At 41.2% G+C, this 49,483-nt stretch carries 44 protein-coding genes and 1 tRNA gene; 32 read left to right on the forward strand and 13 right to left on the reverse strand.

The annotated features are described in order from the left end of the window. The 3 genes from VMW81_02900 to VMW81_02910 form a co-directional block, all read left to right on the forward strand. Positions 1-920 (forward strand): MlaD family protein (locus VMW81_02900; GenBank protein ID HUU49892.1); only part of this gene is annotated, 920 nt, incomplete at its 5' end. After that, complete coding sequence (locus tag VMW81_02905; protein HUU49893.1) at positions 917-1,561, forward strand: hypothetical protein; 645 nt, start codon at positions 917-919, stop codon at positions 1,559-1,561. The genes VMW81_02900 and VMW81_02905, both read left to right, overlap by 4 nt. Before the next feature lie 52 nt (positions 1,562-1,613). Next, complete coding sequence (locus VMW81_02910) at positions 1,614-2,153, forward strand: hypothetical protein (GenBank protein HUU49894.1); 540 nt, start codon at positions 1,614-1,616, stop codon at positions 2,151-2,153. A 14-nt stretch (positions 2,154-2,167) separates the two neighbouring features. Here VMW81_02910 and VMW81_02915 read toward each other — a convergent pair whose 3' ends face one another. After that, the gene (locus tag VMW81_02915; GenBank protein ID HUU49895.1) at positions 2,168-3,262 is read right to left on the reverse strand and encodes a hypothetical protein; all 1,095 of its coding nucleotides are present in this window, start codon (positions 3,260-3,262) and stop codon (positions 2,168-2,170) included. A gap of 346 nt (positions 3,263-3,608) precedes the next feature. On the opposite strand from VMW81_02915, the gene VMW81_02920 reads away from it, so the two are divergent. From VMW81_02920 to manA, 9 genes are all read left to right on the forward strand, one after another. Beyond that, positions 3,609-5,141, forward strand: a complete 1,533-nt coding sequence (locus tag VMW81_02920) for an MASE3 domain-containing protein (GenBank protein HUU49896.1) — start codon at positions 3,609-3,611, stop codon at positions 5,139-5,141. 11 nt (positions 5,142-5,152) lie between these two features. Next, positions 5,153-5,779, forward strand: a complete 627-nt coding sequence (locus VMW81_02925) for a response regulator transcription factor (protein HUU49897.1) — start codon at positions 5,153-5,155, stop codon at positions 5,777-5,779. Between the two features lie 116 nt (positions 5,780-5,895). Then, entirely contained in the window at positions 5,896-6,297 is a 402-nt protein-coding gene (locus VMW81_02930) for a response regulator transcription factor (GenBank protein ID HUU49898.1), read from the forward strand. Between the two features lie 98 nt (positions 6,298-6,395). Beyond that, complete coding sequence (locus VMW81_02935; protein HUU49899.1) at positions 6,396-8,303, forward strand: alpha-amylase family glycosyl hydrolase; 1,908 nt, start codon at positions 6,396-6,398, stop codon at positions 8,301-8,303. Positions 8,304-8,348: 45 nt separating this feature from the next. Next, positions 8,349-10,466, forward strand: coding sequence for a phosphate acetyltransferase (gene pta, locus VMW81_02940; protein ID HUU49900.1), 2,118 nt, complete (start codon positions 8,349-8,351; stop codon positions 10,464-10,466). Continuing rightward, positions 10,463-11,677 (forward strand): acetate kinase, encoded by a 1,215-nt coding sequence (locus VMW81_02945; GenBank protein HUU49901.1) that lies wholly within the window; start codon positions 10,463-10,465, stop codon positions 11,675-11,677. Before pta ends, VMW81_02945 begins: the two co-directional genes overlap by 4 nt. Before the next feature lie 79 nt (positions 11,678-11,756). Beyond that, positions 11,757-12,542, forward strand: a complete 786-nt coding sequence (locus VMW81_02950) for a GTP cyclohydrolase, FolE2/MptA family (protein HUU49902.1) — start codon at positions 11,757-11,759, stop codon at positions 12,540-12,542. 54 nt (positions 12,543-12,596) lie between these two features. Next, entirely contained in the window at positions 12,597-14,249 is a 1,653-nt protein-coding gene (pgi, locus tag VMW81_02955; protein HUU49903.1) for a glucose-6-phosphate isomerase, read from the forward strand. 73 nt (positions 14,250-14,322) lie between these two features. Next, complete coding sequence (manA, locus tag VMW81_02960; protein ID HUU49904.1) at positions 14,323-15,525, forward strand: mannose-6-phosphate isomerase, class I; 1,203 nt, start codon at positions 14,323-14,325, stop codon at positions 15,523-15,525. A gap of 46 nt (positions 15,526-15,571) precedes the next feature. Here the strand turns inward: manA and pgm are convergent, their stop codons facing one another. The 3 genes from pgm to VMW81_02975 all read right to left on the reverse strand — a co-directional run bounded on the left by pgm (position 15,572) and on the right by VMW81_02975 (position 19,594). After that, positions 15,572-17,221: a phosphoglucomutase (alpha-D-glucose-1,6-bisphosphate-dependent) gene (gene pgm / locus VMW81_02965; protein HUU49905.1), complete on the reverse strand. Its 1,650-nt coding sequence runs from the start codon at positions 17,219-17,221 to the stop codon at positions 15,572-15,574. 20 nt (positions 17,222-17,241) lie between these two features. Then, positions 17,242-18,531 (reverse strand): ATP-dependent 6-phosphofructokinase, encoded by a 1,290-nt coding sequence (locus tag VMW81_02970; GenBank protein HUU49906.1) that lies wholly within the window; start codon positions 18,529-18,531, stop codon positions 17,242-17,244. Between the two features lie 133 nt (positions 18,532-18,664). Continuing rightward, the gene (locus tag VMW81_02975; protein ID HUU49907.1) at positions 18,665-19,594 is read right to left on the reverse strand and encodes an L-lactate dehydrogenase; all 930 of its coding nucleotides are present in this window, start codon (positions 19,592-19,594) and stop codon (positions 18,665-18,667) included. Positions 19,595-19,832: 238 nt separating this feature from the next. Here VMW81_02975 and VMW81_02980 point away from each other — a divergent pair, with 238 nt between their 5' ends. Next, positions 19,833-20,828: a class II fructose-bisphosphate aldolase gene (locus VMW81_02980; GenBank protein HUU49908.1), complete on the forward strand. Its 996-nt coding sequence runs from the start codon at positions 19,833-19,835 to the stop codon at positions 20,826-20,828. Between the two features lie 83 nt (positions 20,829-20,911). Here the strand turns inward: VMW81_02980 and VMW81_02985 are convergent, their stop codons facing one another. From VMW81_02985 to VMW81_02995, 3 genes are all read right to left on the reverse strand, one after another. Continuing rightward, positions 20,912-21,271, reverse strand: coding sequence for a DUF3313 domain-containing protein (locus VMW81_02985; GenBank protein ID HUU49909.1), 360 nt, complete (start codon positions 21,269-21,271; stop codon positions 20,912-20,914). Next, positions 21,247-21,633: a DUF3313 family protein gene (locus VMW81_02990; GenBank protein ID HUU49910.1), complete on the reverse strand. Its 387-nt coding sequence runs from the start codon at positions 21,631-21,633 to the stop codon at positions 21,247-21,249. Before VMW81_02990 ends, VMW81_02985 begins: the two co-directional genes overlap by 25 nt. A gap of 229 nt (positions 21,634-21,862) precedes the next feature. Continuing rightward, positions 21,863-22,579: a transporter substrate-binding domain-containing protein gene (locus VMW81_02995; GenBank protein HUU49911.1), complete on the reverse strand. Its 717-nt coding sequence runs from the start codon at positions 22,577-22,579 to the stop codon at positions 21,863-21,865. A gap of 549 nt (positions 22,580-23,128) precedes the next feature. Here VMW81_02995 and VMW81_03000 point away from each other — a divergent pair. From VMW81_03000 to VMW81_03015, 4 genes are all read left to right on the forward strand, one after another. Beyond that, positions 23,129-23,563, forward strand: coding sequence for a DUF1134 domain-containing protein (locus tag VMW81_03000; GenBank protein HUU49912.1), 435 nt, complete (start codon positions 23,129-23,131; stop codon positions 23,561-23,563). A 220-nt stretch (positions 23,564-23,783) separates the two neighbouring features. Next, a complete protein-coding gene (locus VMW81_03005; protein HUU49913.1) occupies positions 23,784-24,209 on the forward strand; it encodes a GIY-YIG nuclease family protein in 426 nt (141 codons plus the stop codon). A 54-nt stretch (positions 24,210-24,263) separates the two neighbouring features. Next, complete coding sequence (gene greA / locus VMW81_03010; protein ID HUU49914.1) at positions 24,264-24,743, forward strand: transcription elongation factor GreA; 480 nt, start codon at positions 24,264-24,266, stop codon at positions 24,741-24,743. Further along, the gene (locus tag VMW81_03015) at positions 24,733-25,788 is read left to right on the forward strand and encodes a zinc-dependent alcohol dehydrogenase family protein (GenBank protein ID HUU49915.1); all 1,056 of its coding nucleotides are present in this window, start codon (positions 24,733-24,735) and stop codon (positions 25,786-25,788) included. Before greA ends, VMW81_03015 begins: the two co-directional genes overlap by 11 nt. 12 nt (positions 25,789-25,800) lie before the next feature. On the opposite strand, the gene VMW81_03020 is transcribed toward VMW81_03015, so the two are convergent. The 5 genes from VMW81_03020 to VMW81_03040 form a co-directional block, all read right to left on the reverse strand. Beyond that, positions 25,801-26,643 carry an ARMT1-like domain-containing protein gene (locus VMW81_03020; GenBank protein ID HUU49916.1) on the reverse strand — a complete coding sequence of 281 codons (843 nt, stop codon included), beginning with the start codon at positions 26,641-26,643 and terminating at the stop codon, positions 25,801-25,803. A 123-nt stretch (positions 26,644-26,766) separates the two neighbouring features. Beyond that, positions 26,767-27,186: a response regulator gene (locus VMW81_03025; protein ID HUU49917.1), complete on the reverse strand. Its 420-nt coding sequence runs from the start codon at positions 27,184-27,186 to the stop codon at positions 26,767-26,769. Between the two features lie 227 nt (positions 27,187-27,413). Beyond that, positions 27,414-27,728 (reverse strand): hypothetical protein, encoded by a 315-nt coding sequence (locus tag VMW81_03030; protein HUU49918.1) that lies wholly within the window; start codon positions 27,726-27,728, stop codon positions 27,414-27,416. Between the two features lie 150 nt (positions 27,729-27,878). Then, positions 27,879-28,166, reverse strand: a complete 288-nt coding sequence (locus tag VMW81_03035; GenBank protein HUU49919.1) for a DUF5320 domain-containing protein — start codon at positions 28,164-28,166, stop codon at positions 27,879-27,881. 75 nt (positions 28,167-28,241) lie between these two features. Further along, positions 28,242-28,718, reverse strand: a complete 477-nt coding sequence (locus VMW81_03040; protein ID HUU49920.1) for a DUF134 domain-containing protein — start codon at positions 28,716-28,718, stop codon at positions 28,242-28,244. A 243-nt stretch (positions 28,719-28,961) separates the two neighbouring features. Here VMW81_03040 and VMW81_03045 point away from each other — a divergent pair, with 243 nt between their 5' ends. From VMW81_03045 to VMW81_03115, 15 genes are all read left to right on the forward strand, one after another. Then, positions 28,962-29,417 (forward strand): cytochrome c3 family protein, encoded by a 456-nt coding sequence (locus tag VMW81_03045; GenBank protein HUU49921.1) that lies wholly within the window; start codon positions 28,962-28,964, stop codon positions 29,415-29,417. A 12-nt stretch (positions 29,418-29,429) separates the two neighbouring features. Next, the gene (locus tag VMW81_03050) at positions 29,430-32,378 is read left to right on the forward strand and encodes a molybdopterin-dependent oxidoreductase (GenBank protein ID HUU49922.1); all 2,949 of its coding nucleotides are present in this window, start codon (positions 29,430-29,432) and stop codon (positions 32,376-32,378) included. A gap of 2 nt (positions 32,379-32,380) precedes the next feature. Further along, positions 32,381-33,706, forward strand: coding sequence for an NrfD/PsrC family molybdoenzyme membrane anchor subunit (nrfD, locus tag VMW81_03055; protein HUU49923.1), 1,326 nt, complete (start codon positions 32,381-32,383; stop codon positions 33,704-33,706). A gap of 4 nt (positions 33,707-33,710) precedes the next feature. Then, positions 33,711-34,226, forward strand: coding sequence for a DUF3341 domain-containing protein (locus VMW81_03060; GenBank protein ID HUU49924.1), 516 nt, complete (start codon positions 33,711-33,713; stop codon positions 34,224-34,226). Further along, complete coding sequence (locus tag VMW81_03065; GenBank protein HUU49925.1) at positions 34,213-34,707, forward strand: cytochrome c; 495 nt, start codon at positions 34,213-34,215, stop codon at positions 34,705-34,707. The genes VMW81_03060 and VMW81_03065 overlap by 14 nt, the downstream gene beginning before the upstream one ends. Beyond that, the gene (locus VMW81_03070; protein HUU49926.1) at positions 34,707-35,957 is read left to right on the forward strand and encodes a hypothetical protein; all 1,251 of its coding nucleotides are present in this window, start codon (positions 34,707-34,709) and stop codon (positions 35,955-35,957) included. The genes VMW81_03065 and VMW81_03070 overlap by 1 nt, the downstream gene beginning before the upstream one ends. A gap of 157 nt (positions 35,958-36,114) precedes the next feature. Beyond that, positions 36,115-38,760, forward strand: coding sequence for a heavy metal translocating P-type ATPase (locus VMW81_03075; protein HUU49927.1), 2,646 nt, complete (start codon positions 36,115-36,117; stop codon positions 38,758-38,760). A gap of 131 nt (positions 38,761-38,891) precedes the next feature. After that, positions 38,892-39,272 (forward strand): hypothetical protein, encoded by a 381-nt coding sequence (locus VMW81_03080; protein HUU49928.1) that lies wholly within the window; start codon positions 38,892-38,894, stop codon positions 39,270-39,272. 89 nt (positions 39,273-39,361) lie between these two features. Then, complete coding sequence (locus VMW81_03085) at positions 39,362-40,303, forward strand: DmsE family decaheme c-type cytochrome (protein HUU49929.1); 942 nt, start codon at positions 39,362-39,364, stop codon at positions 40,301-40,303. A 12-nt stretch (positions 40,304-40,315) separates the two neighbouring features. Continuing rightward, entirely contained in the window at positions 40,316-42,775 is a 2,460-nt protein-coding gene (locus VMW81_03090; GenBank protein ID HUU49930.1) for an MtrB/PioB family decaheme-associated outer membrane protein, read from the forward strand. A 419-nt stretch (positions 42,776-43,194) separates the two neighbouring features. Then, complete coding sequence (fdnG, locus tag VMW81_03095; GenBank protein ID HUU49931.1) at positions 43,195-46,260, forward strand: formate dehydrogenase-N subunit alpha; 3,066 nt, start codon at positions 43,195-43,197, stop codon at positions 46,258-46,260. A 1-nt stretch (position 46,261) separates the two neighbouring features. After that, positions 46,262-47,050 carry a 4Fe-4S dicluster domain-containing protein gene (locus VMW81_03100; GenBank protein HUU49932.1) on the forward strand — a complete coding sequence of 263 codons (789 nt, stop codon included), beginning with the start codon at positions 46,262-46,264 and terminating at the stop codon, positions 47,048-47,050. Between the two features lie 3 nt (positions 47,051-47,053). Next, positions 47,054-47,674 carry a formate dehydrogenase subunit gamma gene (locus VMW81_03105; protein ID HUU49933.1) on the forward strand — a complete coding sequence of 207 codons (621 nt, stop codon included), beginning with the start codon at positions 47,054-47,056 and terminating at the stop codon, positions 47,672-47,674. 85 nt (positions 47,675-47,759) lie between these two features. After that, on the forward strand, positions 47,760-48,635 hold the full coding sequence (locus tag VMW81_03110; GenBank protein HUU49934.1) for a formate dehydrogenase accessory protein FdhE: 876 nt from the start codon (positions 47,760-47,762) through the stop codon (positions 48,633-48,635). Between the two features lie 138 nt (positions 48,636-48,773). Then, positions 48,774-48,849: transfer RNA gene (locus tag VMW81_03115), tRNA-Phe, on the forward strand. A 10-nt stretch (positions 48,850-48,859) separates the two neighbouring features. Here VMW81_03115 and VMW81_03120 read toward each other — a convergent pair. Next, positions 48,860-49,483 (reverse strand): site-specific integrase (locus tag VMW81_03120; protein HUU49935.1); only part of this gene is annotated, 624 nt, incomplete at its 5' end.

Raw genomic sequence — 49,483 nt, forward strand, 5'->3', positions numbered from 1 at the left:
TTCTTGGGGCGGGTATGCTTTTTCGCGAAGAGCTCATCGTCGAAACCTACATTGACGGATCCGTGCAGGGCTTAGATGTCGGTGCTCCGGTCAAGTTTCGTGGTGTTAAGGTTGGAGAAGTCAAAGAAATTACCTTAGTAAGGATGGCATACAAAATCAGACAAACTGCATATCCCTACGTAGTGATTCGTTTCACCATTGATTGGGCTTTGATAGGAGTTGAGAAAGAGGAAAGAGAGGAGTTCGTAACTCGATTGAAGGTAGCAACAGAAGAGGTAGGCTTTCGGGTTCGGTTAGCCTCACAGGGGCTGACCGGAGTTGCTTATCTCGAAGCTGATTTCCTTGACCCGGAGCGCTTTCCGCCTCTGGAATTTGATTGGGAGCCAAAATATCCTGTTATTCCCTCTGCCCCGAGTACTTTAACAGCAATAAAAGAATCGATTGACAAGATTTCGATAAGTTTGGAAAAGGTTAATTTTGAAGAGCTTGCTGATGAGGTGAAAGGAACCTTAAATGCTATAGAGGAAAAAGTTGAAGACATTGATACTAAAGGGATAAGCGACGAAGCAGTCGGTCTGCTCGCAGAGGTCAGGAAGACTAATAAGCGCTTCAAAAAGATTCTGGATAAACCGGAAATAGACGATACCCTTTCTGACCTTAAAGAAACAATGGCCAATGCTAATGTGCTTACAGGTTCGCTCAGCAACAAATTACCTGAGACAGTTGCCGAGATAAGGAAGGCCATACGCAGGATTGATAATATGATCTCCAGCCAGCAGTATGATATTGAAGTGATGATTGAAAATCTCAGGCTGATTTCCAGTAACATCAGGGAGTTGACAGAAAACATCAAGAGATATCCTTCAGAGATTATTTTCGGAAAGCCACCAGCTCCCTCTAAGACAGGAGGAGGAGAATGATGAATAAGAAAAACATAGTCGGTCTTTTTGTTTGCCTGTCTGCTCTGCTTTTCCTATTTTTCGGATGTTTGCAGGGTGGTGATAGGGTCGCTGTTGAGAAGCGTTACTTTGCCATAGATGTTTCTCGGCCAGGAGAAGAGGTTTCTTCTTCAAAGAAAGGAGTAGTCCTGAGAGTGCAAAAATTCCGCGTTTCTGCCAGGTATCGAGGAAAAGGTCTCATATACCGAACGGATGAGGATAGCTACGAGTCAGACTTCTACAACGAATTTTTCGTACCCCCTGGTCCCATGATTGCTGAAAATGTTCATGACTGGCTGTCAAAGTCCGGCTTATTTCAAAATATTGTGAAATCCTCGAGCCGGGCTGAATCTACGTATGTTCTGGAAGGCGTTGTTTTGCCCATATACGGAGATTACCGGAACACGAAAGCCCCAAAGGCTGTCTTAGGGATAGAGTTCTTTGTTATTAACGATGCTTCCTCTCTTTCCGATATTGTTTTCCAAAAGCGATATCTTAAGAAGGTCCCCCTAAAAGAGAAGTCTCCTGATGGCTTGGTCAAAGGCTGGAACGAGGCCCTCAAACAAATCTTGGTAGACTTCGAAAAAGATTTGCAAGAGACCAATTTAAATGCTAAAATCTAGCAAATTCTAGTAGAGCAGTTTTCTCTTGTAATATTCATATAAGGAGACTTCTATGTGGAGACCAGCATTTTTTTTCGCCTTAATTCTTTTCTTATGTTTCTTGGTCTCAGATGCTCTCGCATTCCTTCCGCTTTGTCAGACTACAGATAGGCTGTGTGAGGTAAAGAAGGAGGCTTTGTTAAAAGGGCCTTTTTCCACGAAGGAGTATAAAGTAACAGAAATAATAAATACTGACCCTGAAAGGGACAATAGAAGCAAACAATTGACCAGAACATTTATTTGTCTGGAGGAAGGCTACATTTTAAAGAGCAGGGGAGAGGAATTAGAGAAAATCACTGCCCATAATGAAAAGAAACAGCTCAAAGCAATTGTTCAAGAATTTATGGAGCATCTCAAACAGATCCCTAATGTCAATACAGAGCATTATACCATCACTTCAATACAAGTTGGCGGAAAAGAAATCGGATGGATAATAAGGCACAATGAAGGTGTAGAAAAGATAGATTTATGGATATTTAAAAAAAAGATAATTTTTGCCACAAAGTTTAAATCGCTGGCAGAAGTTAGTGGAGATGCATCTATGGAGGATTAAGCTGCTTTACCTTTTTACTTCTCCTGGTAGAGTTCCTCGATGTTTTTTTTGACCTTTGTCATTTTTTTGTCCACCAAGTCTCGTGCCCCGCTATAGAGACTCATCGCAAGAAAGCCTGGGATTTCACGTAAAAGATCAATTCTTGACCTATCGAGGTGTAACAAGTAGAAACTAGAATCACCCTTTTCAGGGTTATTTACCGTCGCTGTGAGGCGAAGGGCAGCTTCAAAGTAGTGAGTCGCATAGAGCTGCTTTGAGGCGAGGATTGTTGCTCTCTTCGTTCCCCGCTTGTAAAACACAGTATGGTTTAAGCTTGTAATAGGACGATCAGCTTGCTCAAATTTTTCTTTCATCCAGTAGATGACGCTTTTGGCACCAGGCAGTTTGCTGTTTGGAAAGTCCTCAAGATATTTGTGAAGTTCAGGCAAAAAATTAAACAGATATGGCGATTCATTGAGAAGGTCATAAAACTGTTCAGCTATTCTGACTGGATTTTTCTTATCTTGATATTCTGCTAAGGCTTTGTTGCCGCCTTTCAGATATGCCTGGATATACTCTACCATTTTCTGTCGAGCGAGTCTGTTTGCCTGATCAAGAAAATCGGGTGCATTCTTGTCGAGTTTGTGGAATGTTTCGATGCCCTTAGCAGTCATTTTGACATTACAGCTTCCGACTTTACATTTCATGAGATCATTTATATCACTTTTTGGCATGATAAAGTTATTAACATCGCCTCTTTCTGGAGGGTTGCTAAACTCTCCCTTTTCATATGCTGCCGCAGTCTCGATGTTCACCCCCTCCTCCTCGTAATGCTCAAGAAAAAATTTTCTGGGAACATCGATTCTTGAAATGCTGAAGATTGCGAGCTCGTGCCCTATATCAGTATCCAAAAGTTTTGTGACGACATAGCCGTCCTTTACATCTTGAAGCTCTTTCTCGGAAAAGCCCATCTCATCCTCCAGAAACTGGTAAAGCCTGCTTTGCTTTTCCTGTGCTTGGGCTATGAAAAGGTCAGTTCCTAAAAAGGTGGTGAGGCATAAAAAGGCGAGCGATACCCATACGATACGTAGCTTAGGTAAGATGAAAAAATTCTTTTTTGTTAGTAACATAGCAAAATCCTTTTCGAGAGAGTTACCCTCAATTTAACAATCGTAGATACCGTAAAATTTGGACGAACTGTCTTTTATCAAAACAATAGGGTTTAGTCAATAGTTTTTTAGTTTATCATTTAGACTGAAAAAAGCAGATATTAGCTAAGTCTCAGTAAAAAAAATTAATAAAACCCTTTTTAAGAAGGGGAGACTTTGGTATGAAGGAAAAATGATACGTTCATCTTGAAAAAAAGGGAAAAAGCGAAGGGTTTTCTTGACAAATACTCAAAAAAGTTATTAAATTAAAAACTTCCATAACTTATGAATTTTTTGATGTTTTGATGAGCGAAAAAGGAAGTTCTTTATGATTGAAGAGAAAAGCCACTTTTCTATCCTAGTCGGTATACTTCTTCTGTTTGGACTCTACCTGACCAGCCTCAAGAGTTACCTCCTTTTTCACAGTCTCGCTGAGATATTCGGCATTGCTGTTGCCTGTGGCATTTTTATGATTGCCTGGAACTCCCGTCGCTTTCTCGATAACAACTATCTCCTTTTCATCGGCATTGCTTATCTGTTTATTGCTGCCCTAGACTTCATTCATCTCCTTGCCTACAAAGGCATGGGCGTATTTGCGAGTTATAACGCAAATTTGTCTACTCAACTTTGGATTGCTGCGAGGTATCTGGAAAGCCTCTCCCTTCTTATTGCTTCTTTTTTTATTGGCAGAAGGCTTAGAGTGAATGTTGTGCTCCTGGGCTATACATTGGTCTTTATCCTTCTCATTTGGTCCATTTTTTCGGAAATTTTTCCTGTCTGTTTTGTTGAAGGGGTGGGATTGACTCTTTTTAAAAAAATCAATGAGTATGTTATCTCTCTCATCCTATATGGCTCCATTGCTATGTTATTTAAAAAGCGTCATGATTTTGATAAAGGCATATTACGTTTACTGATTACATCCATCATCTTAACCATTGTTTCGGAACTCGCTTTTACCTTTTACGTTAGTGTCTATGGGCTTTCTAATTTTTTAGGCCACTACTTTAAAATTCTCTCCTTTTATCTCATATACAAAGCCATTATCGAGACAGGCCTCAAAAGGCCTTATTCCCTCCTTTTTAGAAACCTAAAACAAAGAGAGGAAGAGCTGCAGGAAGCCAAAGGTGATCTGGAGATCAAGGTCAAGGAACGTACAAAAGAACTTCATGAAAATATGGAGAGACTGGTCGAGAGCGAGGAAAAATTACATATGCTCACGCGGAAACTTCTTACCACTCAAGAAGAAGAGCGTCGCCGTTTAGCAAGAGAACTTCACGACGACCTGACTCAACAACTTGCAGTTTTGGCCATTGATATTGGAAAGCTTGAGGTGGAGAGCGGATCCACATCAGATTCAATTCATGATAAACTGCAAAAAGTTAAGGAAAAGTTAATAAAGCTATCAGCCGATATCCATGCAATTTCTCGCCAGCTCCACCCTTCGATTATAGATGATCTGGGGTTGGTCGAAGCAGTCGAATCGGAATGCAACAGTTTTACTAAACGAGAAGGGATTACAGTTAACTATAAGTCAAATGGTATCCCTAAAAATCTTCCCAAGGATATTGCTATATGTATCTATCGTATTCTCCAGGCCTCTCTGAGGAATATCTCCAAACATGCTCAAGCAGACAAAGTTGATGTTTCATTGATTGGCGAGAACAACACAATCTCTCTTACGGTTAGAGATTATGGTATTGGATTTGACCCCGACAATATAAAAAAAGGCAAAGGCTTGGGCCTTTCCAGCATGAAAGAGAGGGCTCATTTAATTCAGGGTGATTTATCAATACAATCTCGTTTGGGAGAGGGTACGGTGATAAAAGTCCGTGTACCATTATCAGGAAGGAGTGTATTATGATGAAGAAACGCATGTTGTTAGCTGATGATCACAAAATCGTCCTCGAAGGCTTACGGAGCTTGCTGGAACCCGAGTATGAAATCGTGGGAGCTGTGGAGGACGGTCGTGAGCTCTTGGCTAAAGCAAAAGAACTGCGTCCCGATGTAATCATTGCGGATATTTCAATGCCAAAGCTTAATGGTATTGAGGCTGTCAGTCAGATCAAAAAGACTGATTCACAAATTAAAGTTATTTTTCTGACAATGCATCCAGACGTGACCTATGCAAAGCGAGCATTTGAGGCTGGGGCATCAGGCTATGTTTTAAAGCATTCAGCGTCTACTGAACTTATCACAGCTATTGAGGAAGCGCTCAAGGGACGAACCTATGTGACACCGATGATTGCCGGGGAACTCATGCAGTTTTATAAAAAAGAGACTTACATAAAGGATGACATCACTAAAAAGCTGACACCCAGGCAGCGGGAGGTTTTGCAGCTTTTAGCTGAGGGTCATTCAGCTAAAGAAATTGCCTCAATTTTAAACATCTCTACGAGAACGGTGGAATTCCACAAGTACCGAATGATGGAAGAGCTCAACATCAATACAACTGCAGAGTTGGTGCAGTATGCCATCAAACAAGGTATTGTTACGATTTAAATAAGCCAAACCCCGTATTTTATTTCACAAAAACTGGTAATTTTCCTAGTTGTTCTCAACATCTTTCCTATCTACTATATCTTTATAACCAAATCAATTATTTGTGAGAGAATATCGTGAAGAAAAGAAAAGTCATTCTCGCTGATAGCCACCAAAACATGCTCGAAGGAATTCGAGGTTTGCTTGAAATTATGTTCGATACAGTTGTGATGGTCGCTGATGAAAATTCCATGTTTGAGGCCATTGAAAATATCAAGCCTGACCTTATGGTTGTTGACCTTTCTTTACCGGTTTCTGGTGAATCCAATATTGTCGTTAAAATAAAGAGTTGCTATCCTGATCTTAAATTTATTGTTCTCAGTGTCCATGATGAGTCGGCAATTGCCAAAGAGATGATATCTTCAGGTGCTTCAGGTTTTGTGCTGAAGCGCTCAATAGCTTTTGACCTGATACCAGCAATCAAAAAAATCATGCAGGGACAAACCTATATTTCCCCTTCAGTGAAATCTCATTCCTAAAGAAATCGTTAATGTTGACAAGGGTAAAGCTAATACGGTATATATTTCTATTAATATTTCATTGACGAAAGTATTCTAAAATAAAAAGGCTGGTGGAAATGACAGCTTCGTCAAAAAAAGATAAGAAATCTCTTAACGAAGAATCGTATCATGATATTGCAACCGCCTACAATCCAGAGCCGGATTTTACAAAGCCCCTTTTTAAGATTCCACCGAAGGCGCGCAAAAAGATGCTGGCGCGGCTGACTTTTCTCTATGGGAAAAGAAAAGCAAAGGCCTGGATGCCTGAGCTGGAACGTATCCTTAAAGTACATTATGCCCATAAGCCAGAGAAATTGATTGAAAAAGAAAAGGATTATGACCCTAAGGAGCTGTTTACGGAAAGGGATCTCGTTCTCATTACCTACGGCGATATTATAAAGAGTAGAAAGTATGCCGGCCTTACCACATTACATAAATTTGTTAAGAAATACAACCGGGGTGCCGTTAATACCCTCCATATCCTTCCCTTCTTCCCCTATTCCTCAGATAGGGGGTTTGCCGTTGTCGACTATAACCAGGTAGACCCGAACCTGGGGACCTGGCAGGATATCTTGGAGATGGATAGGGATTATAAGCTCATGTTTGACGCTGTTCTCAACCACTGTTCCTCCAGGAGTGATATGTTTAAGGAATTCTTAAACGGCAATCCGGCGTTTAAAGATTTTTTTATTGCCTATAAGTCCCCTCATGACCTGACTCCTGAGCAGAGAAGCAAAATCTTTCGCCCCCGAACATCGGACATCCTCACAAGATTCGAGACGATAAATGGTCCGAAGTATGTCTGGACCACATTCTCTGAGGATCAGGTCGACCTCAATTTCAGGAATCCAGCAGTCCTGATGGCAATTCTTGAAGGACTTCTTTTTTATATACGTTATGGAGCCAATCTTCTTCGTATGGACGCAGTGACCTATATATGGGCGGAACCGGGAACTGAGTCCGTGCATCTGCCACAAACCCATGAGATTGTTAAGCTTATTCGTGACGTGATAGATACGGTTGCACCAGGTATAGCCATCATCACAGAGACAAATGTTCCTCACAGGCTGAATGTTTCCTATTTTGGTAATGGCTATGATGAGGCGCACATGGTCTACAACTTTGCCCTGCCTCCCCTTGTCCTCTATACATTCTACAGAGAAGATGCCACAGCCCTCTCGAAATGGGCAAGTGAGCTCAAACCCCCCTCTAAGATTGCCACGTTCTTCAATATGCTGGACACCCACGATGGAATCGGACTCATGGGGGTCAAGGGAATCCTTTCTAAGGAGGATATCGATTTTATGATTAAAAAGGCCAAGGAGTGCGGTGCCTTAATCAATTATAAGATGAAGAAAGACCGAACCCATGAACCGTATGAAATCAACTCAACCTGGTGGAGCGCAATCAACGATTATAAAAGTAATGAAGATATTGATCTTCAGATCAAGCGCGCTCTTGCCTCAAGGATCATTTCCCTTGTGATTCAGGGTGTGCCGGGCCTGTATATTCATGGTATACTTGGGACCCCCAATGATCATAAACTCGTCAAGAAGACAGGAGTAAACCGCGATATCAACCGGGGGGTGATTGACCCTAAGGCCATTGAAAAGGAGCTGCAAGACCCCAAATCCAAGTTCTCTCGCATACGAAGACTCGCCAGCGATGTCTATCTCAAACGCACAAGAGAGCGCGCCTTTCATCCTCACGGCAGGCAAAAGGTCTTGATGGTATCTCCAAGTGTATTTACGGTTTTCAGAACATCACCCGAAGGCGACCAACACATCTTAGCCATGACCAATGTAACCAGCAAGACCTGCCAGATAGACATCCCCCTTTTCCGACTTAATATAAAAGAAAAGCGCTGGTTTGACCTTGTAGGGGAAAAAGAGTGGAAGGCCGAAAATAACAAATTATCTATTACCTTGAAGCCTTACGATATCATCTGTCTCAAGCCCCTGACAGAGGTAAAAAAGGGGTACTAAGCCATAACTTCGAAAAAGTTCGGAGTTTTTTAAAAGGAGAGTATCATGGCAAACAATCTCTTTATTACTGCCACTGAGGCCAGAAGTGGAAAATCGGTCATATGCCTGGGTATAATGGAGATGCTTCTGCGCAAGGTCGACAGGGTCGGCTTTTTCCGTCCACTTATTGAGGGGGAAAAGAATCAAAAAGGCCTTGATCATGATATCAATCTTATTTCATCACGTTTTAAACTAGGGATTCCCTATGAGAAGATGTATGGCTATACCAAAGCAGAGGCTGAGGATCTTATTTCTCATGGAAGGAAAGAGGAGGTTCTCGAAGGAATCATAAAGAAATATGACCAGCTGGAGGAGATATGCGATTTTATCTTATGTCTGGGTACTGACTTTGCCAGCTCCTCAGCTGCCTTTGAATTCGATATTAATGCTGAGATCAGCAAGAACCTCAGATGCCCGGTTTTACTCGTGGCTAATGCCTATCAAAAGAGCAAGGAAGACACACTGCGCTCCATTGAGATGGCCCTTGAATCCCTGGAAGAAAAGGGATGTCTCACAATTGCCACAATCGTTAACCGCACAGACACAAAAGAAGAAAAGGCCATTATTAATTTTCTGAAAGATAAGGAATTAACCAGAGAACAGTTGATCTTTACCATACCGGATGAGCCGTTTCTCGATAGCCCCACAATAGGCGAGATTGCCGATATTCTCAATGCTGAGATCCTTCGTGGAGAAAAAGAGCTGAACCGCCATGCGTATTGCTTTTCCGTGGCAGCTATGCAGTTGCCCAACCTTTTACCGAGGATAGAGAGGGGTTCGCTTGTCATTACACCCGGGGACAGGGCGGATGTCATTGTTGGCTGCCTGGCAGCAGTTTCATCCAGAGCCATGGAGAATATTGCAGGGATTGTTTTAACAGGCGGCTTGAAACCGGAGGAAGCGATATGGAAAATTATCAAAGATATTGCAAAAAATGTCCCCATTCTCAGTACCAAGCAAAACACCTTTCCCACTGCCAGGATTGTTGATAATATCCATTCTAAAATATCGCCGGATGATGAGCGCAAAATAACCCAGGCCCTGGCGATTTTTGAAAAGAACATTGATGTAGAAAGGCTTGGAGAAAAAATCATTACCACCAAGACCTCCACAGTAACCCCCATGATGTTCGAATACGATCTCCTGCAAAAGGCAAGAACAAACAAGCAGCATATTGTCTTACCCGAGGGAGAGGAGGAAAGGATACTGCGCGCCGCTGAAATACTACTCAGTCGAGAGATTGTGGATATCACCCTTCTTGGAAATGAAGAGCAGATAAAAGAGAAGATTGCACATCTGGGGCTCCAATTGGAAAACGCTCAGATCATTGACCCTACAAGGTCCGATTTTTTTGATGATTATGTCAAGACCTATTATGAATTGAGAAAACACAAAGGTATCACCGAGGACAATGCTCATGATAGTATGTTGAGTGTAATCTATTTTGGAACCATGATGGTCTATAAGGGACATGCTGATGGCATGGTCTCCGGCTCGGCTCACAGCACGGCTGCCACAGTTCGCCCGGCCCTTGAGATCATCAAGACCAAGCCCGGTTTTTCCATTGTCTCGAGTGTATTCTTTATGTGTCTGGAGGACAGGGTACTTGTTTACGGGGACTGTGCTGTGAATCCCAAACCAGATGCAAAGCAGTTGGCTGAAATTGCTCTCAGCTCGGCACAGACCGCAAAGACCTTTGGCATTGAGCCTTATGTGGCCATGCTCTCCTATTCAACAGGGGAATCAGGTACGGGAGAGGATGTGGACAAGGTCCGGGAAGCCACAAAAATCGCTAAAGAGATGGCGGCAAAAACTTATCCTGACCTGAAGATTGAGGGGCCTATACAGTATGATGCTGCGGTTGACCCTTCCGTAGCCAAAACAAAGCTCCCAGACAGCGACGTCGCAGGGAAAGCAACCGTATTTATCTTTCCTGATCTGAACACAGGAAACAACACATATAAGGCAGTTCAAAGGTCAGCCAAGGCCCTGGCCATTGGCCCTGTGCTTCAGGGGCTCAAACACCCTGTAAATGATTTGAGCCGTGGGTGTACGATTCCGGATATCGTCAATACCGTAGCGATTACGGCAATTCAAGCACAATCTGAAAAGGAATCTTTATGAAAATACTCGTCATCAATTCTGGAAGTTCTTCTATTAAGTATGAGCTGTTCGATATGACGCATCATAAGGTAATGGCTTCAGGCATAGCCGAAAAGATCGGTGAAGAGACAGGTATTCTTACCCACAAGATAATCCTAGAAAATGGCGAAGCTGTAAAGAAGGTTAAAGAGGGTAGGATTAAAGATCACCAAGAGGGACTGAACAGGATTGTAGACCTTTTGTTAAACAAAGAACACGGTGTCATTAAAGATAAATCGGAAATTTCAGCTGTGGGCCACCGCGTGGTTCATGGGGGGGAGACCTTTCACTCGACAACAATTATCGATGATAAGGTTATTGCAGCCATTAAAGAGAATATCCCCCTGGCTCCTCTGCACAATCCTCCCAATTTGGAAGGAATTGAGGTCGCCAGAGAAATTTTTCCAGATTCGCCGCAGGTAGCTGTGTTTGATACTGCCTTTCATCAAACCATTCCCAAAAGGGCTTTTCTCTATGCCATTCCTTATGAGTTGTATAAAAGGGACCATGTGCGCCGATACGGTTTTCACGGGACATCTCATGCGTATGTTGCTGAAAAGGCAGCCGAGTATCTGGGCAGGCCCTTGAATGAACTGGGTATCATCACGATTCATCTGGGAAACGGCGCAAGCATGGCAGCAGTAAAGAACGGTAAGTGCATCGATACAAGCATGGGAATGACACCCCTCGCAGGACTCATTATGGGAACCCGCTCGGGTGACATCGACCCTGCAATCCCTTTCTTCATGGCAGACCATCTGGGTATGTCTCTCAAGGATATTGATAAAATTCTCAACAAAGACAGCGGGCTTAAGGGAATTTGCGGAACAAATGACATGCGTGAGGTGATAGAGAAAAAGAATGCAGGTGATGAGAGGGCAAAAATTGCTCTGGATGTTTACACCTACCGAATAAAAAAATATATCGGTGCTTATCTTGCAGCCCTGGAATGCCTTGATTGTATAGTTTTTACAGCAGGCATAGGAGAAAACTCTTCTGATATCCGCGAACTCTCCTGCCAGGGATTAGAGAAAATGGGAATCAAGATTGACCTGGAAAGAAACAAGAAAGCCGGAAAAGAGATTAGAGAAATCAACACCTCAGATAGTAATGTTAAAATCCTTGTTGTTCCGACAAATGAGGAGCTGAAGATTGCACAGGAGACAAAGAGGGTTATTGAAAATACCAAGTGAGCTTGGATTAACAAAATTTTCATAGCGATTATGAGTTTGGTAATGTATAATTTAGATTCTCGCAAAGGGGGTGTGGAGATTGTCAGGTGAAAAAAAATTTCTCGTTAATGTGGGAATGAAGGATCTGCCCTTTCCCATTAAGGTAGTATCCAAGGCTGAACCAGAGGGCCAAGCCACAGTTGCCAATATCTCTATTGATGCCCGCATCATGCAGGAATTCGAAGCGCACTGGATTGATAAGTTTATTCAGATTGTTCACAAACATCACGACCGCATAGGAACAAAGACCCTCAGAGAGAACATCCTCGATTACATAGAAGCGCTGAAAGCCAAGAATGTGAGAATAGATTTTGACTATCCCTTTTTCATCGAAAAAACGACTCCCGTATCCAAGGAAAAGTGCCTTGTGAAATATCAGTGTACCTATTCTGCAAGGACATCGGCTATAGAAGAGGTACCCAAAATCATATTTAAGATGAACATCCCCTGCATAACTACATATCCTGCTTCGGGCATAGAAACCGAGGGGGGATTATTCGGCCAGCTGAGCATTTTGACCATGGAGGTTGAGTCCAGGGATGATATCTATCCGGAAGACCTGGTCAGTTTGGTAGACAAGCATTCACTATCCCCTGTCTATTCCTTTTTAACCAAAGAAGACCAGCTTTCCATTATCCACAAGGTCCATTCAGAAAAGAAAACCAGCGTGGTGGTCATAGACCATATAAAAAACGAGCTTGCCCATAACCGTAATATTGACTGGTATGCGGTAAGGGCTTCCAATTATGGAATGCTCCATTCCTACAGCACATTTATAGGAACCGAAAAAAGCAGTTGGATTCCTTTCAGCGGGTATGAAGAATAGTTATAGTATCCTTATCTGAACTTTCTTTAAGACTGCATAATGGAGTTTTTTGATATGCTAAACAGAGCAAACCTGACTGAAACAAAGGCCTGGAAGAGGCTTAGGGAGCATTTCAGAAAGACAAAAAAGATCCATATGAAGACCCTCTTTGCAGAGGATCCCGATAGATTTAAAAAATTTTCCATTCGGTTCAATAACATACTTATCGATTATTCCAAAAATATCATAACAGAGAAAACATTAAGCCTCTTAATCAAATTAGCTGAAGAGATTGACCTGAAAGATGCTATTGAAAAGATGTTTACAGGCGATAAAATCAATGAGACGGAAAACAGGGCTGTTCTCCACACAGCCTTAAGAAACAGGGAGGACACACCTGTTTATGTTGATGGTAAGGACGTCATGCCAGAGGTCAATGCGGTTTTAGAAAAAATGAAAGAATTTTCGTCCAAGGTCATTTCAGGAAAATGGAAGGGTTTTACACATAAAAAGATCAGAGATATCGTCAATATTGGGATTGGTGGGTCGGATTTGGGTCCGGTGATGGTTACTGAATGTCTCAAGCCCTATGCAAAAAAAGGCTTATCGGTTCATTTTGTTTCGAATGTTGACGGAACCCATATTGCAGAGACCCTGAAAAAATTAAACCCGGAGACCACTCTGTTCATGATTGCTTCAAAAACCTTTACGACTCAGGAAACCATGACTAATGCCTTTTCCGCAAGGGATTGGTTTTTGGAATATGCAAAAGATAAAAAACATATTTCAAAACACTTTGTGGCGATTTCTACAAATAAGGAAAAGGTCGAGGAGTTTGGCATTGATAGAAATAACATGTTTGTGTTCTGGGACTGGGTCGGGGGACGCTATTCTCTCTGGTCGGCAATCGGCCTATCCGTAGCTTGTTATATCGGATTTGAAAATTTTACTGATTTATTACAAGGCGCATTTGAAATGGATAAGCATTTCAGAGATGCTCCTTTTGAAAAAAATATCCCTGTAATCTTGGGATTAATTGGAATCTGGTACAACAACTTCTTTGGTGCTCAAACAGAGGTCATTTTGCCCTATGACCAATACATGCATCGATTCCCGGCATACTTTCAGCAGGGGAATATGGAAAGCAATGGAAAGTCTGTTGATAGAAGTGGCGAAAAAGTAAATTATGAGACAGGCCCGATTATCTGGGGAGAACCGGGAACCAACGGCCAGCATGCCTTTTATCAGCTCATTCATCAGGGGACAAAACTGATTCCAGCAGACTTTCTGGCTCCGGCAATCAGCCACAATCCGATCGGTGAACATCATAATATACTGTTATCAAACTTTTTCGCGCAGACAGAAGCCCTCCTCAACGGAAAAACCAAAGAAGAGGTTATCAAAGAGCTGAAAAAAGAGGGGAAAAGCGGTGATGAGATTCAAAAATTATATCCTTATAAGATTTTTGAAGGGAACAGACCAACAAATTCAATCCTGTTTAAGAAATTGACTCCAAGAATTTTGGGAAGTTTAATTGCCATGTATGAGCATAAGATTTTCGTCCAGGGGGTTATCTGGAATATCTTCAGCTTTGACCAGTGGGGAGTGGAACTCGGTAAACAACTGGCAAAGAAGATATTGCCAGAATTAAAGGATAACAAACCAATTAGTTCCCACGATTCTTCTACAAATGGACTCATCAATGCTTTTAAAGAGATGAGATCATAGAGAAATTAAAGGGTAATATGAAATCTGTTTAGTCGCATTCTATAGTTAATCTTAGACATAGAAGACAAGATTGATGAAAGAAATCTGCATTCTGAAAAATCCGATTCAGTATTATGCATGGGGTTCCCATACGGCGATCTCCGAACTCCTAGGTAACCCGACCCCTTCAGAGAAGCCAGAGGCAGAACTCTGGATGGGTGCCCACCCAATTGCACCTTCTGAGGTTCTGGTTGATGGTAAATGGAAGCCTTTGCCAGAATTGATAGATAATTTGCCTGTAGACATACTCGGGAAGCGGGTTGCGGAAAAGTTTTCCGGCAAGCTCCCTTTTCTATTTAAGGTTCTTGCAGCGGCAAAGCCCCTTTCTATCCAGGCCCATCCCAGCTTTGATCAAGCCAAAGAGGGATTCGCACGAGAAAATAGACTCGGAATTCCGATGACAGCGCCAAATCGAAATTATAAAGACAACAATCACAAGCCGGAAATCATCTGTGCATTAACTGCTTTCTGGACACTCAATGGCTTTCGAAAAATAGACAAAATCGTTTATCTGCTCAAGGAAATCAATCCTTCTGGACTTTTAGAGGAAATAAAGGAGCTAGAGAAAAATCTGGATTCTAATGGTCTGAAGAATTTTTTCAGCACCATCATGACAATGGATGAGAAAAGAAAGAAGCATATTGTGGAAGAGGCTATCGGATTTGCTGAAAGGCGTTTTGATGAGAATCCTGTTTTTGAGTGGATGCTGAAACTCAACGCCGAGTATCCTGGTGACATTGGTATCCTGAGCCCTGTTCTTTTAAACCTCGTCAAACTGGAGCCGGGTCAGGCCATGTTTTTGCATTCAGGCCAGCTGCATACCTATCTGGAAGGAGTGGGGATAGAACTCATGGCTAACTCCGATAATGTCCTGAGGGGCGGTCTCACTCCCAAGCATATCGACGTCGCAGAGCTTCTGAGAATCCTGCATTTTAACGAGAAGGAAATAGAAATCCTTGAGACTAAAGATAAAACGGATGGCGAACGCAAATATGCATCGAACGCAGAGGAATTTCGTCTATCAATCATTGCAGTTAATACAAGCACATCTTACATAAGCCCAGAGGACAGAAGTGTCGAAATCATGATATGTATGAGTGGTAAAGCAACTCTTAAGAATTTAGAAAATGATAAAGTTTTGGAACTTAGGAGAGGGGTGTCTGCTCTGGTTCCGGCAGGTGTTCATCAGTATTCCATCGAAGGTGAAGCAATTCTGTACAAAGCCTCAGTGCCGTAATTGTTTTTTTGGCTCGTGATTTGAGTTTTCACATCATTTAAAAAGATCAAGCCACAGAAGAAAATGTTTCGTTGATGATTGCCTGTGCTTCTTCCTTAATCCTCTCAAGATGCTCTTTTCCCTTAAAGCTTTCTGCATAAATTTTGTAGATATCCTCTGTTCCAGATGGGCGGGCTGCAAACCAGCCATTTTCTGTAACAACCTTCAATCCTCCGATGGGAGCATTGTTCCCAGGCGCTTTGGTGAGTTTGGCAGTGATGGGTTCTCCGGCGAGTTCTTTTGCTGAAACGGCTTCTGGAGATAGTTCTTTAAGGACTGACTTCTGCTCAGGCGTGGCAGGAGCATCAATACGCTCATAAACAGGGCTTCCAAATTTTTCTTCTAACTCTTTATACAGCTCTGCCGGATCCTTGTTAGTCTTAGCAGTTATTTCAGCTGCAAGGAGATCCATGATGATTCCGTCCTTGTCCGTTGTCCAGACCGTGCCATCTTTTTTTAGAAAAGAAGCCCCGGCGCTCTCCTCTCCGCCAAAACCGTAAGAGCCGTCAATAAGTCCATCAACAAACCATTTAAATCCAACAGGGACCTCAGAAAGCTTTCTCTTGAGATAAGCGGCAACCCTGTCGATCATGGAACTAGATACCAGAGTTTTTCCAACTGCTGCGTCGCTTCTCCAACCTGGTCTGTTCTGAAAGAGGTACCAGACGGCCACTGAGAGGTAGTGATTCGGATTTAAAAGCCCCGCACTTTTGGTGACAATGCCGTGGCGGTCCGTGTCTGTATCATTACCAAAGGCGATATCAAATTTATCCTTCAGCTTGATCAAACCTGCCATGGCATAGGGCGAGGAGCAATCCATACGGATTTGGCCGTCTTTGTCCACAGTCATAAAGGAGAAGGTTGGGTCAACAGTTCCATTCACAACCTCTATCGATAGTCCGTATTTTTTAGCGATGGGTTCCCAGAAGTGTATGGAAGAACCGCCGAGCGGATCAACACCGATCTTAATACCTCCTTTGGCAATGGCTTCCGTATCAATAACATTCTTAAGATCTTCAACATACGGCGAAATGAAATCATACTCATGTGTAGTATCTGCCTTTATGGCCTTTTCAAAGGGTATTCGTTTTACGTCTTTAAGTCTCTTGTTTAGAATTTCGTTGGCTCTGTCTTCAATGATCTTGGTTGTTTCTGTGTCAGCCGGGCCCCCATCAGGAGGATTGTATTTGAATCCGCCGTCATGAGGCGGGTTATGTGAAGGAGTAATCACCACCCCATCTGCAATCCCCTTTTTTTTGTTTCGATTGTAACTCAGAATAGCGTGCGAGATAACCGGTGTGGGTGTGTAACCAAGCCCCTTTTGAATCATAACCGTGATAGCATTTGCAGCGAATACTTCAAGTGCGCTTTTAAGCGCTGGTTCGGAAAGAGCATGAGTATCCATGCCCATGAACAGAGGCCCTGCTATTCCTTTAAATTTTCTATAGTCACAGATGGCTTGAGTGATAGCCAAAATATGGTCTTCATTAAAGCTGCTTTTAAGTGAAGACCCTCTATGGCCCGAAGTGCCAAACGAAACCCTCTGACTTGTTTCAGAAACATCAGGTTTAAGGGTATAATAGGAAGAGATAAGCTTGGGAACATTGATAAGTATTGATTTCGGCGCAGGTTTTCCGGCAAGTTCGTGTAAGGCCATTTTTTCTCCTCTAAAAGCAATTAGAGCATTTCTCTTGGCTGGCCCGTTGATTCAAGGACAGAACTCCAAAGCCTTCCATTTGGGTCAATCTTCTTTCGCTCAGACACAGCCATAGGAATCGGCACATGTGTGAATTCGTTCTTCCAGTAGCCCACGACCATATTTGTTCTTCCGGTCATTCCCGCATGCGCAGCATTGTGACCGAGAAGCAGACAGAATACAGAATCATAGGGGGTCGCAGGCATACTCCGTATGGTGTAGCTCGGGTCAATATATTTAAGATTTGCTTCTATCCCTTCTTTTTTGAAATATTCTTTAATCTTGTCTCTTAAGTAAAGGCCGATATCTCCAAAACGGACATTGCCGGATGCATCTCGCTCCTGCGTTTTCTCTAAAAGGTCCTGTCCGGCTCCCTCTCCTACAACAATCACGGCATGCTGTCTACTTTCCAGTCTTTCTCTCAGTGCCTTGAGAAAGGCCTCAAGAGAAAAGCGGACTTCGGGAATAAGACAGAAGTTGATCTCATTATTGGCGAGTGTGGCAAATGCTGCAATGAATCCCGATTCTCTGCCCATTAGCTTCACAAGGCCAATACCATTTCTTGCTCCCTCGGCTTCCACATGAGCAGAGTAGCTTGCTGTTGTCGATTCTGAGACTGCTGTAACAAAGCCGAAAGATTGCTGCACATGAGAGATATCGTTGTCTATGGTTTTTGGAATTCCGATCACAGAAATCTTCAAACCGCGTTGCTCGATTTCCTTGGAAATAGCCTGAGCTCCACGCAGCGTCCCGTCTCCACCTATTGTAAAAAGGATACCAATATTCATCCGCTCTAAGGTATCGACCATTTCAGAGACATCTTGAGGTCCGCGCGATGAACCTAAGATTGTCCCTCCTTTTTGATGAATGTCGCTGACATTTTCTGGTAAAAGCTCAAGAGGAACATGGCAGTGTTTAGGCGAGAGTCCCTCATAGCCATAACGAAAACCATAGATTGTTTTCACACCGTAATGATGGTAGAGGCTTAAGACAATGGCCCGGATTACATCGTTCAAACCAGGGCATATGCCCCCGCAGGTTACGATTCCGCATTTTAGTTTTGTTGGATCAAAGTAGATTTTTTCTCTCGGTCCAGCCATCTCAAAACTCGGTAGCTTTTTACCGGCTTTTATATGCTTTTCAATCTCTTTTGTACTTGAATGATAGAGCACATGTTCTTCATCGTTTATAAAATTCACAGCAGTCATAGGTGAGGAGATACGGCACTCACCCAGTTTCGAAATCGTAAAATCAAGCTCGCTCTCTTTCATAAAAAACCCTTTCTAATAATTTCTAATTTTTAATGTATATTAAAGAGACGATCCTTATGTCAAGCACGGGATTAATTAATTTTGTCATGAGATCAGCTCTAAAGCAGCTATTCAGTAATTAAATTGATTTCCATTAACCGAGCTTGCTGGCAGCCTCTCTTAGAATATCAGCACTTTTTTTGAGTGCTGTTTGTTCTTCGTTAGAGAGTGTTGGACGAAGTGTTCTTACTATGCCTTCTTTACCCACCACACGCGGGAGAGAAAGGCTTATTCCTTCAAGTCCCTCAATATCCTCGCTGCGGATTGAAAGCGTGAGAACCGCACCTTCATCTTCACGGATAGCTCGGGCAATTCGAGCAAGACCTGCTCCAATTCCATAGTAGGTTGCCCCTTTTCCTTCGATGATTCTATAAGCTGATCTTCGCACCTCATTATCTATGAAAGATTTAACCTCTTCGTTAATAGGACAACCGCTTTGCTCTGCAAAGTCAAAGATAGATACACCGCTCACGTCGGCACCGGACCAGACCAATACTTCTGAATCCCCATGCTCTCCCATAACATAGGCATGAACAGAGCTCGGCGATACACCAAGATGCTTTCCAAGGAGAGCACGGAAGCGAGCTGTATCAAGAATTGTTCCTGATCCAATGACGCGGGAAGAGGGAAGGCCGGAGATTCTTGCAACAACCTCAGTCATTATGTCTACAGGGTTAGAGGCAATAAGGAGTATCGTTTCAGGTTCGTATTTCAGAACCTGCGGGACAACCTTTTTAAAAATTTGAACATTGCGTTCCAGAAGCTGGAGGCGTGTTTCTCCTTCACGTTGAGCCACGCCGCAAGAAAGGACTACAAGATCAGCTCCTTTGAGATGAGGGTAGTCTCCTGCAGCGATCCGTAAAGATTTGGCAAAAGTGCTGGCGTGAAGGATATCCTCTGCGTGAGCCTGGGCCAGTTTTTGGTTGAGGTCGATGAGCAAAAGTTCGTTTACCACTCCCTTTAGAACCATAGCATAAGCAGCTGTACTGCCAACGAATCCGCATCCTACAATACCAACCTTCATGTTTTTTCCTTTATTATAGCAATCTTAGTCATTCAATATAATTTATAGAAATAAAAAAGTTGGATGTCAACTTTAAATTGTATCCATCTTTTTGTAATTGAAGGCTTTTTTAAACGTCAAAGGGGAAGGTAAAGGCATAAACTACTTATTTGTTTGACATAATTCCCTAAATCAGTAATATTTTATTAATAAAATAAACTTGTTCACTCTATGAGAATCTATTGATAAGGAGAGCAAAATGGCAATTAGTTATAAGGATCTCGGTCTTGTTAATACAAAAGAGATGTTTGGAAAAGCAATGAAGGGTGGATATGCGATTCCAGCATACAATTTCAACAACATGGAACAATTGCAAGCCATTATTCAGGCATGTGTGGAGACAGAATCACCTGTTATCCTTCAGGTATCCTCTGGAGCAAGAAAATATGCCAATCAGACTATACTTCGCTATATGGCAGAAGGCGCTGTTCAGTATGCAAAAGAGCTTGGAAGAGAGATTCCTATTGCACTCCATCTTGATCATGGAGATACTTTCGAACTTGCAAAAAGCTGTGTGGATATGGGATTTTCATCAGTCATGATCGATGGCTCACATCATCCTTATGACAAAAACGTGGAGCTGACAAAAAAGGTTGTCGACTACTGTGACCAATACGACGTTACTGTTGAAGGTGAGCTCGGTGTCTTAGCTGGTGTTGAAGACGAGGTATCTGCAGAGAAATCAACATATACAAAGCCAGAGGAAGTAGAAGACTTTACAAAAAAAACAGGTGTTGATTCACTCGCTATCTCCATTGGCACATCACACGGCGCAAACAAATTCAAGCCCAAGCAGTGCACTAAGAACGAAAACGGCATTTACATTCCCCCTGAGCTTCGTTTCGACATCCTTGAAGAGTGTGCAAAAAGGCTTCCTGGATTCCCCATTGTTCTGCACGGTGCCTCTTCAGTGCCTCCTCATCTTGTTAGAATTATAAATGAACACGGAGGAGCCCTGAAAGACGCTATAGGCATCCCTGAAGAACAGTTAAGAAGGGCTGCAAAGTCCGCCGTTTGCAAGATCAATATCGATTCAGACGGTCGTCTGGCCATGACAGCTGCAGTTAGGAAGGTTTTTGTTGAAAGCCCAGCAGAATTTGACCCGAGAAAATATCTTGGGCCTGCGCGAGAAGCTTTAAAAGAACTATACAAACATAAAATCATTCACGTGCTTGATTCAAACGGTAAGGCATAATTTAATTAAAAAATAGAAAAGGCAGGTCTTAAGTTTTTAAGACCTGCCTTTTACCTATCTTAGTGAAATAACTATTGTATGTCCTATTGTTTTATCGGTTCATAAATACCCTTAACAGGCTTTCCATGTGCCTCATCTAACTTCTGCCGTAGCATAAGTGCCCATTCTTCAAAGACGACTTTGACATGACCCCATTTGCTCATGCCTTTAAAAACTTTGACTTTCAGAGCCCCTCTTCTATCTAACGCGGCAGCAAGCTGTTCATTGGTTACTGAGTCGAGGAATTCTGCCTCAAGAGTTGCTTCTCCCACAAATGCATGAACACCTGTTGTAATTTTTTTTACAGTACTAATAACCAAACCAGGTGGTCCAATACTTGTGATTGTGTTTAAAGCCGGTTTGCTCGGGACTATATCTGTTATGGCCGTCCGAATTCGAAGCACGCCTGGACCTGGTCTGTCACTATTGGATATTCTTTACCCAAGGCTTCCACAAAAGCCTTGTGAAAGGCATCGGCCAGCTCTTTCATCTCATCTGGATTAATCCCTTTATATTGTGCATCCGCTTTAAAAAAGAAAACGACGCGGTCCATTAAGACCTTATTGTAATTCTTTAAATCGAAACCCTCTTTTTCATAGAGATAATCAACTCCGCTTTGATCAGAATAGCTTTCAGGACCAGGTTTAAGCTTTGAGTAGTCTGAAAGAAACCCTGAGCCTTGGTATTTATATTCGGAAAATCCTGTGGATGTGGTTAAGGCAAAAACAATACCTACCAGTAAAACTAACATCCATCGAAACCTCATTATTTCCTCCTTAATAAGGTTAATATTGTTAAGAATTTTTGAGAATATTTTTCCGTATTCTCAATTAACAATAGTAAATCGAGCAGCCTTTGACAACTCGAGAAAATACTAGTTTTTTCAATAATTTTTATGGTATTTAGTAAAGATGAATTTATAAAAAAGGTATCTTTCTCTTTCTTCCGAATTAAGTGGATAGGATTCTTGTATCTGATGATTTAGACAAAACCCCTTATTTTTGGAAGAGCATCGTATAATCTTTTGTATCAGGTAATCTTTTCAACCAGGACGTTTCTTCGAACCAGCGCTTTGACAAGTTCATGAGGATATTTGTCGCCTTAAGTGTGGTGAGAAGGTTCTCTACCCAATTAATCAGCAGTGGATCATTCGGAGGCAAAGCAATGCCTATTGGCTCAAAATTGATAGGTGTCTTCACAGTTGCCAGGCCTTTATGCTTATAGCGAAATGCAGATACCACACAGAAGGGATAATCAGAAACCATGGCGTCAACCTTGCCTTGAATAACGAGGTCCAATGATTCATCCAAGCTCTTTGTGATCACGTGCTTGGCCTTGGGTACAAATTGCTTGACAAAAACATGGCTGGTAGAACCTTTAAGCACGGCCACAGAAAAATCGGATTTATCTATATCTTTGGTACCTGAAAAAGAGATAATCGTGTCAACTTTAGCTAGGAGGGCCTTGCCGGAAATAAAATATGGGCCAACAAAGGCCACCTTCAGATTTCGAGTTTGGGTCATGGTCATGTTGGATAAAATCATGTCTATCTTACCTTCCTGTAGCGCTGGTAGCAGTTTATGAAAGGGAATATTCTCAATCTTAAGCTTTACGCCCATGGCATCGGCCATGATTCTGGAAAGATCGACATCAAGACCGATTATTTTTCCATCTTTGGTTTTTACATTGAGCGGAGGTTGGTCGCCGGACATCCCCACTACCAGTTCACCCCTCTGTAAGATACGATCGATCACTGGTCCAGCTAGGGCTGTGATAGAGAACAGAAATGTTAATGAAAAAACGAAAAAAACAACAAAAACTCCTTTCTTCATACTCTTTCTCCTTTCTTTTGAGAATGATGGAAAATTGATTAGTTCGCGTTCTATAAAATATAGCCAACATATATATGGTTTAAGTGGATTCTGTCAACTAGGAAAAATACTAGTATTTTATTGTTTTTTTATGATATATAGTAAAAATCGTATTGCCGCTAGAAAATAAAGAAATATTTTTATTTAACCTTTACTTTTTTAGATAAGAAAAACGAGAGTAAAAAATCTTCTTGACTTTCTTTGTAAAGCTACTATATTAAAGACTAAATATCGGTTTTAAGATAGAATCTAGAACTTATAAATTTTTTTTAGAAAGGAGGGTGTAAGAAGGTAATTTTACGATTATTAGTGTAAGCAAAACTTTGAAAGTAGGTATCATGAGCTAGAGGAGTTTTAGAAGTATTAACTTATTAGAGGAGCTAGATTGATATGAAGTTTCGCTCAATGTTAGTTATACTGGTAGCTATCTTTTTTGTTGTGGGCACAGCATTTGCTGCAGAGGTAAAAGAGCCTGTTGGAACTGTAACGATTGATTCAAAATCTCTTGCAGCTGGCATTGGTTTTCAATGGGGCGGTGGTGTACTCACCATTGATGGGAAAAAATATAATTTTAAAGTCAGCGGCCTCAATATTCTTGATATAGGATTTGCAGGTATAAGCGCAGTTGGAGAGGTTTACAATCTTAATAGAGTATCTGATTTTAGTGGCACATATACAACCGGCGAGATAGGATTTGCTTTGGCTGGCGGTGTTGGTGGTTTGACAATGAAGAATCAAAACGGCGTTGTCATCAACCTGAGCTCCACCCAGCAGGGTGCCAGACTGACACTTGCAGCTGGAGGTCTCAAAATTACGCTGAAATAAGATAAAAGAGTTAATCTCAATAGAAAAAGTAATAAAAAGGTCATCGAAAGATGACCTTTTTATTTTGCAAGAGATTATCAGGATGAGCTGCAAAAATCATTCTTATCTGCTTTTGTTTCATTTGATACCTAATAAATTTTTATCTATACTTCATGCAAAAATTTGTATAAAATCATTTACCCTAACTGAGAAGGTAATATTGTTAAAAAAGGAGTTTATAATGGCAGAGTTGGAATTCTATGTTGAGTTTTACGGGCATTGGAGAGAAAGCAAAAAAGAACTTATACCACCTCATTTTGGTGTTTTTTGTGTATATGATTGCTCATACCATCCTGATAGTGATAGGGTTAAAATTGATAGGTTAATTTATATAGGCGAAGCAGAAAATGTAAGAGAGGGTATTAGTAATCATGAAAAATGGGATGAATGGAAGCAGAATATAGGGGATGGAAAAGAACTATGTTTTTCTTTTGGCGCAGTAGATAAAAGTTTCCGCGAGCGTGTCCACGCTGCTTTTGTTTTTCAAAACAACCCACCACTCAATGATAAATATAGAAATAGTTTTCCATTTGATAAAACAACGATAACAGCAAGAGGAGGCGTAGAGCTTCTGATAACCGACTTTTCTGTTGAAAGAACTTCATAGAATCACCTATATTTTTTTAATTTTCGTTTTAAAAGATGATCGTTAGGACAAGGAATGAAAGAAAAGATTCCTATCACTAAGCAAGGTTTTGAAAAGCTTCAGGAGGTTCTTAAGCACTTAAAGACCGTTGAGAGAAAAAAGGCTTCAGAGTTAGTTGGTGAGGCTGCCTCTCACGGAGACCTTACAGAGAATGCTGAGTATGATGCTGCGAAAGAGCACCAGGCTCGGATAGAACACCGAATTATATCATTAGAGGATCGGCTTGCTAGGGCTGAAGTTATTGATGTATCCTCTCTTTCAGGAGATAGGGTCGTCTTTGGCGCCAAAGTATTTTTAGAGGACCTCGATACAAGTGATGAGCTCACATATACAATCTTAGGAGAAGATGAGACTGATGTCTCTAACAATCGCATTTCCATCAAATCCCCTATTGCAAGAGCCTTGATCGGAAAGAGTGTAGATGATGAGGTAGCTGTTGCTGTTCCTTCGGGAAAGCGCAGATTTTTAATCCTTGATATAAAGTTTGGCGAATAAAAAATTAAAACTGAATAATAAGGATATAGCGAGGCTTGTAATGCGGGCAATGATTTTGAAACAACCCAAACCTATAGAAGAAAGTCCATTATTTTATGAAGATGTAGAAGAGCCGTTTCCAGGAAAAGGCGAGATTAGAATCAAAATCAAGTCCTGCGGAGTATGTCATACTGATCTTCATACTATTGAGGGAGATCTGTCATTACCCAAGCTCCCCATTATTCCGGGACATCAGATAGTTGGAATTGTTGATAACCTCGGCTCTGATACTCATCGATTCAAGGCAGGAGAGCGTGTCGGGGTACCCTGGCTTTATTCTACCTGTCAGGATTGTCAGTTTTGTATAAGAGGTTTAGAAAACCTCTGTGAAAAGGCCTATTTTACAGGGCTTCACAAAGATGGCGGTTATGCTCAATACATAGTGGTACCAGAAGACTTTTCTTATCCTCTACCTGATAGATTTCCAGACCTTCAAGCAGCACCTCTTCTTTGCGCTGGTATTATTGGCTACAGGTCATTGAGGCTGAGTGAAATAAAGCCTGGGGAGAAACTTGGCATGTATGGTTTTGGAGCATCTGCGCATGTAACCATCCAGGTAGCTCGTTATTTGGGATGTGAGGTTTATGTCTTTACAAGAAGCGCTGAACACAGAAAACATGCTGAGGAACGGGGGGCTTTTTGGACAGGCTCTGCTGATGATAAACCACCAGTATTGATGGATAGCAGCATCATTTTTGCTCCCTCTGGAGACCTTGTGCTCAAAGCTCTTAAGATTTTAAGGAAAGGAGGGACTCTCGCTTTAGCCGGGATTCATATGAGCCCTATACCAAAGATGGATTATCATCTTATTTATGGGGAGCGGACGATAAGGAGTGTTGCTAATAGCACGAGAGGTGATGCAGAAGAGCTTTTAAAACTTGCAGCAGGGATTCCCCTTCATACAGATATTGAAGTCTTTCCCTTAAATGAGGCAAACGAAGTTTTAAAGCGCTTAAAAAGGAGTGAAATCAAGGGAGCAGCAGTACTTGAGATTCCTGAAGGATAAAACCATTTGTCTTTATAGGGCTGATTTTAATATGATGTCACCGATATTACACCCCACATCTTTTGCGCTGCAGTAACACTTGGTCTTAAAGAGGAAGAATATAGGCTTGGTCTCTTCTGAGAGGGCTTCAAAGTTTCCCTGTCCTTTGCTTATTACAAATTTTGAATTTTTATAGATTTCTAAAAAATCCTTTGAGCAGTACTCCAAAATTGTACCAGGGGCATCTGAGCCGCTGCTGATAATCTTAGCAACTTTATCCATTTCACAAAAGAGCGCATCTTCTATCAAAGCATCATTGATTATCGGCTCATCTCTAACTACGTATATGATTTCTTTATTCAATTCTTCGATCAATATTTTATCAAACACCACCTCTCCAGCATTGTCTGCCAGATAGAGGATCTGTGATGTGCTCGTCAGAGAGTTTTTAAATTTTTCATAGTCGAAAATAGCAAAATCTTTTTTGAGGGTATCATCTATTTCATCGTCAACATTAAAGGAGTTTGGCGTTCCATAATCGATTACATTACCTGCAATCGATAGTCTTATTGCTGTCAGCAGAGGATCTTTTGACTCTTTAACCTTTTTCTTCAGGTTGGGGTAGAGGTTAAGAGCAATTTTATTAAATCGATATTTTATTTCTTTGAAGGGGTCCGGGTTTCCTGTAACGTCTCTAACAAGGGCATAGATATCTTTTCCCATTTCAGGTGGCTTTTGTTCGAGGCTGAAATCTGGAATCATCTGAGAAAGTTTATCGAGAACCTTTTTCTGAGTAACCTCATCCGCGCCTGCAATTTGACTGGCTATAAGGGCCTGTTTGAAAAAACAGGGTATACACTCTAAATATGTCTTCATCTAAATCATACAAATCTTAATTTAAAATGGTTTACATTAAGAGGATACTAGTATAAGAATTTAAACAGCAAAAGCAAGCCTTTTCATTGAATTGACTTTTTTATCTTAGAAATTGAGAATGTTTTATTGGGAAGAATTTTGTTCTTGATTGACACGCCGCTCACACTCATCCAACCATCTTTCTAATTCTTTAAGACTAAAGGGCTTTTTGAAAACCTTACATCCCAGAGTTTCTGCTTTTTTGATATCTTCTTCTGAAAAATTCCCTGACATGATGGCTGTATTTTCTTTGATTGCCTTGCAGCCCTTTTTTAATTGAAGCTCAAAGAAGTCTATACCTTTCATCCCGGGCATATGATTATCAAATATACCTATGTCCCTACATCTTTCTTTACGGTTGCAGCATGAATCGTGGTTATGATAGAGAGGACATATAATCGGAGATTTGTAAAAACTAACTTCATAACTCCTTTGTTTAAAAAGTTCCTTTAAGAAGTTTTGTATTCCTAATTCGTCTTCAAGAACGAGACATCTTATCTTCATTTTTTTCTCCAATGTTTGGATAGTTTTAAGACTTTTTATATCAATTCATAAGCAGAACAAACTTTTCTTAATCAAATTTTTTTTAATAATAATAGTAAGATAGAGACAAGACGACAAATAAAGAAAATTTTTTGGAGCAATATTATTTTAAATATAGGTGAAGAGGAAAGATTTTATCCGTTGGCTCAAAAAGAACCAAAAGAGCTGAAAAGGATTAAATTTCGTTTTTACTTCGGTCCACAGGGAACAAAAACATCACCATCACGAATCTCTTCTTCCATCTTTTTTCGACCTTCCTTATCAAGATTTGGGGTATAGTAAACAGCAAATGTGATTATTCCCTCCTTAGAATTTTCTTTCCAGCATTCCAGCCTTTCGTGGTTTTGGGCGCTACTCTTTACCTTATCTGATTCATCAACATCAATAATATAATACCCCCTGTGTTTGAGACAATATACAACAAAGAGACCTGGTTTGTCTTCCATTTGGTCTGGTGAACTTATGGGGCCATCAAATCGATACTTCCCAACAGGAAACTTCATAAGAACCTCCTTTTACTAAATCAATCTTATGATAATAATGGGTTTTAGAACTGACCTATTAGTATAAAAAATTACTTGTTAAAATCAAGTATTTTTATTTTACTTTTTACCATAGAAAGAAGAAGGTGGGAAGGTTAGTTCCCACCTTTTCTATTTCTCCTCCTTTTTGAGCTCTTTTTCTATTTCACCCAGTCTCTTTTCAAGTTCGGCTTTTTCATCCTTTAGGATCTTTAGTTCATACTCAAGGTCTTCTTTTGTAGCTGATGGAGGAGGGACAGGACCAAAGCTGTATACATGGGAAGCATGGGCCATTCGACCAGTTGAATCTTGGAAAAAAGCATGGGGTCCAAACCCACATAGACAGGGCCCTACATAAGAATAGCCTGAAGGAACTGCTCTAGACCATCTATATCCTAAACCTCTTCCTCTGCCATACATATTCACTCACCTCCTTTAGTTTAATATTTAGTTATAAAAGACTAGATTTTGCGCTTAAATAGTCATATAAAAGTTTTATCTCCATGGAGGACCATGACCTCTTCTTGGGCCTCGGCCTCTCCCAAATCTCCAGCGGAAGGGTTGACCTTTTCTTATCATACGTATTGATGTATTTTTGCATTCAGGGCATTCTTGGGGGATATTATTTTTGGATTCCATAACCCATCTATTTTCGCAATCACGACAATAGAAGAACCCTTCAGACATGACATAATTACCGCCTTCGATCTTTAAAAGTTTTCCCTGAACAAGAGATTCTGCTATTTTTCTATGAGCCTCTTGCAGGATTCTTCCAAAGGTTTGCCTAGAAATCTTCATCATCTTTGCCGCCTCTTCCTGATAAAGACCTTCAAAGTCTGCCAGTCTTATAGCCTCAAATTCATCAACACTTAGAGTTAGATATTCTGTTTGAGAGATTCTTATACCTCCTGGTCTAAAAGAGGTTAAAATAGGTTTTCCCCATACAAATCTATTTTTTCTTGGACGTACCATTGAATCCTCTCTTTATAATGAGCATATGCTCATAATATATGACCAATGAATTTATTTGTCAAGGTTTTTTCGATAATAAAATTATATTTGGTGAAAAAAACTAATTCAGAATACAGCACAATTAAGGATTGACAATAGTGTTTAGTAATTGGCATAATCCTTAAGAATTTTTTAAGAACAAACAATCTATTTTTTTCAATGAAGCTATTTAAAAAGCCCCTTCTAATATTCTTATCAGGATGTGTGATTCTTTTTTTTGGTTCTGGCTTTTTAAAAAGTCCTTATGCTCCAGTCCAACCTATAGAATTCAGTCATAAGATACATGCTGGCAACTACGAGTTGGCCTGCTTATACTGCCATTCCTATGCAAATCGTTCCTCTTATGCAGGTATCCCTTCAGTGCAGAGATGCATGGGTTGCCATAAGATTACAGCCCAGAATAAACCAGAGGTAAAAAAGATTCATGAATACTGGAACAAAAAAGAGCCTATTCCATGGGTAAGGGTATATAAGGTTCCTGATTTTGTTTACTTTACTCACAGAAGACACGTTAACAAGGGTATTAATTGCACAACTTGTCACGGTGAAGTAGAAAAGATGGAGAAGATTCAAAAGGTTTCGTCATTGAAAATGGGCTGGTGTGTGAAATGCCATAAGGAAAATCAAGTAAGCAGGGACTGTCTTATCTGTCATAAATAAAATGGGGGTTTTGTGAGGTTCTCTTTAAACAGAAGAAATTTTTTGAAAATGCTCGGTTTTGGAAGTGCTTCGACAGCTTTGAGTGGTTGCAGTTCTGAACCGATTGATAAGATTATTCCTTACTTGATCCCCCCAGAAGAGTCGGTCCCAGGGGTTGCTGATTGGTATGCTACTGTTTGCAGAGAATGTCCTTCAGGATGCGGTCTTCTTGCGAAGCTGAGAGAAGGGAGACCTATAAAGGTTGAAGGAAATCCTCATCATCCTGTGAACAGAGGTGGTTTGTGTATGCGAGGGCAGGCATCCTTACAAAGCCTCTTCAATCCTGATCGTATTAGAACACCCATGATAAAAAGAGAGAGTGGTGATTTTCAAACAATATCCTGGAAGGATGCTGAAAAAGAGATATTAGATATTTTAAAGACTAAAATAGATCAGCAAAAAACTGATGAAATAGCTGTGATAACCCCTCTCATTACAGGTAGCCTTGAGAGGCTTCTAAAAAAATGGATGGATGCCTTTCATATTAAAAACCATCTGATTCATGAGCCCATTTCATATGAGGATATTAAAGAAGCCAATAGGATTGTTTTTTCAAAGGCCGAAATACCCCTTTACTCAATTGAAGAGTCAGAAATGATTCTCTCGTTTGGAGCTGATTTTCTTGAGACATGGATTTCTCCGGTAGAGTATTCAAAGGCCTTTGGAAATATGAAACGAGCGGATATGAAGAGACAATTTATCTATATCGGACAGAGAATGTCACTTACCGCTGCTAATGCTGATGAGTGGATAAGTCTCAAGCCCGGTACAGAGAAAGCTCTTATTTTGGGTCTTATTCATTTTATTTTGAAAGAAAAACTGCATGCTGATCTTCCTTTTCTTGAGCGAGAGGTGATTAAAGAGCTCGTAAAAGATTTCTCATTGGATAGGGTTTCTTCTTATACGGGAGTCTCCCAGCAAACCATAGAAAGAATAGGAAAAGAGTTTTCTAAAGCAAATCCTGGACTGGCTTTAGGCGGTGGGATAGCTGTAAAAGGGCTTTATGCCACAGATATCTCAGTGGCTGTAAATCTCCTAAATTATATATGTGGGAATATTGGAAGAACAGTTCGTTTCGGCCATGAAATCGGTATTGGCAGGGTTAATCCATACAGAGATATGCTAAGATTAATTGAATCCATAGAGCAATCGAGACTAAAGGTCATTCTTCTGTATAATGTTAATCTTGTGTATAACCTTCCTGATTCTTCAGGTTTTCAAGAGGCTATAAAACGGATTCCTCATGTCATCTCCATTTCTCAGTTCATGGATGATACAGCAAAAGAGGCAAATCTTATTATTCCATCTTCTATGTCCTTTGAAGAATGGGGTGATTATATGCCCAGGAAAGGGGTTTTTGGGCTTCAACAGCCAGTGATAAAACCACTTTTCGAATCAAGGGGTTTTGGGGATATTCTTCTAAGCCTTGTTAGATCAATTGATGAAAAACAAAAAGGACAAATCCCATGGAACAATTTTCATGATTATCTCAAAGACTCCTGGAAAGGAATTCACAAAGACTTATCTCCAGAAATTGGATTTGACCATTTTTGGGAAGGGAGTCTCAGGAGGGGAGGGGTCTTTAGGGCTGAAACCGACAAAGAGGTCAAGCTCTCAACCAAAGTATCTTTGGATTCTAAGATAGATTTGAAAGATAAAGAGGATGAAAAATCCTCTACCCTTCTTCTCTATCCTTCCATTAAATATTTTGATGGCAGAGGAGCAAACAAGCCTCTGCTTCAGGAGATTTCTGATCCCCTTTCCAAGATTGCCTGGGATACATATTTGGAGATGAACCCAGAGACAGCTGTTGCTCTAAAGGTTCTGGAGGGAGATTTTGTATCTGTTGAGTCAAAGGATGGAAGGATGGAACTCCCCGTTCACATTTATGAAGGGATAAGAAAGGATGTTGTGGCCGTTCCTCTTGGATTAGGTCATATAGAATATGGAAGATATGCAAAGCAAAGAGGGGTAAATCCCGTTAAGCTTTTGTCAAAGAAGACAGAAGAAATTTCCGGAGGAGTGATATGGTCGCCTATACTTGTCAAGATAGAAAGAATTAATAAGAAAAAATCATTGGCATCAACGCAGGGAGGCCGAAGGCAGTTTGGGAGAAGGATAGCTCAGGCACTCTTTTTTAGCATTGGAAAAGGAATTCTCCACCTCAAGGGAGAAAAAGATATTAAAAAAGAAAAAAAGAGGGATCTCTATAAAGCTCATCCTTACAAGGATCACAAGTGGGGTATGGTGATTGATCTCAATGCCTGTATTGGTTGCAATGCCTGTGTTGCTGCTTGCTATATGGAAAATAATATTGGTATTGTAGGAGAGAGGGAAGTGATACGAGGGAGGGAAATGGAATGGATAAGGATAGAAAAATATGTTGAAAATAGGGGAGATGAGCTTGATGTAAGATTTGTACCGATGTTATGCCAGCATTGTGAAAATGCACCTTGCGAACCAGTTTGCCCGGTTTATGCGGCATATCACAATCCTGAAGGTTTGAATGCCCAGATATACAACCGCTGCGTTGGCACGCGTTACTGCTCTAATAACTGCCCCTACAAGGTTCGAAGGTTTAACTGGTTTTCCCATTCATGGCCAAAACCTCTTAATTGGCAGTTAAATCCTGATGTAACAGTAAGGGAGGTAGGGGTTATGGAGAAATGCACCTTTTGCATACAGAGGATAAGAGAAAAGAAAGAAGTTGCAAAAGAAGAGGGAAGAAGGCTCAGAGATGGAGAGATCATACCAGCCTGCGCACAGACATGTCCCACAGAAGCCATTATATTTGGAGACCTGAAAGACCCAAAGAGCAGGGTTTCCAAACTTTGGAATAGCCAAAGAGGCTACAGGGTTCTTGAAGAAATTAATACAAAGCCTTCTGTGGTTTATCTGAAGAAGATAAAACGAGAGATTTAGATATGAAATATAGCAAAGATATCACCTATGGAAAAGTCAACACAGATATCTTGAAGACTTTGGAAAGGCCGGGGAAGATCTATTATTTTTTACTCTTTATAGCCCTTTCGGTCTTTAGCCTTGGTTTTTTTGCATGGGTCTACCAGATATACGCAGGTATTGGTGTTGCAGGGATTACTCATCCTGTTGCGTGGGGGATTTATATAACCAACTTTGTTTTCTGGGTTGGTATTGCCCATTCAGGAACCCTTATCTCTGCAATACTCTATCTCTTCAGGGTCAGGTGGAGGAACTCTATTTACAGGAGTGCGGAGGCCATGACCGTTTTTGCGATAATGACCGCAGGCTTATTTCCAATCATACATCTTGGAAGGAGCTGGTATTTCTATTATCTTGTTCCCTATCCCTCCCAAACCATGTTGTGGCCCAATTTCAGATCCCCTCTTATCTGGGACGTCTTTGCTGTCACTACCTATTTTATTATCAGCTTTATCTTCCTTTATATGGGACTGCTGCCTGATATCGCAGCTGTAAGGGATAAGGCTAAAGGATTTAAAAAGAAGATTTATTCTCTCATATCACTGGGATGGAGCGGAACTGACAGGGAATGGAGACATCACTCAAGTGCCTATCTCTTCTTGGCTGCCATGGCAACTCCTCTTGTTGTCTCTGTTCACAGCGTTGTATCCTGGGATTTTGCCATGTCTATTGTCCCGGGATGGCATAGCACCATCTTTGCCCCCTATTTTGTTGCCGGAGCTATCCATTCGGGATTGGCAATGGTTTTAATCCTGCTGATTCCCTTAAGAAAGGTCTTTAAATTGGAAGAATATATTACTCAGAAACACTTCGAAAATCTGGCAAAGATTATTATCTTTACAGGGCTTATTGTAGCTTATTCCTATGCTACGGAATTCTTTATTGCCTGGTACAGTAATAATATCTATGAACAGGAAATATTTAAATATAGAGTCATAGGGGATTATGCGATTTATTTCTGGATCATGGTTATTTTTAACACAATTGTTCCTCTCCTTTTCTTTTTTAAGAAAATGAGGACAACTACGGTCTCTCTTCTCATTATTTCTATTCTGATCAATATTGGGATGTGGTTCGAGCGTCTCGTTATTATTGTAACATCTCTTGCTCATGAATATATTCCATTTTCATGGGGACTCTACAGGCCCACATGGGTTGAAATAGCTATATTGGCGGGTGGTTTTGCCTTTTTTGCCTTGTTGTTCCTTCTTTTTGTGAAGGTTTTACCAGCGGTTTCTATTAGCGAAATCAAAGAACAAATCGAACCGCCCAGGAAAGGGGAATCATAAAGGTATGAAAAGAAGAGCTTCAGGAGTATTAGGAATCTTTTCTCATCTCGATTTGGTTGTGAAAACCATTAAGAGACTCAAAGAGGAAGGCCATCAAGACTTAAGGGTAAGCTCGCCAGCACCTTTCCATGAGATTGAGGAGGTCTTAGAGTCTCGTGTTAGTCCTGTTAGGTTTTTTGCTTTAATAGGGGGGATATTGGGTGCACTAAGTGGATTTGCCCTGACTATTGGAACCTCTGTTTCTTGGCCATTGATAACAGGAGGAAAGCCAATCATTTCTATCCCTCCCTTTTTAATCATCGTATTTGAGCTCACAATACTCTTTGGGGGTGTTGGGACCTTAATCGGGGTTTTCTTGAATGCAAAGCTTCCCAAAATATCTCTTGATACGACTTATGACCCAAGGTTTTCTGAGGATCTCTTTGGTGTCTTTGTTTCCTGCCCAAAAGAAAAATTTCATTCAATTGCAGAGATCTTAAAATCATCAGGTGCTGAGGAGGTTCGGTTTGAAGAGGATTAGTCTCTTAATAATCTTTTCAATAATTTTAACCATGGGTTCTTTCAGCATTGTTTATGGATGGCCATGGAGCAAGGATATGGCAGATCAACCCTCTATCAAACCCCATGAAGGACCCATGAAACCTCCTGAAAATACCCTTCCCACTACAGGAGAGAGATTGCCCATGACAAGAGAAGAATTGGGTGAAAGGATTACTAACCCAATAAAGCCATCAAGAGAATCTATAGATAATGGTAAGAGGCTCTATATGACTCACTGTAGTATGTGCCACGGAAGAGAAGGCAAAGGTGATGGAAGCGTATCCAAGAAGTTCATCACACCTGCAGACCTCAGCCAAGACTTTTATAAAAAGAGGTCTGACGGGTTTATATACGGTACGATAAAAAATGGCGGGGCTGTGATGCCCTCTTATGGAGAAAACATGTCTGACAAAGAAAGATGGGATGTAGTCAATTTTATAAGGGCTTTACAGGGAAAATAATGGACAAGGAACTTCAAGAGAAGATGGTTTCAAAAACGATAAAGGCTTTACCTAAAGGGCTTCTTTTCCTTTTGTGGGGTCTTCTATTCGTGGGGATTCTTGTCTTTTTGTTTGGAGCCTTAAAAATAGATGAATTAAGGGCGTGGCAAACTTTTTTAATAAACTTTTTATTCTGGTCGGGGATATCCCTTTCTGGGGTTATCTTTGCAGCTATCCTCCAGATGACAAATGCCAGGTGGGGGAGACCCATTAAGCGTATTTCAGAGGGTATGGGATCCTTTCTTCCAGTATCCTTTATCCTTTTTCTTCTTATTTTCTTAGGGAGAGAGGTAATCTTTCCATGGGCAGTACACCCCGTACCTGGCAAGGAGAAGTGGTTGAGCATTCCGTTTCTCTTTTTACGAGACGGCATTGGTCTTATCATTTTATATGGTTTAAGCATAACGTTCCTTTATTTTTCTCTGAAGCCAGACCTTATTTTTGTAAAAGGCATGGGAAGGGTTCATGAAAAAGGAATTTTAAGTCGTATTATGAAGAGGTGGAAGGGAGTGGAAGAGGAGAGGCAGAAAAGCCAAAAAATCCTTACGATCTTAACTCCAATTATCCTTATCGCCTATGCCGTTATCTTTACTCTCATTGCCTTTGATCTGGTCATGTCTCTTGACCCACACTGGTACAGCACACTTTTTGGTGGATACTTTTTTATGGGGAACCTCTATATTGGTCTGGCATCGATTGCAATCATATCAATACTTGTTAGAAAATATTTAGGATTAGAGGAGTATATTGATATACCCCTTCTTCATGACCTTGGAAAGCTTATTTTTGCTTTTTGTCTGATCTCCCTGGATTTCTTCTGGTCTCAGTTTCTTGTCATATGGTATGGCAATCTTCCTGAAGAGACAGGTTTTGTTATCCTGAGAGGGATGGAAATGCCGTGGGCTCCCCTTTCCTGGAGTGTACTTGTTGTTTGCTTTATCCTCCCATTTCTCATCATGCTGAGCCGAAATGTAAAGAGAAACCCCAAAACCCTCTTTGCTTTGTGTATGGTAATCGTTTTAAGTATGTGGCTCGAGAGATATGTGCTTATCGTTCCTTCTTTATGGAAGGGAAATACAGCACCTTTTGGGCTGATGGAAATATTTATTACTCTCGGCTTTTTTGCCGGATTTGCCCTGACCTTTCTCTATTTTATAAAAAAACTTCCAATTTTCCCTGTTACTGACCCTCTTTTCCAAAAAAGAGATTGAGTATAAAATTTTTATTTTCTTTTATTCGCTTTTTAAAGTCTCCTTTTTATTTTCTTTTCATTTTGATAAGGTTATTTTGAAAAGATTTTTTTTGGTGATATATTTATACACATGAAATATCAGTATTTAGATTTAGATTTTCCAAAAGGGAATGATAATGGTTAAAGACCCGATCTGCGGAATGGAAGTCGAGAAAGAAAGAGCTGCCGCTACTTCTGAGTATAAGGGGATAACATACTATTTCTGTGCAAAGGGTTGCAAGGAGCGGTTTGACAAACATCCTGAGGCATATATTGAAACAAAGGAGAAAGAAGGAGACATTAAAGACAGAGAGGATGTTTATGAAGAGGGAACTAAGAAAATTGACCTTCCCATCAAAGGGATGAGTTGTGCCAGTTGTGCTTCAAAAATAGAGAAGGGGTTAATGGCTTTAGAAGGCGTGATGAAAGCCAGTGTAAATTTTGCTACAGAGAAGGCCACTGTTACTTATGATTCAAAGAGGGTCGAACCATTAAACTTTATTGAAGCAGTTTCTGGCCTTGGATATGAGATTCCTCACGAAAAAATAACCTTTCCCATTCAGGGGATGTCTTGCGCATCCTGTGTAAATAAGATTCAAAAAGCATTAGGCAGTCTTGATGGGGTAGTTAAGGCTAGTGTAAATTTTGGGACTGAAAAGGCATCAGTCGAGTATATTCCGTCCCTTGTAAATATCTCAGATTTTAAAAAGGTGGTATCCTCTTCAGGGGCATATAAGGTTATAGATGTTGAAGAGGACAAAACAGCCCTTGATAGAGAAAAAGAGGAGAGAGAAAAGGAAGTCGCCATACTAAAAAGAAAATTTATCTTTGGCCTTGTGATTTCCAGTATTATTTTTATAGGAGGTTTTTCAAAATGGTTTTCTTTCTTACCAGAAGGATTCATAAGATTTATTTCCAATCCTTTTCTTATGCTTATTCTGGCAACCCCTGTACAGTTCTGGGCAGGGTTTCAATTTTACAGAGGGACTTGGGCAGGAATAAAACATTTTAGTGCGGACATGAATACCCTTATTGCTGTTGGCACCTCTGCGGCCTATTTCTATAGTGTTTCTGCTATCTTTTTTCCATCTTTTTTTGTTGGCGAGGGCCTTAAACCTGAGCTCTACTTTGATACTGCAGTAGTAATCATCACTCTCATACTTTTAGGAAGGTTTCTTGAGGCAAAGGCCAGGGGTCAAACCTCAGAGGCCATAAAAAAGCTTATGGGTCTTCAGGCAAAGACAGCAAGAGTCATAAGAAATGATGAAGAGATAGATATTCCTATTGAAGATGTTTTGAAGGGAGATTTAATTGTTGTAAGACCAGGAGAGAAGATCCCTGTTGATGGTATCATCAAAAAGGGAAGTTCAGCCGTGGATGAATCTATGTTGACTGGCGAGAGCATTCCTGTTGAAAAAAGGGTAGGGGATGAGGTTATAGGCGCTACAATCAATAAAACAGGTTCTTTTAGATTTGAGGCAACAAAGATAGGAAAGGAGACGGTTCTTTATCAAATCATCCAGATGGTGGAAGAGGCTCAGGGCTCAAAGCCTCCTATCCAGAGGCTTGCAGATACGGTTGCAGGTTATTTTGTCTCGGTTGTTATGCTGATTGGACTTACAACTTTTTTGGTATGGTATTTCTTTGGGCCTGAGCCAGCCTTTAATTTTGCACTATTGAATTTTGTGGCAGTTCTCATTATTGCATGCCCCTGCGCCTTAGGTTTGGCCACTCCTACCTCTATCATGGTTGGAACGGGGAAAGGGGCAGAAAATGGTGTATTGATAAAAGGTGGCGAGGCTCTGGAGAGAGCCCAAAAATTAAATGCTGTTATCTTGGATAAGACAGGGACCCTTACGAAAGGGGAGCCATCTGTTACTGATATTATTGTGACTGAGGAATTTTCTGAAGATGATGTTCTTAGAGTTGCGGCCTCTGCTGAAAGGGGTTCGGAACATCCTTTAGGGGAGGCCATTGTATATAAAGCCAAAGAAAGAAATATTGCTCTGGATGATCCAAGAGACTTTAATGCGATAGCAGGACATGGTATCGAAGCAAAAATAGGTGATAATCAGGTATTACTGGGAAACCTTAAGTTAATGAGGGACAGAAAAATTATTCTGGGAGACCTTGATAGAAGAGCAGAGGCTTTATCAAGTGATGGTAAAACACCGATGTTTGTGACCGTTAATGGGAAGGCAGCAGGAATCATTGCTGTTGCAGATACCCTTAAAGAGAATTCAAAAGAAGCCGTAAAGTCTCTCCATAAGCTTGGGCTTAGGGTCATCATGATCACAGGGGACAACAAACGGACTGCTGAGGCTATTGCAAAAAGGGTAGATATTGATAGAGTGCTGGCAGAGGTATTGCCAGAGGATAAGGCGATAGAGGTAAAGAAGCTACAGGAGGAGGGAAACTGTGTCGCTATGGTGGGAGACGGTATCAACGATGCCCCAGCCCTAGCACAGGCAGATATTGGCATTGCTATTGGAACAGGGACAGATATTGCTATGGAAGCATCGGATATTACCTTAATCAGCGGTGATTTGAGAGGTGTGGTAACCTCCATAAAACTCAGCAAGGCAACCATGAGAAATATTAAGCAAAACCTCTTTTGGGCATTCTTTTACAATGTTTCTCTCATACCTGTTGCAGCAGGTATTTTATATCCCTTTTTTGGTCTTCTTTTAAGCCCCATATTTGCTGCTGCAGCCATGAGCCTTTCTTCTCTTACAGTCGTATCCAATGCCCTGAGGTTAAAGAGATTCAGTCCCCTCATCTGAAATAAAAGACCTGAACTTTAAAAGCTTACCATAAAGATTTAATTATACTTTACTAAATTAGTCAATTCTCTTCTTGCTATTATTTAATCATTATATTATAGAAGATAAAAATTGGAGGAAAGATGTTTGGCATGAAAAGTCTTAAAGGAAAGATGATAGTCTTTATAGGGCTAATATTAATTATATCAATAGGTATTTCTACCTTTTTGACGATAAAGATTCAGCGAAAATATCTTTTAGAATCAAAGATAACCAAGTTAAATATAATCACAAATGCAATTGAAAAAAGTTTAGCTTATGATATGAAGCTAGGAAGGTCAGATAAGGTTCAAAAGATTATAGAGATGATTGGAAGAAACGGGGACCTAAGAAAGATTAGAATCTTTTCAAAAAATGGGACGATTTTAAAATCGGATAATAGGAAAGAAATTGGTAAGATTATAGATTCTATCTTTATCCATTCTGTGAAAGACAGAGATACCACCCTTTTTCATGAGGCGTATTCAATATGATTCTGTTTGCATACATGACGGAAATAAGCTGAAGTTTTAAATTACGATGGTAGTGAAAGGAGGTTTTTAATGAGGAAGGAGGGGAAAGTATGATGGAGAAGGTCAAGAATTCTTTACTCTCTATTTTCCTATTGGCTCTCATGCTAGGATTTTTCCTCGTGTTCATTCCAAAAGATGCAAGGGGTGAGAGCGGCTATGCGGGTGCAGAGACCTGTAAGAGCTGTCATGCTTCTATGTATGAAAAGTATGCTTATACTCTTCATGCTGAGAAGAGCGACCCCAGGACGCCAGCTTCCAAAATGGGATGCGAGACCTGTCATGGTCCGGGCAAAGCCCATGTTGAAGCCGGTGGTGGAAAAGGGGTCGGTGGAATCATGGCTCTGGGTCCAGAATCAACGATATCGAAAGAAAAGAGAGATGCCACATGCCTTCAGTGCCACTCAAAGGGTAAAGTAGTGATGTGGAAAGGCAGCACCCATGAGAGCAGGGGGCTCTCATGTACGAATTGCCACAGTGCCCACTCTGGTTATCGCAAAAATCTTGCAAAGAAAACCCAGGTTGAGGTTTGCACTCAGTGCCATAAAAAAATAAGATCCGATTTGAGGAAAAGCTCCCATCACCCCATAAGGGAAGGGAAGATGCAGTGTACAAGCTGTCATAACCCTCATGGAGCAATTGCAGACAAGTTAATAACTGCCAATTATACTAATTTGAAGTGCTATGAGTGTCATGCTGAAAAGAGGGGGCCATATCTCTGGGAACACTCTCCCGTTACAGAAGACTGTACTACATGCCATACGCCTCACGGCTCTAATCACGAATTTCTCTTGAAGGGAAAACAGCCGTATATCTGCCAGAGATGCCATGCCAATTCAAGGCATCCGAGCCAACTCCGTGCGAGAAGCACAACCAATGCAGGACAGTCCGTATACACCAGTCAAGGCGCGCAGTTGTTTTATCGTTCTTGCCAGAACTGCCACATCCAGGTGCATGGAAGCAACCATCCATCTGGTAAATCCTTGATGAGATAAGGGGAGGAGAAAATGAGAAAAAAGCTTACATTCACTATACTGATCACTGGCTTATTGGTGCTAACGGCATCTTTTTTCTTGCCTTCCCAGGTTTATGCAATTCCATCCATACCCCACGGTCTGGAGGGAAGGGATAACTGCCTTCAATGCCACGGACAAGGAAAGATTAAGCCATTTCCTGCCGACCATAAGGGAAGAGACAATAAAAGCTGCGTTCAATGCCATAAACCCAAAGACGAGAAAGCATCCGAAAAGAAGTCTTCTGTTATGGAGAAGATTTCCGGTATGGCAGGTATTACTGTAAGGGGTGTAGATAATGAAAGGGAGTCGGCGAAGTTCAATGAGTACAGAGACCTTCAGGATGGTGTCACAGGCAGTGTAGACCTTAGATACAAAGAAGAGAACGGTTATTTTATTGACCTTAAAGCCAAAGAAATAGGCCTGGATGACCAGAATACAAGTTTAAAAGTGGGTAAATACGGGAAGTATAAAGTAGAGTTTGTCTATGACGAGCTTCCCCACAGATTTGCCTATGATGCAAAGAGCCTTTATGCCGGAGAAGGCTCAGGAGACCTGAGGCTGAACAGTTCATTAAGGTCAGACCTTGCTGCAGGAATTAGTGAAGCAGAGCGTGCCACGATTCTTAAAAATGCATTTGAGGACAGTGCACATGAAATAGACCTTGAGCTCATGAGAAAAACGGGGAAGGTAAATATTGATATTGCCGCATTTGACCCGTTCAGCATGCGGCTTGAGCTGAGCAGGGAGGAAAGGGACGGCACACGCCCCTATTTTGGCGCCTTCGGCTTTCACAATACCATAGAAATACCTCAGCCAATAGATTATGATACATCAGAAATTAGGTTCATAGCCGAGTACGCAAAAGACGCGCTCTATCTGAATGCAAGCTACTATTTCTCCGATTTTAAAAACAATATCGATACTCTGAGATGGGATAACCATTCCGAGACGACTGACAGCACAGGCAACACTGCTTATATAAACTTCTCAGCTGGGCCTGCAGCAGGACTGATAGACCTTGCTCCGGACAACACGTATCACCAGGCATCTTTTTCAGGCTCATACAATGACCTCCCCCTAAAGAGCAGGATTTCAGTCGCTGCATCATGGGGATGGATGGAGCAGGATGATAACTTGGTGGCTTACGCAACCAATACGGCTATCACCGCGACATCTACTCCTGCCGCGCCTTTCAATGCCTCTGACCCGGCTAACCTTCCCAAAGGCAGCCCTGATGCAAAGGTTGATACAACACTTTACAATGTCCTGTTTACATCCAAGCCTTTAAAGTTCATGGACGTAAAGGCAAGATACCGCTTCTATGAATACGAAAACAAGACAGCGCAGATAGAGTTCCCCGGCTGGGTGAGAACGGATGCTCTATGGGAGGAGCTTGGTGGTGGTGTAGACGTCATAACCGAGCCCACAAGCTATAAGAAGCACACTGCATCATTCGATCTCGGCTTTGATATATTCAAAAGAACCAGATTTAATATTGGCTACGCCTATAATAAGACAGAAAGAGAGCACAGAGAGGTCCACAAACAGGAAGAGGATACATACAGGGCTTCAATTGACAGCAAGCCATTTTCGTGGGGAGAATTCAGAGTGTCCTATGAATTCTCAAAACGGGACGGGTCCTATGATTACACAGTCCCCTGGGAAAGGACCATTGAAGCAGGAGACAATCCTGCCCAGTTGCCATGGCTCAGGAAATACGACGAGGCTGAAAGGGACAGAAACAGGATTCAGCTCCTTGCAACGGTTTACCCGACAGAAAAGCTTTCCGCAACAGGCTCTTATATATTTGGATATGATGACTTTGACAACTCTGAATTCGGGCTCCTCAAGGACAAGCACAATATCTTCTCCATTGATGCAAATTATGCACCTCATGAAAGGTTAAGTCTCTATGCCTTCTACACCTATGAAAAGTATGAGAATGACATGAAGTCAAGACAATGGACCGCGGGTAGTACAGGTGACCCCTTTACTACTGAGCCATCAACAGTCTCAGACAGCAACTGGTATAATGATAACGAAGATGAGACCAACACCTTTGGCGGTGGTTTTCTGCTTGCCCTTCTGCCAAAAAGACTCGACCTCGATGTCTCCTACTCCTATGCAGACACAGACGGAGTCGCTAAGTTCTCCAGCCCTGTAGGGACTGTTGATGCAAATGACTTCACACCTGTTGACTACACAGAGGTAGATGATACAAACCTCCAGACACTGCATGCCAAACTGAAATATAAGTTTAAGAAAAAAGGGCTTTCCGCTACACTTGGCTATATGTGGGAGAGATTTGATATCGAGGATTACAACAAACAAGGGTTTACAAATGTTCCCACTGATTCCAGTGGAAATTTTAGTGATGCCCTTCTTATGGGGACACTTCCTGAAAACTATGAAGTGAATCTTGTCTACGCAAATCTTCAATATAAATTCTAAATCACATCAAAAAGGGGCTTTTTAAAAAGCCCCTTTCTTTATCCTTTCCAGAATTTAGTTAACATTTTTCAGTGGATTTGTCAGTTTCTCAAAAGTTAGGATAAGAGATATTTTTTGCTCCACTCATTAAATTGCCTTCGATTTTCTATTTAAAAATCGATTTCTCTATTGATATATTTATAATTTTCATCTCACCTTTAGTCTTCTCTTTTTTATATCAAAAGAATTTAAAAAACAAGTAAAGGGTTTAAATTCAATCAATTAGAATGTTAGAGATTTTTTGCAAGAATTCCTTGTATGAAAATAAAAATTGCTTTTTTTATTGACTTATAAATTCTTTTTTGTTATTTTACAAAAGTTTTCACTGACTTATAAAAATTTATAGAGTTTAATTTAAAGAAAGGAGGGGAACCAATTCTATGGATGTTTCACGTAGGGGTTTTCTAAAACTCACCGGAACAACTCTTCTCGTTGGTGGCCTTGGTATTGATCTTAAGCCCATTGAGACTTTTGCCCAACCAAAGAAGATCAAATACACCAAAGAAACCACCACCATATGTCCCTATTGCGCTGTTGGCTGTGGAATCATCGTTCACAGCAGAAACGGTAAAATCATCAATGCCGAAGGTGATCCAGATCATCCTATCAACGAGGGAACGCTCTGTAGCAAGGGAGCATCTGTCTATCAGTTGTCTGGAGATGCCAATGAAAATCGTCTCAAGAAGCCGCTTTATCGAGAACCTTATGCTAAAGAATTTAAAGAAATAAGCTGGGATGAGGCTATTGACAAGATTGCCAAGAATGTGAAAAAGAGCAGAGATAAAGGCTTCGTAATAAAAAATGCGAAGGGACAAGTTGTAAACAGAAATGATGATATAGCTCATATAGGAAGCGCTGCTTTAGATAATGAAGAGTGCTATATCCTACAGAAACTGATGCGCGGATTAGGGCTGGTGTATATCGAACACCAGGCACGCATCTGACACTCCGCTACTGTAGCGGCTCTGGCAGAGTCGTTTGGTAGAGGGGCAATGACAAATCACTGGATAGACATAAGAAACAGCGATGTCATCTTGGTGATGGGAAGCAATGCTGCTGAAAACCATCCCATTTCCTTTAAATGGGTAATGAAAGCCGTTGAGAACGGTGCAACACTTTTGAGTGTTGATCCTCGTTTTACCCGAACTTCTTCAAAGGCTCATGTTTTTACCCGCTTGAGATCAGGAACAGATATTGCCTTTCTTGGCGGCATGATCAAGTATATTCTCGACAACGATCTGATTCAAAAAGAGTATGTTGCAGAATATACCAACGCCTCCTTCTTGATCGATAAGGGATTTGATTTTAGAGATGGCCTTTTTTCGGGTTATGACCCTGAAAAAAGAAAATATGATAAATCCACATGGAAATATCAGGTGGATGAGGATGGTATTCCTAAGCAGGATAAGACACTACAGCATCCAAGGTGTGTGTACCAGTTATTGAAGAAGCATTACTCACGCTATAATGAAGACCTGGTATCTTCTATAACAGGAACACCCAAAGATGATCTCTTGAAAATCTATAAGATCTATTCTGCAACAGGTAAGCCGGATAAGGCTGGAACAATCATGTATGCCATGGGCTGGACCCAGCACACGGTTGGGACCCAGAATATTAGGACCATGGCTATGATACAGCTTCTCCTTGGCAACATCGGAGTAGCCGGAGGAGGAGTCAATGCCCTCAGAGGAGAGTCTAATGTTCAAGGTTCAACAGACCATTGTTTGCTTTTTCATATCCTTCCTGGATATCTCAAGACTCCAACGGCGTCTTTACCTACTTTAGAAGCCTACAACAAGAAATTTACCCCAAAGACCAATGATCCTAAGAGTGCTAACTGGTGGGGTAACTATCCCAAGTATTCTGTGAGTCTCCTCAAGGCATTCTTTGGGAAGAATGCTACAAAGGAGAATGACTTTGGATACTCCTGGCTGCCGAAATTGGATGATGGACAGAATGCTTCTTGGCTGATGCTCTTTGATCAGATGAGCGAAGGGAAGTTTTCAGGTTTCTTTGCTTGGGGACAGAACCCTGCTTGCAGTGGATCGAATGCAGGAAAGGTAAGAAAATCCTTGGAAAAATTGGACTGGATGGTTAATGTTAATCTCTTTCCGAATGAGACTGGCTGGTTCTGGAAGGGCCCTGGAAAGGATCCTTCCAAGATAAAAACCGAGGTTTTTGTTCTTCCTTGTGCAGCCTTTTATGAGAAAGAGGGAAGCCTTACCAACAGCGGCAGGTGGAGTCAGTGGAGGTACAAGGCAATCAATCCTCCTGGAGAGGCAAAGCCTGATGCTGAGATTATGACAGAACTTTATTACAAGGTAAGAGAATTATATGAGAAGGAAGGTGGAGCATTTCCAGAACCTATCCTGAATTTAACATGGGACTATGGTCCCAAAGGACCGGATGGAAAGCTGCTGCATCTCAACGTCCATGAAATCGCCAGGGAGATCAACGGATACTTCCTGGAAGATGTTGATTTTCCCAAGAAGAAAAAGAGTTTTAAGAAAGGTCAACTTGTTCCAAGTTTCGCCTATCTCAAGGATGATGGTTCCACCTCTTCTGGTAACTGGCTCTACTGCAACAGTTACACAGAAAAGGGAAATATGGCTGCAAGGCGAAATAACAAAGACAATCCTGAAGGTATAGGATTATATCCAAACTGGTCATGGTGTTGGCCTGTAAACAGAAGAATCATATACAACAGGGCATCAGTAAATCCAAAAGGTGTTCCATGGGCTATGAAGAAGCCTGTTATTTTTTGGAATGGTAAGAAATGGGTAGGGGATGTTCCAGATGGAGGATGGGCTCCAGGAACAAAACACCCCTTTATCATGAAGCCAGAAGGACACGGAAGGATTTTTGGAATGGGTCGGGCAGATGGACCATTCCCAGAGCATTATGAACCCTTAGAGTGCCCTGTAGCTAAAAACGCTATGTCTTCTCAGAGGATTAATCCTACGGTTAAACTTCTATCCAAGTCTGGGGCTGCTGAAGGAGAAGGTGGAGACTTATATCTTACCTGCGATGTGAGATTCCCTATTGTTTGTACAACATACAGGGTTAGCGAACACTGGCAGACTGGAGTTATGACAAGATGGACACCTTGGCAGCTTGAATTAGAGCCCCAGTTGTTTGTCGAGATGAGCAAGGAGCTTGCAAAAGACAAGGGGATTGAGAATGGTGAAAAGGTCAAAGTAAAGTCTGTTAGAGGAGAGGTCATAGCCGTTGCGATGGTTACTGAGAGGTTTAAGCCTTTTAAGATCGGGGATCTGATAGTCCACGAGGTCGGTCTCCCATGGCATTATGGTTGGCTCTATCCAGATGATGGAGGAGATAGTGCTAATCTCCTGACACCAACTATTGGGGATGCCAATACCATGATTCCGGAGACAAAGGCTTTTATGGTCAATGTGGAAAAGATTGGAAAGGGGGTGATGTAGTATGGGTGAGAAGATAAAATTGATCGATCTTTCAAAATGTATTGGATGTCGGGCTTGTCAGACTGCATGTAAACAGTGGAATCAATTAAAGCCTGTTAAGACCATTAACAGGGGAACCCATCAAAATCCTCCTGACTTATCCCCTGAGACCTATACGCTCATCAGGTATGATGAAGTTTCAGACGGAAATGGTGGTTTGAAGTGGCTCATGAGAAAGGATGGATGCATGCATTGTACTGATGCTGCCTGTCTTATCTCCTGTCCTGCTCCTGGCGCTCTTACCTATAGAGAACATGGGGCAGTGGTTTTAAACAGAAGCCTTTGCATCGGATGTAAAAATTGCGTGATAGCATGTCCGTTTAGTATCCCGAGATTTGATGAAAAGGCTGAGAAGCCCTATAAGTGCACACTCTGTTATGACAGGATTACTGATGGGCAGATTCCTGCATGTATTAAGTCCTGTCCCACTGGAACACTGACATGGGGCGATAAGAACACGATGATTAAAAAGGCCTATGCAAGGGCTGAAAAGGTGGGTAAAGGGTCGATCGTCTATGGTGATAAGTTTGTTAAGGGAACGCATGTCATGTATGTGCTGACTGAAAAGCCAGAAACCTATGCTGCATTACCGGCAAGTCCGAAGGTGCCATTGTCAGTCAGGGCTTGGAAGGATATTCTAAAGCCTCTGATTACGATTGGCATTATCGGTAGTATTGCAGCTGCTTTATTCCACTACTTCACATTTGGTCCAAAAACAGTTGAAAAATTTGAAAAAAAAGGAGGTGAATAGGAGATGAGTCAATATATAAAAGCATCCACACCCATTGAACGCTTCATCCACTGGGTTCTGGCTATTAGCTGTCTCCTTCTGATTATATCTGGTCTTGGATTTATGTTTCATGACCTAAGCTTCGTTTCCAGATTCTTTGGTGGCCTTTATGCTATGAAGGTGATCCATAGCTATTTGGGTATTGTCTTCGGCATATCTTTACTCTTTTCCCTATTCACCTGGTTGGAAGCGGCAAAGTTTGATTCTAAAGACATTGAATGGATCAAGGTAGGCGGTGGATACCTGAAGAAAGACGTGCAGATACCAGAGGTGGGACGATACAATGCTGGTCAAAAGATGTTCTTTGTTTTCGTTATCGTCTTTGGAGCTCTGATCTTTATTTCAGGTCTCATGATGTGGTTTCCCTTTTCGTTTCCTAAGGGATTGGTAAGACTTAGCTATGTTGTTCATGTCTTGAGCTTCTTGGCCCTCGTTCCATTCATTGTAGTGCATATCTATCTTGGCTCGATTGGTGCTCCTGGAGGAATTCATGCTATGATTACGGGATATGTTGCTAAAGAATGGGTTGAGAAACATCATCCAGGATGGCTAAAGGAGGTAGAGAGCGGACAGAGAGAGGGATAGATAATCGATAAAAATAAAAAAGGCTTGCCTTTTTGGTAAGCCTTTTTTATTATGTACGGACAAAAAACTTATTTTGGAAATAAAAATGAAAGAATTGAATAAAGAGCTTGAGAGAATAGATGAGAAGATAAAGAAAAATCCGGTATATTCTGATATTCTTGAGCTCTATAAAGAGATATTAAAGGCCAAAAACAGATATAAAGATATTTTGAAGGTAGAGCCTTTGGATATAGATGAAGAGATGATAGAAAGAGCAATAAAAAACGAATTTCCTGCAGTTCGTAAAGATAAAATCAATGCGGATTTTGAGGCATTGGAGAAATATTTTTTTGAGTTATTGAATCTGTTTAAAGAGAAAGAGGAAGATTTGGCAGAGGAATTAAAATCAGCAATTCAAAGAAGAGAAATTAATCTTAAGGAATTGGTAAGGGATGTGTTAGTAAGGGGCGTTGATACTAAAGGAGAGAATGGTGATGCAGAAGAAGAATCGTGGAGTGACAATAAGACAGTCAGGCTTCTTATTTATGAGGCCTTAAGACCTGTTATGGAATCTTATTCCCAAACGTTAAAAGATAAGATCAAAGATGAAGATTGGGGGAAGGGAGTTTGCCCTGTGTGTGGTGAGAAACCAAGGATGGCCGAACTTCGAGGAGAAGAGGGAAAGAGAATTTTCATGTGTTCTCTCTGTAGCCATGAGTGGTCTTTTATGAGGGTCAAATGTCCATTCTGTGAAAATGATAATCAGGAAGAATTGGGATACCTTTCCGTTGAAGGAGAGCCAAATTATCGGATTAATATCTGTAAGAAATGTAAAGGATATATTAAGACCATTAATACGAAAGATTTCGGTGAGGATGCAGATGTATCCCTTGTTTTAGAAGACATCACAACCTTACACCTCGATATATTGGCAAAGAAAGAAGGTTTTAAAAAAGAGAATATTGCTTTATTCTATCCATAATCAGAAAATAATATTTTCACACTTTTTGTTATATTTATCTACTCAATAAACTCCATTTTTTAAAAAATGCTTGACTAAGAGTTTAATTTGAATTATTTTAAGTTCTCGCAAAGCCTTCCACAGGTTTTATGAGGATGTGCCGAGATAGCTCAGTCGGTAGAGCAGAGGACTGAAAATCCTCGTGTCGGCGGTTCAATTCCGTCTCTCGGCACCACTCATAATCTTTAGGAATCAAGCACTTGAAAGGCTTTAGCATCTCTCTCTTTTTTCTCCTTTTCGCGAGTTATTACTAAATTTATACTGTTTTTTGTTTTGTGATAGTCTGTAAGCCTCTTGGAAGCCTCTTTTAGGTCTTCCTCGTCAATGATATTGTACCGTTCAAACACGCTTCTTGTTTTCCAGCCTCCTATCTTCATGATCACGCTCTCAGAAACGCCGGCCTTCCTCATATTCCTTGCAGCGGTCCTTCTGAGATCATGAAATATCTTACCATGAAGCTCTGCAGCATCACGCGCCTTGTTCCATGCCTTTCTATAGTTCCTTATCTGTCGACCTTTGCGAGAGGAAAACACCCATGGACATTCGGGAAATTTGGTATTTCTCGCATAGAGCTGAAACTTGATTATCTCAAACAGCTCACCATCCATGTATAAGATTCGAGGCTCTTTGTTTTTAGTGGTCCCGACCTCTAATTCAATCTTTTTCTCGAGCAAGTCAACCTGATCCCATTTAAGACTCAGGATTTCTTCTATCCGGCAGGCTGAATAATAGCCCATTGTCAAAACCGGTCTTAAATAATCGGGTAAGGCTTCCCTCATTTTTTGGTATTCCTCATATTCAAAGAAACC

Source organism: Nitrospinota bacterium (genome assembly GCA_035528715.1).
Taxonomy (GTDB): domain Bacteria; phylum JADFOP01; class JADFOP01; order DATKYB01; family DATKYB01; genus DATKYB01.

Bases quoted from the DNA above. Each gene is read 5' to 3' on its own strand.
- VMW81_02905 (HUU49893.1), top strand. From the start codon at position 917: ATGATGAATAAGAAAAACATAGTCGGTCTTTTTGTTTGCCTGTCTGCT.
- VMW81_02910 (HUU49894.1), top strand. From the start codon at position 1,614: ATGTGGAGACCAGCATTTTTTTTCGCCTTAATTCTTTTCTTATGTTTC.
- VMW81_02915 (HUU49895.1), bottom strand. From the start codon at position 3,262: ATGTTACTAACAAAAAAGAATTTTTTCATCTTACCTAAGCTACGTATC.
- VMW81_02920 (HUU49896.1), top strand. From the start codon at position 3,609: ATGATTGAAGAGAAAAGCCACTTTTCTATCCTAGTCGGTATACTTCTT.
- VMW81_02925 (HUU49897.1), top strand. From the start codon at position 5,153: ATGTTGTTAGCTGATGATCACAAAATCGTCCTCGAAGGCTTACGGAGC.
- VMW81_02935 (HUU49899.1), top strand. From the start codon at position 6,396: ATGACAGCTTCGTCAAAAAAAGATAAGAAATCTCTTAACGAAGAATCG.
- pta (HUU49900.1), top strand. From the start codon at position 8,349: ATGGCAAACAATCTCTTTATTACTGCCACTGAGGCCAGAAGTGGAAAA.
- VMW81_02945 (HUU49901.1), top strand. From the start codon at position 10,463: ATGAAAATACTCGTCATCAATTCTGGAAGTTCTTCTATTAAGTATGAG.
- pgi (HUU49903.1), top strand. From the start codon at position 12,597: ATGCTAAACAGAGCAAACCTGACTGAAACAAAGGCCTGGAAGAGGCTT.
- manA (HUU49904.1), top strand. From the start codon at position 14,323: ATGAAAGAAATCTGCATTCTGAAAAATCCGATTCAGTATTATGCATGG.
- pgm (HUU49905.1), bottom strand. From the start codon at position 17,221: ATGGCCTTACACGAACTTGCCGGAAAACCTGCGCCGAAATCAATACTT.
- VMW81_02970 (HUU49906.1), bottom strand. From the start codon at position 18,531: ATGAAAGAGAGCGAGCTTGATTTTACGATTTCGAAACTGGGTGAGTGC.
- VMW81_02975 (HUU49907.1), bottom strand. From the start codon at position 19,594: ATGAAGGTTGGTATTGTAGGATGCGGATTCGTTGGCAGTACAGCTGCT.
- VMW81_02980 (HUU49908.1), top strand. From the start codon at position 19,833: ATGGCAATTAGTTATAAGGATCTCGGTCTTGTTAATACAAAAGAGATG.
- VMW81_02990 (HUU49910.1), bottom strand. From the start codon at position 21,633: ATGAGGTTTCGATGGATGTTAGTTTTACTGGTAGGTATTGTTTTTGCC.
- VMW81_02995 (HUU49911.1), bottom strand. From the start codon at position 22,579: ATGTCCGGCGACCAACCTCCGCTCAATGTAAAAACCAAAGATGGAAAA.
- VMW81_03000 (HUU49912.1), top strand. From the start codon at position 23,129: ATGAAGTTTCGCTCAATGTTAGTTATACTGGTAGCTATCTTTTTTGTT.
- VMW81_03005 (HUU49913.1), top strand. From the start codon at position 23,784: ATGGCAGAGTTGGAATTCTATGTTGAGTTTTACGGGCATTGGAGAGAA.
- greA (HUU49914.1), top strand. From the start codon at position 24,264: ATGAAAGAAAAGATTCCTATCACTAAGCAAGGTTTTGAAAAGCTTCAG.
- VMW81_03020 (HUU49916.1), bottom strand. From the start codon at position 26,643: ATGAAGACATATTTAGAGTGTATACCCTGTTTTTTCAAACAGGCCCTT.
- VMW81_03025 (HUU49917.1), bottom strand. From the start codon at position 27,186: ATGAAGATAAGATGTCTCGTTCTTGAAGACGAATTAGGAATACAAAAC.
- VMW81_03030 (HUU49918.1), bottom strand. From the start codon at position 27,728: ATGAAGTTTCCTGTTGGGAAGTATCGATTTGATGGCCCCATAAGTTCA.
- VMW81_03035 (HUU49919.1), bottom strand. From the start codon at position 28,166: ATGTATGGCAGAGGAAGAGGTTTAGGATATAGATGGTCTAGAGCAGTT.
- VMW81_03040 (HUU49920.1), bottom strand. From the start codon at position 28,718: ATGGTACGTCCAAGAAAAAATAGATTTGTATGGGGAAAACCTATTTTA.
- nrfD (HUU49923.1), top strand. From the start codon at position 32,381: ATGAAATATAGCAAAGATATCACCTATGGAAAAGTCAACACAGATATC.
- VMW81_03060 (HUU49924.1), top strand. From the start codon at position 33,711: ATGAAAAGAAGAGCTTCAGGAGTATTAGGAATCTTTTCTCATCTCGAT.
- VMW81_03070 (HUU49926.1), top strand. From the start codon at position 34,707: ATGGACAAGGAACTTCAAGAGAAGATGGTTTCAAAAACGATAAAGGCT.
- VMW81_03075 (HUU49927.1), top strand. From the start codon at position 36,115: ATGGTTAAAGACCCGATCTGCGGAATGGAAGTCGAGAAAGAAAGAGCT.
- VMW81_03080 (HUU49928.1), top strand. From the start codon at position 38,892: ATGAAAAGTCTTAAAGGAAAGATGATAGTCTTTATAGGGCTAATATTA.
- VMW81_03085 (HUU49929.1), top strand. From the start codon at position 39,362: ATGATGGAGAAGGTCAAGAATTCTTTACTCTCTATTTTCCTATTGGCT.
- VMW81_03090 (HUU49930.1), top strand. From the start codon at position 40,316: ATGAGAAAAAAGCTTACATTCACTATACTGATCACTGGCTTATTGGTG.
- VMW81_03100 (HUU49932.1), top strand. From the start codon at position 46,262: ATGGGTGAGAAGATAAAATTGATCGATCTTTCAAAATGTATTGGATGT.
- VMW81_03105 (HUU49933.1), top strand. From the start codon at position 47,054: ATGAGTCAATATATAAAAGCATCCACACCCATTGAACGCTTCATCCAC.
- VMW81_03110 (HUU49934.1), top strand. From the start codon at position 47,760: ATGAAAGAATTGAATAAAGAGCTTGAGAGAATAGATGAGAAGATAAAG.